47 protein-coding genes and 5 pseudogenes (1 of these 52 cut by a window edge) are annotated in these 57,319 nt (G+C 61.7%); 13 read left to right on the top strand and 39 right to left on the bottom strand.

All coding sequences use genetic code 11. From position 1 onward, the window contains the following. A pseudogene (locus BM317_RS31130) lies at positions 1-43 on the top strand (metal ABC transporter ATP-binding protein); its annotated part reaches 68 nt to the left of the window's first position; the annotation flags it as partial. A 19-nt stretch (positions 44-62) separates the two neighbouring features. Here the strand turns inward: BM317_RS31130 and BM317_RS13500 are convergent. The 5 genes from BM317_RS13500 to BM317_RS13520 form a co-directional block, all read right to left on the bottom strand. After that, positions 63-1,901 (bottom strand): amidohydrolase, encoded by a 1,839-nt coding sequence (locus tag BM317_RS13500; protein WP_092474567.1) that lies wholly within the window; start codon positions 1,899-1,901, stop codon positions 63-65. A 154-nt stretch (positions 1,902-2,055) separates the two neighbouring features. Continuing rightward, a complete protein-coding gene (locus tag BM317_RS13505) occupies positions 2,056-2,682 on the bottom strand; it encodes an antibiotic biosynthesis monooxygenase (RefSeq protein WP_092167103.1) in 627 nt (208 codons plus the stop codon). After that, positions 2,675-3,088 (bottom strand): DoxX family protein, encoded by a 414-nt coding sequence (locus tag BM317_RS13510; RefSeq protein ID WP_072406841.1) that lies wholly within the window; start codon positions 3,086-3,088, stop codon positions 2,675-2,677. Before BM317_RS13510 ends, BM317_RS13505 begins: the two co-directional genes overlap by 8 nt. Beyond that, positions 3,085-4,032: a LysR family transcriptional regulator gene (locus BM317_RS13515; RefSeq protein WP_060741535.1), complete on the bottom strand. Its 948-nt coding sequence runs from the start codon at positions 4,030-4,032 to the stop codon at positions 3,085-3,087. The genes BM317_RS13510 and BM317_RS13515 overlap by 4 nt, the downstream gene beginning before the upstream one ends. A 183-nt stretch (positions 4,033-4,215) precedes the next feature. After that, positions 4,216-5,037: an alpha/beta fold hydrolase gene (locus BM317_RS13520; protein WP_092167100.1), complete on the bottom strand. Its 822-nt coding sequence runs from the start codon at positions 5,035-5,037 to the stop codon at positions 4,216-4,218. Positions 5,038-5,397: 360 nt separating this feature from the next. Here BM317_RS13520 and BM317_RS13525 point away from each other — a divergent pair, with 360 nt between their 5' ends. Further along, positions 5,398-8,202, top strand: a complete 2,805-nt coding sequence (locus tag BM317_RS13525; protein WP_092474569.1) for an ATP-binding protein — start codon at positions 5,398-5,400, stop codon at positions 8,200-8,202. Here BM317_RS13525 and BM317_RS13530 read toward each other — a convergent pair. Both BM317_RS13530 and BM317_RS13535 read right to left on the bottom strand, forming a co-directional pair. Next, a complete protein-coding gene (locus BM317_RS13530; protein ID WP_092474571.1) occupies positions 8,149-9,639 on the bottom strand; it encodes an ATP-binding protein in 1,491 nt (496 codons plus the stop codon). The genes BM317_RS13525 and BM317_RS13530 overlap by 54 nt on opposite strands. Positions 9,640-9,823: 184 nt before the next feature. After that, positions 9,824-10,774: a GlxA family transcriptional regulator gene (locus BM317_RS13535; protein ID WP_092167093.1), complete on the bottom strand. Its 951-nt coding sequence runs from the start codon at positions 10,772-10,774 to the stop codon at positions 9,824-9,826. Between the two features lie 311 nt (positions 10,775-11,085). On the opposite strand from BM317_RS13535, the gene BM317_RS13540 reads away from it, so the two are divergent. Further along, the gene (locus tag BM317_RS13540) at positions 11,086-11,808 is read left to right on the top strand and encodes a pirin family protein (protein WP_092474573.1); all 723 of its coding nucleotides are present in this window, start codon (positions 11,086-11,088) and stop codon (positions 11,806-11,808) included. Between the two features lie 515 nt (positions 11,809-12,323). After that, the gene (locus BM317_RS13545) at positions 12,324-12,737 is read left to right on the top strand and encodes a hypothetical protein (protein ID WP_060741527.1); all 414 of its coding nucleotides are present in this window, start codon (positions 12,324-12,326) and stop codon (positions 12,735-12,737) included. Positions 12,738-12,823: 86 nt separating this feature from the next. On the opposite strand, the gene BM317_RS13550 is transcribed toward BM317_RS13545, so the two are convergent. Next, positions 12,824-13,867, bottom strand: a complete 1,044-nt coding sequence (locus BM317_RS13550) for a GlxA family transcriptional regulator (RefSeq protein ID WP_092474575.1) — start codon at positions 13,865-13,867, stop codon at positions 12,824-12,826. Positions 13,868-14,159: 292 nt separating this feature from the next. Here BM317_RS13550 and BM317_RS13555 point away from each other — a divergent pair, with 292 nt between their 5' ends. Continuing rightward, positions 14,160-16,103 (top strand): methyl-accepting chemotaxis protein, encoded by a 1,944-nt coding sequence (locus BM317_RS13555; protein ID WP_092167086.1) that lies wholly within the window; start codon positions 14,160-14,162, stop codon positions 16,101-16,103. A 36-nt stretch (positions 16,104-16,139) separates the two neighbouring features. On the opposite strand, the gene BM317_RS13560 is transcribed toward BM317_RS13555, so the two are convergent. The 12 genes and pseudogenes from BM317_RS13560 to BM317_RS13615 all read right to left on the bottom strand — a co-directional run. Further along, complete coding sequence (locus BM317_RS13560) at positions 16,140-16,922, bottom strand: phosphate/phosphite/phosphonate ABC transporter substrate-binding protein (RefSeq protein WP_092167084.1); 783 nt, start codon at positions 16,920-16,922, stop codon at positions 16,140-16,142. A 35-nt stretch (positions 16,923-16,957) separates the two neighbouring features. Further along, positions 16,958-18,286: an LLM class flavin-dependent oxidoreductase gene (locus BM317_RS13565; protein ID WP_092167081.1), complete on the bottom strand. Its 1,329-nt coding sequence runs from the start codon at positions 18,284-18,286 to the stop codon at positions 16,958-16,960. Between the two features lie 36 nt (positions 18,287-18,322). Further along, complete coding sequence (locus BM317_RS13570) at positions 18,323-19,228, bottom strand: ABC transporter substrate-binding protein (protein ID WP_092474577.1); 906 nt, start codon at positions 19,226-19,228, stop codon at positions 18,323-18,325. 49 nt (positions 19,229-19,277) lie between these two features. After that, positions 19,278-19,961, bottom strand: a complete 684-nt coding sequence (locus tag BM317_RS13575; protein WP_092167079.1) for an ABC transporter permease — start codon at positions 19,959-19,961, stop codon at positions 19,278-19,280. Beyond that, positions 19,961-20,590: an ABC transporter permease gene (locus BM317_RS13580; RefSeq protein WP_092167077.1), complete on the bottom strand. Its 630-nt coding sequence runs from the start codon at positions 20,588-20,590 to the stop codon at positions 19,961-19,963. Before BM317_RS13580 ends, BM317_RS13575 begins: the two co-directional genes overlap by 1 nt. Next, the gene (locus BM317_RS13585; RefSeq protein WP_092167074.1) at positions 20,587-21,618 is read right to left on the bottom strand and encodes an ABC transporter ATP-binding protein; all 1,032 of its coding nucleotides are present in this window, start codon (positions 21,616-21,618) and stop codon (positions 20,587-20,589) included. The genes BM317_RS13580 and BM317_RS13585 overlap by 4 nt, the downstream gene beginning before the upstream one ends. A gap of 30 nt (positions 21,619-21,648) precedes the next feature. Beyond that, complete coding sequence (locus BM317_RS13590) at positions 21,649-22,593, bottom strand: fatty acid desaturase (RefSeq protein ID WP_092167072.1); 945 nt, start codon at positions 22,591-22,593, stop codon at positions 21,649-21,651. 130 nt (positions 22,594-22,723) lie between these two features. Then, positions 22,724-22,873, bottom strand: coding sequence for a hypothetical protein (locus BM317_RS30705; RefSeq protein ID WP_170842293.1), 150 nt, complete (start codon positions 22,871-22,873; stop codon positions 22,724-22,726). 193 nt (positions 22,874-23,066) lie between these two features. After that, positions 23,067-23,951: a DMT family transporter gene (locus BM317_RS13600; protein WP_256574144.1), complete on the bottom strand. Its 885-nt coding sequence runs from the start codon at positions 23,949-23,951 to the stop codon at positions 23,067-23,069. Further along, on the bottom strand, positions 23,948-24,592 hold the full coding sequence (locus BM317_RS13605) for a dimethylsulfonioproprionate lyase family protein (RefSeq protein ID WP_092474578.1): 645 nt from the start codon (positions 24,590-24,592) through the stop codon (positions 23,948-23,950). Before BM317_RS13605 ends, BM317_RS13600 begins: the two co-directional genes overlap by 4 nt. 182 nt (positions 24,593-24,774) lie before the next feature. Next, positions 24,775-25,674: a glycine betaine ABC transporter substrate-binding protein gene (locus tag BM317_RS13610; RefSeq protein ID WP_092474580.1), complete on the bottom strand. Its 900-nt coding sequence runs from the start codon at positions 25,672-25,674 to the stop codon at positions 24,775-24,777. Positions 25,675-25,875: 201 nt separating this feature from the next. Then, positions 25,876-26,049: pseudogene (locus BM317_RS13615) on the bottom strand (electron transfer flavoprotein subunit alpha/FixB family protein); the annotation flags it as partial. Between the two features lie 221 nt (positions 26,050-26,270). Here BM317_RS13615 and BM317_RS13620 point away from each other — a divergent pair. Beyond that, complete coding sequence (locus tag BM317_RS13620; RefSeq protein WP_092474582.1) at positions 26,271-28,307, top strand: NADH:flavin oxidoreductase; 2,037 nt, start codon at positions 26,271-26,273, stop codon at positions 28,305-28,307. Between the two features lie 322 nt (positions 28,308-28,629). Here the strand turns inward: BM317_RS13620 and BM317_RS13625 are convergent, their stop codons facing one another. The 8 genes and pseudogenes from BM317_RS13625 to BM317_RS13660 form a co-directional block, all read right to left on the bottom strand. After that, positions 28,630-28,911: a hypothetical protein gene (locus BM317_RS13625; protein ID WP_170866258.1), complete on the bottom strand. Its 282-nt coding sequence runs from the start codon at positions 28,909-28,911 to the stop codon at positions 28,630-28,632. A 96-nt stretch (positions 28,912-29,007) separates the two neighbouring features. After that, positions 29,008-31,119, bottom strand: a complete 2,112-nt coding sequence (locus tag BM317_RS13630; protein WP_092167056.1) for a hybrid sensor histidine kinase/response regulator — start codon at positions 31,117-31,119, stop codon at positions 29,008-29,010. Positions 31,120-31,420: 301 nt separating this feature from the next. Then, on the bottom strand, positions 31,421-34,519 hold the full coding sequence (locus BM317_RS13635) for an error-prone DNA polymerase (protein ID WP_218190547.1): 3,099 nt from the start codon (positions 34,517-34,519) through the stop codon (positions 31,421-31,423). Further along, entirely contained in the window at positions 34,495-35,916 is a 1,422-nt protein-coding gene (locus BM317_RS13640) for a Y-family DNA polymerase (RefSeq protein ID WP_092474588.1), read from the bottom strand. Before BM317_RS13640 ends, BM317_RS13635 begins: the two co-directional genes overlap by 25 nt. Before the next feature lie 7 nt (positions 35,917-35,923). Next, positions 35,924-36,556 carry a translesion DNA synthesis-associated protein ImuA gene (imuA, locus tag BM317_RS13645; RefSeq protein WP_092474590.1) on the bottom strand — a complete coding sequence of 211 codons (633 nt, stop codon included), beginning with the start codon at positions 36,554-36,556 and terminating at the stop codon, positions 35,924-35,926. Next, complete coding sequence (lexA, locus tag BM317_RS13650; protein ID WP_092474592.1) at positions 36,556-37,173, bottom strand: transcriptional repressor LexA; 618 nt, start codon at positions 37,171-37,173, stop codon at positions 36,556-36,558. Before lexA ends, imuA begins: the two co-directional genes overlap by 1 nt. A 170-nt stretch (positions 37,174-37,343) precedes the next feature. Then, positions 37,344-38,315 (bottom strand): Gfo/Idh/MocA family protein, encoded by a 972-nt coding sequence (locus BM317_RS13655; protein WP_092474594.1) that lies wholly within the window; start codon positions 38,313-38,315, stop codon positions 37,344-37,346. Positions 38,316-38,404: 89 nt separating this feature from the next. Beyond that, positions 38,405-38,611 (bottom strand): annotated as a pseudogene (locus tag BM317_RS13660) (helix-turn-helix domain-containing protein); the annotation flags it as partial. 130 nt (positions 38,612-38,741) lie between these two features. On the opposite strand from BM317_RS13660, the pseudogene BM317_RS13665 reads away from it, so the two are divergent. Continuing rightward, positions 38,742-39,107 (top strand): annotated as a pseudogene (locus BM317_RS13665) (hypothetical protein); the annotation flags it as partial. Between the two features lie 3 nt (positions 39,108-39,110). On the opposite strand, the pseudogene BM317_RS13670 reads toward BM317_RS13665, so the two are convergent. The 3 genes and pseudogenes from BM317_RS13670 to BM317_RS13680 form a co-directional block, all read right to left on the bottom strand. After that, positions 39,111-39,712: pseudogene (locus BM317_RS13670) on the bottom strand (FAD-binding protein); the annotation flags it as partial. 115 nt (positions 39,713-39,827) lie between these two features. Then, complete coding sequence (locus BM317_RS13675; protein ID WP_092474596.1) at positions 39,828-40,199, bottom strand: c-type cytochrome; 372 nt, start codon at positions 40,197-40,199, stop codon at positions 39,828-39,830. Positions 40,200-40,480: 281 nt separating this feature from the next. Beyond that, positions 40,481-41,365, bottom strand: coding sequence for a LysR family transcriptional regulator (locus BM317_RS13680; protein ID WP_092474598.1), 885 nt, complete (start codon positions 41,363-41,365; stop codon positions 40,481-40,483). 130 nt (positions 41,366-41,495) lie between these two features. Between BM317_RS13680 and BM317_RS13685 the strand changes: the two genes are divergently transcribed. Together BM317_RS13685 and BM317_RS13690 are read left to right on the top strand one after the other, a co-directional pair. Beyond that, a complete protein-coding gene (locus BM317_RS13685) occupies positions 41,496-43,139 on the top strand; it encodes a GMC family oxidoreductase (RefSeq protein ID WP_092474600.1) in 1,644 nt (547 codons plus the stop codon). Positions 43,140-43,346: 207 nt separating this feature from the next. After that, positions 43,347-44,969 (top strand): MFS transporter, encoded by a 1,623-nt coding sequence (locus tag BM317_RS13690; RefSeq protein ID WP_092474602.1) that lies wholly within the window; start codon positions 43,347-43,349, stop codon positions 44,967-44,969. Between the two features lie 43 nt (positions 44,970-45,012). Here the strand turns inward: BM317_RS13690 and BM317_RS13695 are convergent, their stop codons facing one another. The 4 genes from BM317_RS13695 to BM317_RS13710 all read right to left on the bottom strand — a co-directional run bounded on the left by BM317_RS13695 (position 45,013) and on the right by BM317_RS13710 (position 49,575). After that, positions 45,013-47,490: a TonB-dependent siderophore receptor gene (locus tag BM317_RS13695; RefSeq protein WP_092474604.1), complete on the bottom strand. Its 2,478-nt coding sequence runs from the start codon at positions 47,488-47,490 to the stop codon at positions 45,013-45,015. A gap of 97 nt (positions 47,491-47,587) precedes the next feature. Then, positions 47,588-48,547: a FecR domain-containing protein gene (locus BM317_RS13700; RefSeq protein ID WP_092474606.1), complete on the bottom strand. Its 960-nt coding sequence runs from the start codon at positions 48,545-48,547 to the stop codon at positions 47,588-47,590. After that, positions 48,544-49,065, bottom strand: a complete 522-nt coding sequence (locus BM317_RS13705; RefSeq protein ID WP_060741487.1) for a sigma-70 family RNA polymerase sigma factor — start codon at positions 49,063-49,065, stop codon at positions 48,544-48,546. Before BM317_RS13705 ends, BM317_RS13700 begins: the two co-directional genes overlap by 4 nt. 102 nt (positions 49,066-49,167) lie before the next feature. Beyond that, positions 49,168-49,575 (bottom strand): response regulator, encoded by a 408-nt coding sequence (locus tag BM317_RS13710; protein WP_092474608.1) that lies wholly within the window; start codon positions 49,573-49,575, stop codon positions 49,168-49,170. 241 nt (positions 49,576-49,816) lie between these two features. Between BM317_RS13710 and BM317_RS13715 the strand changes: the two genes are divergently transcribed. Continuing rightward, entirely contained in the window at positions 49,817-51,763 is a 1,947-nt protein-coding gene (locus BM317_RS13715; protein ID WP_092474609.1) for a DNA topoisomerase III, read from the top strand. A 691-nt stretch (positions 51,764-52,454) separates the two neighbouring features. Continuing rightward, positions 52,455-52,784: a hypothetical protein gene (locus BM317_RS13720; RefSeq protein WP_060741484.1), complete on the top strand. Its 330-nt coding sequence runs from the start codon at positions 52,455-52,457 to the stop codon at positions 52,782-52,784. Positions 52,785-52,846: 62 nt separating this feature from the next. On the opposite strand, the gene glsB is transcribed toward BM317_RS13720, so the two are convergent. Beyond that, positions 52,847-53,755 carry a glutaminase B gene (glsB, locus tag BM317_RS13725; RefSeq protein ID WP_060741483.1) on the bottom strand — a complete coding sequence of 303 codons (909 nt, stop codon included), beginning with the start codon at positions 53,753-53,755 and terminating at the stop codon, positions 52,847-52,849. 332 nt (positions 53,756-54,087) lie between these two features. On the opposite strand from glsB, the gene BM317_RS13730 reads away from it, so the two are divergent. After that, positions 54,088-54,282 (top strand): hypothetical protein, encoded by a 195-nt coding sequence (locus BM317_RS13730; RefSeq protein WP_053123348.1) that lies wholly within the window; start codon positions 54,088-54,090, stop codon positions 54,280-54,282. A gap of 9 nt (positions 54,283-54,291) precedes the next feature. Here BM317_RS13730 and BM317_RS13735 read toward each other — a convergent pair whose 3' ends face one another. From BM317_RS13735 to BM317_RS31135, 3 genes are all read right to left on the bottom strand, one after another. Then, on the bottom strand, positions 54,292-55,311 hold the full coding sequence (locus tag BM317_RS13735; protein ID WP_092167024.1) for a hypothetical protein: 1,020 nt from the start codon (positions 55,309-55,311) through the stop codon (positions 54,292-54,294). A 187-nt stretch (positions 55,312-55,498) separates the two neighbouring features. Beyond that, positions 55,499-56,428, bottom strand: a complete 930-nt coding sequence (locus tag BM317_RS13740) for a ZIP family metal transporter (RefSeq protein ID WP_092167021.1) — start codon at positions 56,426-56,428, stop codon at positions 55,499-55,501. 542 nt (positions 56,429-56,970) lie between these two features. Beyond that, positions 56,971-57,159 (bottom strand): hypothetical protein, encoded by a 189-nt coding sequence (locus BM317_RS31135; protein ID WP_170842285.1) that lies wholly within the window; start codon positions 57,157-57,159, stop codon positions 56,971-56,973. Here BM317_RS31135 and BM317_RS13745 point away from each other — a divergent pair. Beyond that, the coding region (locus BM317_RS13745) for a transposase family protein (protein WP_256574145.1) at positions 57,151-57,319 on the top strand (169 nt) is incomplete at its 3' end. The two genes, BM317_RS31135 and BM317_RS13745, sit on opposite strands and share 9 nt — an antisense overlap.

Raw genomic sequence — 57,319 nt, forward strand, 5'->3', positions numbered from 1 at the left:
GCTGAATGTCAGTCCGCATTCGCGAGCAAGCCCGCTCCCACAGGGGGATCTGTGTGTATCAGTCAGAAGGCAAAGCAGGAACAGCCAAACGCGCCCCAGAAGCCTTGGAAATCGCTGACCGGAACGTTCGACAGTCGTGCCCGTTCATGGCTGTGGGCATGCACCGTGCACGGACCGCTGCACTGGTGGACCTGAGCCTGCAACGGCGAAGTCGGGCGCCAATGGCCCGGGACCTTGACCACCGGTGACCAGTCGGGCAAAACCGGGACGCTGGCCGGGCCGAGTTTTTCGAAATCACCAGCGGCGTACACCACCTTGCCGTCCACAACGGTCAGTACCGACTCGATCCACTTGATGGCTTCTTCCTCGACGCTGAAGAAGTCCGCGCTCAGGGCCGCCAGGTCCGCCAGTTGGCCGACCTTGATCTGGCCCTTCTTGCCCTGCTCCGACGAGAACCAGGCGCTGCCATGGGTAAACAGTTCCAACGCGGTCAGGCGCGGCAGGCCCTCTTCGTGCAACGAAAGACCGCCGACCGTGCGGCCGCTGACCATCCAGTACAACGAGGTCCAGGGGTTGTAGCTGGAGACGCGGGTGGCATCGGTGCCGGCGCCCACCGGTACGCCTTCGGCCAACATGCGCTTGATCGGCGGCGTGGCTTCGGCGGCCTTGGCACCGTAGCGGTCGACGAAGTATTCGCCCTGGAAGGCCATGCGGTCCTGGATCGCAATGCCGCCGCCCAGCGCCCGCACACGTTCGATGTTCTTCGGCGTGATGGTCTCGGCGTGGTCGAAGAACCACGGCAGGCCGTTGAACGGAATATCGCGGTTGACCGTCTCGAACACGTCGAGCATGCGGCTGATGGATTCGTCATACGTGGCGTGCAAGCGGAATGGCCAGCGCTGCTCCACCAGGTGCCGGACCACCGGTTCCAGGTCCTGCTCCATGCCAGGCGGCAGGTCCGGACGCGGCTCGAGGAAGTCCTCGAAATCCGCCGCCGAGAACACCAGCATTTCCCCTGCGCCGTTGTGCCGCAGGAAATCGTCGCCCTGGTGCAGCTTGACGCTGCCGGTCCAGTTCTTGAAGTCGCTGAGTTCTTCCTTGGGCTTCTGGGTGAACAGGTTGTAGGCGATGCGCACCGTCAACTGCTGCTCGCGGGCCAACTGCTCGATCACCGCGTAGTCGTCCGGGTAATTCTGGAAACCGCCGCCGGCATCGATGGCGCTGGTCAGGCCCAGGCGATTGAGTTCCCGCATGAACTGGCGCGTGGAGTTGACCTGGTATTCCAGCGGCAGCTTCGGCCCTTTTGCCAGCGTCGAGTAAAGGATCATCGCGTTGGGCCGCGCCACCAGCATGCCGGTGGGCTCGCCCTTGCTGTCACGCACGATCTCGCCACCCGGCGGGTTCGGCGTGTCACGGGTGTAGCCGGCGACCCGCAGCGCGGCGCGGTTGAGCAAGGCGCGGTCATACAGGTGCAACACGAATACCGGCGTATCGGGGGCCGCCTGGTTGAGTTCTTCCAGGGTCGGCATGCGCTTTTCGGCAAACTGGAATTCGTTCCAGCCCCCCACCACGCGCACCCACTGGGGCGTCGGCGTGCGGTCGGCCTGGTCCTTGAGCATGCGCAAGGCATCGGCCAGGGACGGCACGCCTTCCCAGCGCAGTTCCAGGTTGTAGTTCAGGCCACCACGGATCAGGTGCAAGTGCGAGTCGTTGAGGCCGGGGATAACGGTACGCCCCTTGAGGTCGATGACCTGGGTGCCGCTGCCCCGCAGGGCCATGGCCTCGGCATCGGTGCCCACCGCGACGAAGCGGCCCTGGCTGATGGCGACTGCGCTGGCCCGAGGCTTCTCGCGGTCGACGGTATGGAATTGACCGTTGAATAGAATCAGATCTGCGTTCATAGGTTTTTCCTTCAACTATCAAAAATAGAATGTGTGGCGAGGGGCTTTATCCCCGCTCGGTCGCGTAGCGGCCGCTCTTTCAGGACTGCTTCGCAGTCCAGCGGGGATAAATCCCCTCGCCACAAGAGCGCTCGCCAGCACAATGTGATAACGCTTATGGTTTCAGCTGTTCGTGAGCTTTCGAGGCTTCCAGCCAAGGGGCGAACAAACGGGTCGCCAGCGGCATGCACACGTAGCAGACCGAGAGCACGATGGTCAGGGTGATCAAAAACGTGGCAACCACGTAGTTCGACAGAAAGGCGTTGAGTTGCAGCACCGGCCCCCAGAGCAAAGGCACCAGCAGCGTATGGGGCAGGATCACCAGCAGCGTCACCACGGCCTGCTTCCAGCGCGGCGGTGGCGTGGCGGCATCGGCCAGCGGGGCGAACCAAAACTCCTTGTGCGACCCGACTTCTGTCTGGTCGCCGTCGGCCAGCAAGGGTGCGGCTTCTTCCACCAGTTCCCGGCGTTCGGGTGAGTCCAGCCAGCGTTGCATGGCTTCGGTGGAGCAGAAACGCAGCACGCAGGTGAACAGCGACAACCCACCCAGTTTGCCGCGCACCACGTCCACGCCCAGGTGGCCCGGCCATTGACCGGCCACGCGCACGATGCGGCGTAACCAGGCCTCGTACGCCACGTCCTGGCCGGCCTTGATCCGGTGCTTGACCACCAGGGTCACGATTTCGTCGAAGCCGGGCCGGGATGGGCTCGCGGTGGATTCAACAGCTTGAGATTCAGGCATGGCGCAGCACTCCATCAAAACGCGCGTTCAGCGCCAGGCGCCCAGGCCCGGCAATGAACACGCTGGTAAATACAATCAGCAGCAACCAACCGAACTGCCCCTCTTCCAGGCTCCACTGCGGATGCACCACCAGCAGCGCCACCGCCAGCAGAAACAGGATGGGCAAGCACGCCAGGCGCACCAGCACGCCGGCCATGATCAGCAGCGGACACAGCACCTCGGCGAAAATCGCCAGGATCAGGGTTGGCGCCGCGCCGAGGTGAAACGGGTCTTCGATCCGGGTCAGCTCGACGCTGTAGTGCAACAGCTTCGGCAGCCCATGGACCCACAGCAGGAACAACCCGCCGCTCAGGCGCAGGAACAACAAGCCCAGGTCCTGCCACGGGCGCTCATCGGTCATGTTCATCGGTGCGCTCCGTCCGGGGCCGCCGAGGCAGCGGCCGGCAAGGGTTGGGACATGTGACTGGCAATGCGCGAGCGCAGCCAGCGCTCCGCCGGGTCGTTGTCATGCACGCCGCTCCAGACCATCGACAGTTCGGCCGCATTGATCTCGAACGGCGGGTCCTCGGCACGCAGTGCGCAGCCTTCCACCAGCGCACAGGCGGCATAGTCGGGCACGGTGGCGATCAGCTCGGTGCCGGCCAGCAAGGCTCGCAGCCCGCTGAATTGCGGCACCGCCAGCACCACTTTACGGGTCCGGCCGATACGGGCCAGGTCCAGGTCGATGTTGCCGCTCAAGTCGCCCGAAAACGAAACCATGGCGTGGGGCCGCGAGCAGTACTCGTCCAGGGTCAGCGGCCCCGGGCGCTTGTCGCCACGCAAGACCTTGCAAGGAATGTCCCGCAGTTTCTTGCGTTTGGCATTGGCCGGCAGATCGGTGGTGTAGCTCACGCCGACGCTGATTTCACCGCTGGCCAGCAGCGACGACATCAGCAGGAAATTGGCTCGGCGCACCACCACGATGATCCCCGGCGCCTCTTCGCGCAGTTGGCTCAGCAGTGGAGGAAACAGGCCGAATTCGGCATCGTCGGACAGCCCGATGCGAAACACATCGCAACTGGTGGACGGGTCGAACGCCTTGGCCCGGCTGACCGCGCCGGAGATGGTGTCCATGGCCGGTTGCAGCTCTCGCAGGATCGCCAGGGCTCGCGGGGTCGGTTCCATGCCACGACCGTGACGGATCAGCAACGGGTCATCGAACAGATCCCGCAGCCGCCCCAGCGCCGCGCTCACCGCTGGTTGGCCCATGAAGAGCTTTTCGGCGACGCGGGTCAGGTTTTTCTCGAACATCAGCGCCTCGAAGATCACCAGCAGGTTCATGTCGAGACGGCGTAAATCGTTGCGGTTCATCGGTTTTTTGGTCCTGTTGAATGCCAAGGGTTGGTGGAGTCCCTGTGGGAGCGGGCTTGCTCGCGAAGGCGCACCGACATTCAACATCTTCGTCGACTGACACACCGCTTTCGCGAGCAAGCCCGCTCCCACATGAAATCTGTGCTTGCCTCATAGCATCAGGGCAAGCCCGGCACCTCCCCTTCAGCCCCGGATGAACGCCAGCAGGTCCGCGTTCAGCCGGTCCTTGTGGGTATCGGTCAGGCCATGGGGCGCGCCCGGGTACACCAGCAACTGCGAGTTCTTCAGCAATTTGGCGGCGGCGATGCCGGCGGTTTCGATGGGGACCACCTGGTCGTCATCGCCATGGACCACCAGAGTCGGCACGTCGATGTTGCGCAGGTCATCGGAAAGATCGGTCTCCGAGAACGCCTTGATGCAGTCGTAGGCGTTCTTGTGGCCGGCGAGCATGCCCTGCATCCAGAACCAGTCGATCATGCCTTGGGAGACTTTGGCGCCCGGACGGTTGGCACCGAAAAACGCGCTGGCCACATCTTTGTATAGCTGGGAACGGTCGGCCAGGGAGGCCTGGCGGAAACCGTCGAAAACTTCGATGGGCAAGCCGCCAGGATTGGCCGTGGTCCTGAGCATCAGCGGCGTCACCGCCGAGATCAGGCCGAGCTTGGCGACCCGGGCGGCGCCATGGCGACCGATGTAGCGTGCCACTTCGCCACCGCCGGTGGAGAAGCCGAGCAGCACCGCATCCTTCAAGTCCAAGCGTTCGATCAGCTCGGCCAGGTCATCGGCGTAGGTGTCCATGTCGTTGCCGTCCCAAGGCTGGCTGGAACGCCCGTGTCCACGGCGGTCATGGGCGATCACCCGATAGCCGTTGGACGCCAGGAACATCATCTGCGCCTCCCAACTGTCCGAGTTCAACGGCCAGCCGTGGCTGAAGACCACCGGTTGACCACTGCCCCAATCCTTGTAGTAGATCTCGGTGCCGTCGCGGGTGATGAAGGTGCTCATGACATGACTCCTTGAGGTGGGTGGATCGCTTTATGGTCTGGTCAGAGGGGGCATGGGCGTGAGTTAAACGTTGTTAATTTTTTCGGGACGAGGGTGTTAAAAACCCGGATTAAGACTGCTTTTGTGGCGAGGGGATTTATCCCCGCTGGGCTGCGCAGCAGCCCCAAAAGCGACATATCGGTGTGTCAGGCTGACTGGAGTTTGGGTTGTGGGGCCGCTTCGCAGCCCAACGGGGATAAATCCCCTCGCCACAGGGATCTGTGCCTGGCAGGGAAGCCCGCGCCGTTGCGCTTGAAGCCAAACCTGAGGAATATGCTCGGGTAAAGCCCAGGCATCGAGCCCAGAACATTTGAGAGCACCATGAGCCAATACCTCAGCCTGCCCGTCGAACAGACGGTGCATTTCGGCCCTTACCGGGTCCATCCGCGCCAGCGCCTGGTGCTGGAGGGCGAGCAACCGTTGCGCCTGGGACGACGGGCCGTGGAGATTCTGCTGGTGTTGCTCGAACACGCAGGCGAGGTGGTGAGCAAGCAGCAACTGATCGCCCGGGTCTGGCCCAGGAGCGTGGTAGAGGACACCAACCTGCGCGTACACGTCGCGGCACTGCGCAAGGCCCTCGGGGACGGCCAGGCCGGGCAGCGCTACATCGTCACCGTGGCGCAGCGCGGCTACAGCTTTGTCGCGCCGGTGTCATTCGGATCCCTCGACCCATTGGCGCGCATTCCTCATCCGTCCCTGGCGCGCAACCTGCCGCTGCAGCGCACGCGCCTGATCGGACGCCAGGCCTTGGTGGAAAACCTGGTGACCCAGTTGCCACGAAAGCGTTTCATTACCCTGGTCGGCACCGGCGGCATCGGCAAGACCACCGTCGCCCTGCGGGTCGCTGAACGGCTGATCGGCCACTACCGTGACGGCACCCATCTGCTGGACCTGGCATCGCTCAACGATGCGGCCATGATCGTCCCCAACCTGTGCGCATTGCTCGACCTGCCGCTGCAGGAGGGTGATCCGCTGGACACCGTCGCCCGACCGCTCAAGGAGCGGCATCTGCTGCTGGTGATCGACAACTGCGAGCACCTGATCGACGCCATCGCCCAGCTCAGCGAGACCTTGCTGCGCGGCGCCCCTCACCTGCACATCCTGGCCACCAGCCGCGAAGGCCTGCGCGCCGAAGGCGAATACGTGCAGCGCCTGGATGCCCTGGCATGCCCGCCCCGGGAAATGCCCATCGAGGGTTATCCCGCCCTGGAGTACCCGGCGCTGCAACTGTTTGCCGAGCGAGCGATGGCCAGCCGTGACGACTTCGAACTGACCGACCGCGAGGTGCCGTTGGTGGTCGACATCTGCCAGCGGCTGGACGGGATTCCCCTGGCCATCGAGCTGGCCGCCGGACAAATCGGCCGCTTCAGCCTCGAAGCGCTGCACCGGCAACTGCAAGACAATGTCGCCCTGCTCCACAACGACACCGACGCCGCCCCGCGCCAGCAGACCCTGCGCGCCACGCTGGACTGGAGCTTCGCGCTGCTCACGGCCTGCGAGCAGACCTGCCTGCGGCGGCTGGCGGTGTTCATGGGCAGTTTCAACCTGGCCTCGGCCGCGGCGGTGATCGTCGGCCAGCATGTCGCACCCGACCAGGTGCTGGTGTCGGTCAGCCAGTTGGTCGCCAAGTCGTTGCTCAACGTCGAGGTCGGCGATGAAGAGGTGCGCTATCGCCTGTTGGACACCACCCGCCGTTATGCCTTGGAAAAACTGGCCGAAGCCGGAGAATTGGCAGCCAGCCAGGAACGCCATGCCGAACGCTGCCTGGCCCTCATGGGGCAAGCGGAAAACGATTGGGAGAACACACCCACCCGATTGTGGATCGCCCGCTACGCCGACTATCGCGACGACATCCGCGCGGCGCTCGACCGCGGCTTGGGCCCGCAGGGTTCACACGCCGTGGCGATCCGCCTGACCGCCCGCACCCTGCCCCTCTGGCAGGAGCTGTCGCTGCTCAAGGAGCACGGCCTCTACGTCAACAAGGCGCTGCAATTGTTGCGGGCCAGCCCCACACCCTGCCCACGCTTGACCCTGGCCCTGGAGCTGGCCCACGCCAGTTTCAACTACCACACCGAGGGTGGCACGCCGGCCACGGTCCGCGCCTTCGCCAGCGCCCGGCAACTGGCCCGGCAATGCCAGGACCTGGCCAGCGAGCTGCGGGCCGTGTCCGGGCAAATGACCGTGGACCTCAGTTGCGGCAACTACCCACAGGCCCTGGCCCACAGCCTGGATTTCGACCGGCTCGGTTTGCAGGGCGACCCGATCCTGTCCTTGAGCACCCAACGCCTGCGGGTGCTGGCGCTGCATTTCACCGGTGACCAGGGCGCGGCGCGGCGCGAGGCCGAACAGGTGATCCAGCGCCTGGCCCAGAGCGGCCATCTCAGCCGCTTCAGCCACGGCTTCGGCGTTCAATACGACCAGAGCGTGGCCGCGCTGACGATTCTGGCGCGCATCCTCTGGCTGCAAGGTTTTGCCGAGAAAGCCCGGCGTACCGCCAACCTGGCACTGCAGATCGCCTTGCAGATCAATCACGGCATTTCGATCTGCTACACCTTGGCGCTGGCCGGTTGCGTGATCGCCCACTACACCGGCGATCATCCGATTGCCCGGGAAAGGCTCGACCTGTTGAAGCAGCAGGCCAAGAAACATTCGGTGATGCTGTTCCATGACTGGGCCTGTCATTACGACAGCGTATTCAACGACCAGCCCCTGGAGACGAGCCCGACAAACGGGCTGATCCAGGACATCGCCGTCACCCTGCGCCCTGGTGTTGTCAACCCGGCGCAACTGGAACGGGCCCGCAGTGGCGCCGCGGGCTGGTGCTCGGCGGAGCTCCTGCGGGCCGGCGCCGAAACCTGGCTGGCCCGGAACGAGCCCTCCTTGGAAGGCCCTGCCGAAACGCAACTGCTGGCCGCCCTGGCCGTCGCCCGTCAGCATCATGCCCTGGCCTGGGAACTGCGCAGCGCCACGTCCCTGGCCCGCTTGTGGCAACGCCGCGGGCAAGTCCACGCCGCGCAGGAGCTGCTCGGGCCGGTCTACCGACGCTTCAGCGAGGGATTCGACACCCCCGACCTATTGGAAGCCGGCGCGCTGCTCCAGGGGCTGACTCGCCGGTTGGGGCCTTGAATGGCCCGCGCCCCAAGCGCCTTGCAGCACATAACGCCGATGAAACACGGGCCACTGACCACTGCGCCGCAATTTGTCCAGGGCATAGGCGCGAGTAGTGTGCAGCAGTCGAAAACGTACTCCGTCGGCCAGCGGCTCCACCATCAGCAATGACACGCTCGCCAGCCGCAATAGCAACGAGGGCAATTGCCCGACACTCAGTTCAGCGCAACTGATTACGGCCAGCGCCGCCCTGAGCGTAAACGGCTCCTCGAACACCGCCAGGCGCTGGAACACGGTTTGCTCGTCAGCACTCAAACGCTCGACACTCGAATCCAGCACGGCCTCCAGGCTTCGATGCCGGGCCACCGCCGTACGCCGCCCGAGGCTCAAGATTGACAAGCCGTAATCCAATTGTTCGAGGACCCCGGCCAACCCCAAGGCGTCGGCCTGGGCCGCCGCCAGTTCCAACGCCAGCGGCAAGCCGTCCAGGCGCTGGCATATCCGGGCCAGGATCAGCCAGTCGCGGCCAACGGGCTGGAAACCCTGTTGCCGGGCGCCCACCCGCTCGACCAGCAACTGCACCGCCGGACACGCCTCGATCTGGTGCTCGGGTTCCAGAGGTGATGCCACGGCCAGGCCCGGCAGCGGCACGATCTTTTCGCCCGGCAGGGCCAGGGGCTCGCGACTGCTGCACAACAGCGACACCCCGGGCGCCGCCGCAGCCAATGCCTGGGCCAACTCCCGACAGGCATCGAGCACATGTTCGCAACCGTCGAGCACCAGCAACATGCGGCAGGACTCAAGGTGCCGGCCCAAGGAACCGGGCGCCAGACCCAGGGTGCCGGCCACCCGCGCCATCACCTGTGAAGAATCGTCGATGTCCGCCAGGTCAACGAACCAGGCCCCGTCGTCAAAGTGCTCAAGCAGCAGTTCCGCCACCCGCAACACCACGGTGGTCTTGCCGACCCCACCCGTGCCGCTCACGGTGGTCAGGGCTTGACGGGGCACTTGGGCCAGCAGCCGTCCCAGGGCTCTGTCGCGGCCGATTACCGGGCTCAAGCGCGTGGGCAGGTTGTGTCGCTCGCCCCTGGGACTCAAAGGCGACTCCACGCCTTCTTGCACCACCAGGGGCATCGCCAGGCAATAGCCTTGTCGCGGATGGTTGAGGATATAGCGAGCGCCATCCCGCCCGTCGCCGAAGGCCCGCCGCAGCGCCGCGATGTGCACCCGCAGGTTGATGGCTTCCACGACGCTGTCAGGCCAGACGTGGGCGATGAGGGTTTGCTTGCTGACGTAGTGGCCGGCGTGCTCCACCAGTACCTGCAGAACATCCAGGGCCCGGCCACCCAGCGCGAGGGGTTGGCCGTCACGGGTGACCAGCCGTTGCTGCCGGTAGAAGGCGAACGGACCGAAGCCTACCGCCGGCTCGCTATCGGGTTTGACGAAACTGTTCATGGGCGATCCAGCGCCGGATAACCGGTGCGGGCGTCAGCGTGCGGATCACCGAACACGTCTGCCCTGGGCTCCTGCGCATCCTTTCCAAAGGGTTCGCCGTAATCTTGGCAGGCGCAGGCCTCAGGACAATGCTGGCACTGGGAGCGTCACGGACATCACGGTGCCCTGGACGGACACCGACGCCTCAACTGAACTGCTGACGATATTGCACCGGGGTCAGGCCGAGCTTTTCACCGAACAAAAAGCGCATGTGCCGCACACTGCCGAAGCCACTGCGAAACGCCACGGTCTTGAGCGGCAGGTCAGTGGTCTCCAGCAGATGACGCGCCCGGTCGATGCGCGCGCCCTGCAGGAACTCCATGGGCGTCATCTTCACTTCACGGGCAAAGACCCGGGCGAAATGCCGCGCACTCATGGAGGCCAAGGCGGCCATGCGCTCAATGGTGAAGGGTTCTTCCAGGTGCTCCATCACATGATTCTGCACCCGGGTAATGGCCGATTCCTGCGTCGACACCGCCGCCACCGAGGGACTGAACTGTGCCTGGCCGCCCTGGCGCTTCATCACCACCAGCAACACCTTGGCCACGTCCAACGCGACTTTGCGGCCGTGATCCTGGGCCACGATGGACAAGGCCAGGTCGATCCCGGCGGTGACACCGCCCGAGGTGATCAGGCGGCGGTCCTGCAGGAAGATCTTGTCGGTTTCCACCAGGGCCTTGGGGAAACGTTGTATCAGGCGTTCGGTGTAATGCCAGTGGGTGGTGACGCGATAACCGTCGAGCAAACCCGCCTCACCGAGTACGAAGGCACCGGTGCAGATGGAGCCGTAGCGCGTAGCCCGTTGCGCCGCGGCCCGCAGCCAGGTGTGCAGCCCCGGATGCCGGTCGTTATAGGCCCCCGGCCCACCCGGCACCAGCAACACGTCATAGGCTGCCCATGCCTGGTCGATATGGATATCGGCCTGCACCGACACGCCGTTGGAGGCTCGCAACGGCCCGCGCTCGGTCCCCAGGGTCAGCAGTTGATAACGCAGGTCCCCTTCGAGGTAACGATTGGCGATGGAAAACACTTCCAGAGGCCCGGCCATGTCGAGCAGCAAAAAATCCGGGAACAGCACCATTGCAACGGTTTTCATTAAAAAGACGCCAAAAAAATCCAGAAAACATAAATGCCCCCGGTGGGAGCGAGCTTGCTCGCGATAGCGTCAGATCAGTTGGAATTGATGTAACTGACACACCGCTATCGCGAGCAAGCTCGCTCCCACAGGGTTTATCGTCAGCATTATGTCGAAGCCAGGCATCCGCCGGTAGGCATTCTCGATTGTCCACTCAAAGTAGACAGTCTTTCGTTTTCCACCTGCTTATTGAACTTCAGGATAACCATTAACCTTCTTCTGAACCCGGCGAACGGCCCCAGCCGCCGCCCATAGACATCAGGAGAATCATCATGCTGACCCTTCGCAAAGCTTCGGACCGCGGCATTGCCCGCCACGGCTGGCTGACCTCGTTCCACACCTTCTCGTTCGCCAGCTACCGCAACCTCAACGAACAGGGCTTCTCCGACCTGCTGGTCATCAACGACGACCGGGTCGCCGCGGCCAAGGGTTTCGGCCAGCATCCCCACCGGGACATGGAGATCTTTTCCTACGTGCTTGAAGGGGCGCTGGAACACAAGGACACCCTGGGCACGGGCTCGGTCATTCGCCCCGGCGACGTGCAGTTGATGAGCGCCGGCAGCGGCGTGGCCCACAGCGAGTTCAACCACAGTGCGGACGAGCCGGTGCACTTCCTGCAGATCTGGATCGTGCCCAACGTCAGTGGCGCCACGCCACGCTATCAACAGGAGCATTTCAGCAGCGAGCAGAAACGCGGTCGCCTGCAATTGATCATCTCCCCGGACGGCGCCGACGGCTCACTCCAGGTGCGCCAGGATGCACGGGTCTACGCCGGGCTGTTCGATGGTGAGCAAAGCGCCACCTTGACCCTGGCCGCGAATCGCTATGCCTACGTGCACGTGGCCCGAGGCGCTGTCGAGCTCAACGGCGTGCAGTTGCAGGAGGGTGACGGCGTGCGGGTACGCGAGGAGCAGGTCCTGACCTTGAGTCACGGCCAGGATGCCGAGGTGCTCGTGTTCGATCTGCGGCCGCAGGAGCTGCCGCAGATGCCATGAGGCTATGAAGCAACCTGTAGACCCTGTGGGAGCGAGCTTGCTCGCTCCCACAATGGGTGTTTCACAATGGCGCCTCCACATTGAATGGATGGCCGCCCGCACCTGTGCGGCATGGCGCAGCCGCGTGGTGACCCGCCAGACCTATCTGCGTCGGGGCGATTCTTTTTGCATTGATGTTCGATTTTTCTTTCGGGGCGGAAAAAGCTCGAAAGTCCTGAAACCGTGATTACCCGTGCAGCTCAGACGAAAAACTTCTAAAAAAAGTCAGGCGATTGGACGAATTCAAGCTTTGATCTAATGGAGCTGCGGTGCGTATCGGGAAGGGCCCATTACCCAGGAAATGTGCTCGTCGGTTGCCACGAGCCCGAGGGATCTATAAAGTTCCCAAAAGGATTTCGCTTCTGACCGGCGGTCATAGAGACTGCCCGAAGTAAATTGACCCAATGTATGAGTCCCGGCAAAATAATCTCACTTTGCCACTAATATTCCTGACTTGCTTATTCACGGAAGAAAGCATGAAAACCGTCATATCCCTCGCTTTAATCTCCATTGCGTGCAGTGCGGTCGCGGAAGTTCAGAACATCAAATACCTTTACGATGATTCGGATGCCGTGTACTCCATCGTGTCGTTTATCGACAGCGGCTCAGCCATCCAGGCCACCGTACAGAGATCCGGGGCTTACTTCACCAACTACACAAAACTCGAACTCGACTGCGCCAGCCGCAATGTACGGCACATGGGGATGTACAACAGCCTCGCAGTGCTGGAAAAAGCCCAGTTCGACCAGATGCAAGGGCGAATCATCGACGGCTCGATAGCCGACGAAGTAGGCAAGGTGCTGTGCAAGGAGACGACTTTGACCGCATCACAAGCCGCTCCGCAAACCGAAGACCTGCCCACCGAAACACAAACCGACGATAACAGCTGATTTGTGTCCGTGACGCGGGAGCTTGCTCCCGCTGAGCTGAGTAGCCCTCCCGCCCCAAAAACTCACGTTCCGATCCGTCAGCGCCTTCAGCGCAAAGCTTGCTTGCGCTCCGATTTCGAACGGTAACTGCCAGGCGGCACACCAAAGAAATCCCGGAAACGACGCTGGAAGTGCGGGGAGCTGACAAAACCTGTCGCCACGGCGATTTCGGTCACGGATCGATTGGTTTGCTGGATGAGTTGGCGCGCCCGCGTCAGGCGCAGCTCCAGGTAATAGCGCGTTGGGGTCGCGCCGAGAAAACTGCAGAACCGTCGCTCCAACTGGCGCTTGGAAATCTTCACGCACGCGGCCAGCTCATCGATGGTCAAGGGCTCCTCTACGTTCTGCCACATCAGTTCCAACGCCAACTTGAGGCTTTCCGGCAGCGTCGGGTCGGTCTCGACGAAAACCGGTGGCAAGTCCGTCGCATCGTCGCCCGACTCATCACAACGCAGAATTTCCTCGATGGCCCCCACCAGCGCCGCTCCGCCCGTCTGGCGAATCAATTGGAGCATCATGCGCAGCGAACTGTTGGCGCCCGCGCAACTGACCCGCTCCCGATCCACCACATAGGCCCGGCTGGACACCTTCACATGGGGGAACACCTCCACCATCATCGCGCGACTTTCCGGGTGGACAGCGCATTCGAAACCATCCAACAGATTGGCATCGGCAACGAAGAAGACACCGTTCCACAACCCGCCCAGGATCGCCCCGGACGCCGCATTAGCGCGCAGCTTGCGGCGCAGCAAGGGATGGCCTTGCAACTTCACGCGAAAGCCCCCGGCGACAATCAGCACGTCCTGGTTTTCCGGCATCTGCGCCAGTTCGATGTCCGTCGAGATGACAATGCCCAGGTCGCTCGTCACCTGCCCACCTGAACCCCCCACCGTCAGCACCTCGTAGAGGGGCATGTCGCTCATCAGGTTGGCGGTCACCAGCGCGTCCACCGCACCGGTGAAGGACATCATCGAGAAGTTGTCCATCAATACAAACGCCACGCGGATCGGCGCCTCGCTGGCGGACGCCGCTCCGAGCGGTCGATAAGCCATGTTCTTGTTTTTGAGTACGCTCTCGAATGCGCTTGGCATAGGGCCTCGTTAATACATTAAAGACAATGAGGATTGGCTGCACGTGGGTGCCCGAGCCGCAGAGCGAAGGCGCAGGGCAAACCACGCTATCTTCCAGACTAGTCAAGCCGCCTGCAATCGCGCCTACGCCCTCTACCGATCGGCCCGCGCCAAAATGGCAAGCCTCAAGTGCCTACAACTTTGGTCGATACAGTGGCAGTAGGCATGGGCGCTTTTCCCTTCCAGAGACTCGCAACGCCAAACACTGCTGTTTCCGCCGTTCCAACACTTAAAATATTCCGCGGGAGAAGTCATGAATATCAAACAGAAGCTGACATGGGCGTTCGCGGCCATCGCCTGCCTCCCGGTTATCCTGGTAGCGGTGCTTGTCGTAATGAACCTGCGCGACGCCGCAAAGGCCAACTTCCTGGACAGCAGCGGCCGTGAAATCCGCCAGATCGACAACGGCATGAAACAGTTCTTCGATGGCATCAGCCAGAACGTCGAATACATCGCCAAGGATCCACGGATCATCGCCGCCAAGGGGTTGAAAAACTACTCCCTGGCCGATGCCGCACAAACACCGCTCCCCGAGATCAACCAACAACTTCTGGAAATATTCGACCGATTCGCCAAGAGCCATCCGACCACCGCCTATCTGTCCGTGGGCCTGAGCGACGGCGGCTACGCCAGCTGGCCTGACGATCCGAAGATGACCAACTATGATCCGCGCGTGCGCCCTTGGTACAAGGCTGCCATCGCCGCACCGGGTACAACCGTGCGCACGGACGCCTATTACTGGGCGCCGGACGATGTGTCGCTGATCGGCACCGTACACACGGTCGCCGACGCCAGCGGCAACGTCGTGGGCGTGGTCGGCCTGGACGTGTCGCTCAAGCAGCTCACCGAGCTGGTCAAGAACATCAAGCTGGGCGACAGCGGCTACCTGATGCTGGTGGAAGCCAACGGCAACGTCCTGGTGGACGCCGCCGATGCCAAGCACAACTTCAAGCCGCTGGCCGACCTTGGCCCCCACTATGCCGAGCTGGCCAAAAGCAGCGATGGCGTGACTCAGATCGAGATCGACGGCGTGCCCTACATGGCCAACGTGGTCAGTTCCAAAGGGCTGGGCTGGCGCTTCATCGGCCTGATCAAGCGCGATGAAGTGATGGCCGAAGCCTCGAGCCTGACTTGGCTGATCGCCGCCATCGCCGCCGCGCTGGCCGTGGTCTTCGCCGTGGTGGGCGCCAGTTTCGCCAGCGTGATCGTGCGGCCGATTCGCGGCGTTGCCAATGGCCTGCAGGAAATCGCCGAAGGTGAAGGCGACCTCACCCGCAAACTCATCGTGCAAGGCAAGGACGAAACGGCCACCCTGGCGGGCTGGTTCAACCAGTTCCTGGGCATGATCGCGCAACTGATGCAACGCATCGGCAGCGCCTCTTCCGACCTGCAAACCGCCGCGGCCGATACCAGCCACGTGGCCCAGAACATGAACGATGCCGCCGGGCGCCAGCGCCAGGCCGTGGAATTGGTGAGCACCGCGTTCAACGAAATGGTTGCCACCGCCAACGAAGTGGCCCGCTCTTGCAGCCAGGCCGCCTCCAGTGCGGACGAAGGCTACCGCGATGTGCACGACGGCCAGCATCACATCGGCGAAGCCACCGGCAGCGTGCTGAAACTGAGCGAGGACCTGCAGCAGTCGACCCAGACCATGCAGGCGCTGGAACAGGACAGCAAGAACATCAACACCATCCTCGACACCATCCGCTCGATCGCCGAACAGACCAACCTGTTGGCCCTCAACGCCGCGATCGAAGCCGCACGGGCCGGCGATCAAGGTCGTGGGTTCGCCGTGGTGGCCGACGAAGTGCGGGCCCTGGCACGCCGCACCGCCGACTCCACCGGCGAGATCGACAGCCTGCTGGGCAACCTCGCACGGCGCACCCAGGAAGTCACCCAGCAGATGCAAAGCAGCCTGCAGGTGTCCCACACCAGCGTCGAGCGCATTCAGCAGGCCCGTGACAGCTTCGACAAGATCCGCAATTCGGTGGACTCGATTCGCGATCAGAACACCCAGATCGCCACGGCGGCAGAGGAACAGCACCAGGTCGCCGAAGACATCAACCGGCACATCGCGCAGATTCATGCCGATGCCCAGTTGGTCGAGGAATTCGCTCACTCGGCACAGACCGGCTCGGGGCGTTTGACGGATATTTCCGGGCAGCTCAAGGGCTTGGTTGGGCGCTTCAAGTTCTAGCGTGTTCGAGGTGGCGAGCCAGGGACGGCTCGCCGCTCAGGATGATACAAACGAAAAGCCGCGATTGGCCGCACTGCGCTCATACTCCAGAAGACACTCATAGTCAGCCTCACTGGCCGGCAGGACTTCCCTGATCGCCAAGTCACGGGAAATCTCGGGAAGCTGGCTCAAGGCTTCGTTCATTGCGTGCCGGATAGACTCTGCTTGCGTCGCCGTTCGACGAATCGATGTTATGTAAGGCAGGCAGGGACTGCGCACACTTCGCACCAGGATCCTGAGGCCTTCGATCTCGTCACTGTTGTCTCTCGCCAGATAGTCGTAGGTGACGCTGTCGATAGAAGCCAAATCACCGTCGTGGTTTTTCAACCTTCGAATGCTCTCCCTGTGGGATCCGGTGAAGGTCAGTTTCGAGAAAAAACCACGGTCGCTGATCCCAGCCAACGTGTGGCGCAATAAATTCATTCCCGAGTTGGAATCCCGGGCGTTGATCAGACCATGGCTGCCCTGCAAACCCGCCAGATCGGTGACGGCCGAATCAGCTCTACACAGCAGCAAACTGCAATGGTCACCCCCCGAGCTATGAGCAAGCTCATAGCTCGGACGCCCTATCAGCCTCACCTTTCCCCGCAGTGACGTGACGAATGGATAGCCGCAGGTCTGGGATAACAACAGATCAGGGGAAAGCCAATGGGACACGGGATCAACGATCGGTCTTTGCTCACGGCGCTCACCCAGAATCTCCAGGGTGCGCTGGAGCCAGGCGTCCTGGGCCTGTAAAACCCTGGCGGGAGCGAGGTACATGGATAGATCGCTGATCATATGAAAGCCATTCAGAGGATTGTGATTGACGCTGATCACAGCAAGAAGCGGTTGGCAGGCGTCTTCAAACCCAAGCGATCCCTCAGGGTCCCGGGTTCATATTCCGTGCGAAAAACCCCTCTGGCTTGCAGCAAAGGCACCACGCCACGGGTGAATGTGTCGAAGTCCGTCGGCAAAAACGGAAACATGAGGTTGTAACCATCGACGGCATTCGACTCGTATAACGCTGAAAGCTTATCGGCAATATGCTCCGCCGTTCCGATCAGCAGCCAGGTACTGGAACTCTTGACCAACCGGCGCCCTATTTCACGGATGGACAAGGTCGTGTCGTACTTCTTGAGCAGGGCCAGTTCGGTTCGAATGCCATCGAACTCAGACTCATCCGGCAACGCGGGCAGCGGGCTGTCCGGCGACAGGCCTGTCAGATCAAGACGGGTGTAGCTGGAGACCAGATCAATCGCCACGGCATCGATAATGAGGCTGTCCTCCAGTTGCCGACGGCGCTCCTCCTCAGTCTCATCCTCCAGAACCACCGGAAGCACACCGGTAATGATTTTCAGATCACTGGAATGCCGGCCCTTCAACTCGAGTCGGCGATTCAAATCGGCCCTGTACGCCAGTCCCTCTTCGACCGTATTGATGAAACAGAAATGCACGTCCCCATGGGCGGCGGCCAGATCCTTGCCCGCTTCAGAAGACCCCGCCTGGGCAAGGACTGGATGTCCTTGCGGTGGACGCGGCACGTTAAGCGGCCCACGCACGTTGAAATGCGCTCCTTTGTGATGAATCGGGTGAATTTTGGACGGATCGGCAAAATCGCCGCTGTCCTTGTCAAACTCAAGAGCCCCCTCCTCCCAGGAGTCCCAAAGCTGCTTGACGACATGAATGAACTCCTCGGCCCGCCGATAACGATCGCCGTGTTTCGTCACGCCTGACAATCCGAAATTCGAAGCCTCCTCTTCCAACCAGGAGGTCACGATATTCCAGCTGGCTCGCCCTGTGCTGAGGTAGTCCAGCGAAGCAAAATATCGCGCAATGTTGAAGGGCTCGTTATAGGACGTTGAAGCGGTGCCCATCAGCCCGATGTGTTCGGTGACAGCCGCCAATGCGGACAAGAGCGTAATCGGTTCAAGGCGGGCGTTGGCATAGTGCCTCAACCCACTGGCGACGGAGTCCCAGACCGCGACGTGATCCGCGACAAAAACCGCATCGAACTTCGCCGCTTCGGCTGCCTGCACCAGTTTCACGTAGTAGCCCAGCGTCAATATTTCCTTGGTCGGCGACAGCGGGTGGCGCCAGGAAAAACGGTGATCCCCTTGGGGATTAAAAAAGAACAGATTCAAAATCATACTTTTATTGGACATAACGCCTCCGCGACCTTACCCACATCGCATTCATGTTCAGTTGGCCGCCTTGACGGTATTTTCAGCGACCCACTGCGCCGCGACTTTTGCGGGATCCTTGTGATCGATATCAACCAGGCGATTGAGTTGCTTGAGGTCGTCATCGGTCAGTTTTGCAGAGACCTCGTTGAGCACTTTGGTGACTTCTGGGGTCAGCAACGCCTTGCGCCCCAGTGGCGTAATGTTTTGCAGGGGCTGTTGGTGCTTGTCGTCCTCGAGCACAACCCAAGGTTCTTTTGCCAGGATGCCTTGCGTGGAGACCACCGTGGCGACGTCGATAGCACCTGAGTTCAGCGCCAGCCGCGACAAGGGCCCGCCCATGTCCAGCGATTTGACGCTCTTGAAGTTGATGCCGTAGACCGCCTTCAACCCGGGCAGGCCTAAGGCGGCAGTGGTGACTTCGGGAGGCCCACCCAGCGTGAGTTCACCGGAGACGGGCGCCAGGTCGGACAAGGTCTGCAGGTTGTACTTTTCTGCGGTTTTCTGGGTGACGGCCCAAGCGGTAATAGAGCCCGCGGCCGAAGGTTCAAGCAACTGGAGGCCCGCCGGCAACTTCTGTTGCAAGACGCTGACGATCTCCTTTTGGCTGGTCAGGGCGCTCTTGTCGTCATAGAAACTCAACAGTGATCCTATGTACTCGGGTACAACATCGATATCCCCGTTTTCCAGCGCTTTGGCGATGATCTGGCGGTTCCCCAGATTGAGCCGGGTCTTGACCTCAATCCCTTCCTTTTTCAAAGCTGACGCATAGATATTTGCGAGAATCGTCTGCTCGGAAAAATTGGCCCCGCCTATGGTGATGGACTGGGCACTGGCAAATGCGCTGCCCACCAGCAAGCCTAACCCCAGCAACAATGAAACCGAGTGCGCTGAACGAGCCTTCGAACGTCGTTTGTTTTTCATTTGGATTTGCACCTCTGCAGAATTAATACGCACTTTCAAATGCCCCTGATCATGTAGCGCTCAGTTCAACATCCCCCGCTCGCCATTTTCGAACCATGAGTGTTTCGATCATTGAACAAACCCACTCGCTGACAATCGCAAGTGCCGACACCACCAGTGCGCCGCCAATGATTTGAGGGATGTCATTTCGACCCAGCCCGTCAATGAGAAACCTGCCCAGCCCGCCGAACCCTGCATAGGCGGCGATGGTGGCCGTGGCAATAAGTTGCACCAGGGCTGATCGGAATCCAGAAAAGATCAACGGAAAAGCCAACGGTAATTCCAGCTGGATAAACATCTGCCATCTGCGCATCCCCATCGATTTGGCAGCATGCTTCAGAGACGAATCCACCTGATCGATGCCAACATAGGTATTGGTCAATATCGGCGGGATGCTCATGGTGACCAAGGCGATAATCACTGTGCTGGTTTCATAGCCAATGACCATGATTGCAAGTATCACAATACCCAGGGAAGGCAATGCTCGCCCAATATTGAACAGCCCGATCGCAACCTGCGCGCCTTTGCGGTAGTTAGCCATGAGTACGCCGAGCGGCAACGCTATCGCACAAGCAATCGCCAGGCTCAAAGACACATAATAAATATGCTCTGCCAGCCGAGTCAGTATTCCGTCTTCGCCCAACCAGTGTTCAGGAAGAGAAAACCAGAGGTAGACATCTGCGATCCTATTCATTAGCGCACCCAAGGGACCAGCCATTTATTGATTGAATAAAACAGAAAATCAAAACATAACGCCAACATCACCGTCAGGACCAAACTGACCGCCACAGGCGTAGTGAAACTTTGAGCCAACCCGGTAATGAACAGTTGCCCCAATCCGCCTTGACCAATTAACGCCGTAACCGTCACCAGCCCTACCAATGTCACTGCAGTCGTTCGCAGCCCTGCCAATAACGAAGGCAACGCCAGGGGAAGTTCAACTCCCAGGAATCTCTGCATGCGCGTGTACCCTAGCGCACGGGCTTCTTCCAGCACGTCCGGGGGGTTACTCGCAAGGCCCGCCAAAGTGTTCTGTAACACAATCAGCAAGGCATACAGGCTCAAACCAATCACCGCCGTCGTCTTGGACAAACCGGCAAAGGGCATTATCAAAATGAACAGTGCCAGGGACGGAATGGTAAAAAGTATTCCGCTGATATAAATCATGGGCTGCGCCAACCCTGGCTTCCACAACGTCAAGAGCACCATTGCGCCCGCCAACAACATTCCTATAAACAGGCCCAGGGTCACCAGCTGAATATGATCGAATAACAGCTGACCGATCTGCTGCCAGTTTTCAACGATCCAGGACCAGTCAATCATTGCGCACTTCCAAAGCGGCGCTCATTGAGTGCGCTGTGAAAGCTGGCAATCGACAGGCAACCTTCGTAACCGCCCGCCTCGTCCACTCGAACAACCACACCGAGCGGAGCCGTTAGAATTTTAACCAGTGCGTGATGCAACGAGTCATTATTAGACACCGTGGTAAGTTCCGGGACAGGCAAGTCCGATTCACTGACCCACTTCAGCGGATTGGACTTATCGTCCAGCAGAAGTTTGAATTCGCAATTGACTTCATCCAAAGGAAGATCAGAAACCTTCATCAGCGACAGTCTTTTCAACAGCGGATCCTTGCCGATGAAGTTCTTCACAAACTCGCTGGCAGGGTGGGCAAGGATATTGTGAGGTGTATCGAACTGAGCAAGCTTTCCTTCACCCTCGAAGATGGCGATCCGGTCACCAATCTTGATGGCCTCTTCCATGTCATGGGTCACCAGGATGATGGTTTTATGCAAACGCCTCTGCAGCGCAACCAGTTCGTCCTGCAGTCGCTCGCGGATCACCGGATCAAGCGCGGCAAAGGGTTCGTCCATCAATACAACCGGTGGGTCCGAGGCCAATGCCCTCGCCAAGGCAACACGACTTTGCTGCCCGCCCGACAGTTGATTAGGGTACCTGTCCAGAAATTCCGGCTGAAGCCCGACCAGGGAAATGAGCTCGCTCACGCGCTGGCGGATCTTATGCTTGCTCCAACCCAAGAGCCGCGGAACAGCGCCAATATTTTCTGCAACGGTTTGATGAGGAAATAAGGCTGAGCTTTGCATCATGAAACCAATGCCACGGCGAAGCGTCACGACGTCAAGCTCATCGGTCGCCACCCCATTGACACTGATGCGGCCACTGTCCTGGGTGTCCAGTCTATTGATCATTCGCAAAATGGTCGTTTTGCCACACCCACTTGGCCCGACAAATACGCAGATCTCCCCCTCCCGGACATGAAGCGTTAAATCGCTCACGGCCATTCGCGGGCTGCCTTTATGAGTTTTCTTGATGGCTTCAAAACGTATCATTTTCCGACGCCCAGATTAGCTTGAGTATTTTTAGTGCCTGACAGGATGGCGAGGACAATCCACGGGATTGATCAGATGCCTCTGCAATAACTGGAAGTAGCCATGAATGACATAGCCATTGTTTCGCGCGATCCATTGTTCACGCCTGGCTCTATACACCCGAGGCAAATAAAACCAGGGCAAACCGGGAAGATCGTGATGAACCAAGTGAAGATTGAGGTTAAGAAAGAGCCAACTCAAAAGCCCTGAGGATTCATTGATCACCGTGCGGTGTTCTGGCAGCGTTGACGGCCGATGCTCGTAAAACGACCTGATCATTGCAATGGACAAGGCCGGCAGTGAAACTAAAAATACGTACTGCACAGCGCTGATGGCGCTGTATTGCTCAACCAAGGTCAGCACCACGACGACACTTAGCACGTGAGCTATCCACACTCGTCCAGTACTTCGTCCCGCGAGAAACAAGCCTCTGATCTCGCTACCCAGCAGGGATATCACTGCCAATGGTGCTCCCACGAGCAAGCGACCACCCAAGGTCTTATTTACCCAAAGCAACGCTTTCACATAACGAGGTGACTGCAACCAGAAGGCACTTGTGACATAGCGACTTTCTGGATCTTGACCAGGCACCGTCAGCACCTCGTCGTTGTGATGTGCCAAATGCGTGTCCCTATAAATGTCGTAGGGATACCAAACGGCAAACGGCAGAAACCCCAGGGCTTTATTTATGACAGGCCAACGCGTTGGGTGACCGTGAATAAGCTCATGCTGGATCGACATCCAGAGCACGACCAGTGGAACCAACAGAACAATGCTGATGAGTTGGCCAAGTGCCTGCCCATGAAAAACAATAAGAGCCCAAGCCAGATAAAAGCCGACCAGTAAAAGCCAGGTGGGCCATTCAGTCTGGCTGGTCAAGGTCCTGCTGAGCTTGACGATTTCAACTCGATGAGCTTCATCCAAATAATTTGGCATGGTGGTAAGTCGCGATAGGCTGCGCTGAACAGACGCCCACTCACTCACACTTCAAGCGACCACCCGGGACCGGGTATTACCTGGAGATGACTGACTGACGTTACGGTATGGAAGTGCCGACAGCGGTGCGTCACATGGCGTAGAGCAGAAACGCCAAGCCTTCGCTGATTGCACTGCAGGCCTCACTGTTGGCCTGGCAAGGGAGAGGTTTGCCGGTCACGAATGGAGCGGCAATGGCGGCACAAGAACTGATGCGCAGAGTGCCGGACTGAGAAATCACTGCATGGGCCCCATCATGCGACAGAGCCTCAAGGCTGATTTGGAAGATTCGGGCGCCGGACATAGTCGTACCATAGAGTAGGGTTGAACATATCCGGCGGTCCGGTAGCGTCAACTTAACATGCCAACTAATTCGATCAAGGAATATATTCTATTATGCTTATTCCTGGATCGAATAACATGAAACGGGCTTCCTACCCTTTCGCCTTGATTGCATACAGGCCTGCGGCAATCACCATGCACGCCCCCACGACGGTCCATAGGTCGGGCAGTTCGCCAAATACGAACAGGCCGATGCATGTGGCGAACACCAACAGCGTGTAGTTGAACGGTTGAAGCGTACCTGCCGTTGCGTACTTGAGCGCCTGGAGGAGTAGCAACTGCGCCACCATGCCGATCGTCGACAGCACGGCGATCAGGCCCCACTGTGTCGGGTTCGGCGAAACCCACCCTGGCAAGCCAGAGAACGTGATGGCCAGGGCGCCGAAAAAACCCATGTAGAGCATGTTCGTCGCGAATGAATCATCCCGGCTGATCCGACGTGTCAGCACACTGAAGACCGCGAACCCCAGGGCCGACAACAGCGGAATCAACGCCGCCAACTCGAAGACGCCGGTTCCCGGACGGAGGATCACCAGGGTCCCCATGAACCCTATGGCCGCGGCCACCCAGCGACGGACGCCGATGAACTCACCCAGGAACGCGCCCGCCAAGGCCAGGGTCATCAGCGGAAACACCGCATACAGGGCATGCATTTCCGCCATTCCGAGGTAGCGCAGCCCCAATCCGAACAACGCGCTTTCGCCCACCCCCAGCAAGGCACGGATGACCTGCAGGACCGGATGATGGCTTCGACACGCCGCTCCCAGGTGGCCGCGATAAAGGCTATAGCCGACAGCGAATGCCAGGAATACCCAGTAACGCACCATGACGAGCTGGGCGACGGGAAGGTCCTTGACCAGCACTTTGGTGATCCCGTCCTGGCTTGCAAAGAGCAGCATGGCAAGCAGGCACAAGAGGATTCCAAGTTGCGGCCGTGGGGCATCACCCACGGTGTGCATCACCCGTGGTCGGCTCAAGCGCAGGACTCATGGAGCAATCCCCACAGCGCCAGGAGTGGCGCTTGCGTTGATCTCATCGCATGGGTGCAGGACGGTGGGTTTATGACAATGCCCCCTGCCCCGGGCGTCCACCAGCCTACGTTCTCGCGATACCAGTCGCCTGGGGACAACACCAGATAGAACTCAGCCGGAGGATGCTGGTGGAACGGATAACAGGTTTCGGGCGCCATGAGGGCCAACCCCAGGGTCATGCCAGGACAGTCGAACAATCCCCCTGGACCGGTGACCATCCCATGGCAATGCCGCTCCACGAACCGATCGTCCTGGCCGGCCTGGGCCTGACGGTTGATCCAGGGAACATGGGGCACCAGCGCGTTCAACGCCTCCAATACCCCTGCCAAGTGTTCGGGAACTCTTGGCGCAGCGTCGAATGCCTGGGCCAAATAGGGTGCCAGGACTGCCGGTAACGCGCGGGGCGTTGCCGACGGTTTCTTGAGGGACCACTCGGTCGGGCCCAGGGCGGCGGCATAGGCCTGTGTCGCCCCGGATGTACCGTCCCCCGAGCTGTTCGAGAGGACTTCATGCAGCGATCGCCGAAGCCACTGCGCGCTACGAGTCACCACCGGATCCGACGACAAATGCTCGTGACGGGTAATCATCGTTTCCCCCTTGCTGAGTCAGGCGCAGACGAAAATGACAGGCTGCTCAACGTATCCCATCGGTACCGGAAGCGGGGCCCTGATGTTCCAAGGGTAGCCCGAACGGTATCGCTGACAGCCGACGCCCTTCACTTTGCGTCAAGGGCACCGAACTGCAAACACCTATCAAGCAACGGCGGCGATTATTGGCTGACGGTCGCCGAGGCGGTTTGACTGCCAAACATGGCCTCGAAACGAGGCTTGTTGGCGGCGTAGTACTCGGCAACGACCTTGTCTGCCGAACTGTCGCGGGCGGTCGCCATCAGCTTCTCAAGGTCGGCCTTGGGAATCTTGAAGTTGGCGAAGAACCGGGCGACATCGGGATGTTCGGCACTGAAGCCTTTGCGGGCAATCGCGTGAATCTGCTCGGCGCCACCGAAAATCTGCTTCGGATCATCCAGGTAGCGCAGCGGCCACTTGGCGAACATCCAGTGTGGGCTCCAGGCGTTGATCAAGGCCCATTTGTCACGTTTGAGGTTGCGATCCAGCTCGCTCAACATCCCAGATTCTGAAGAGGCAACCATCTTGTAGCCCTCGAGCTTGTATTCCTTGATGGCCTTTTCCGTGAGTTTGTATTGGCCGTTGCCCACTTCCGAGGTCAGGATCTTGCCGTCGAGCTTTTGCCGCACTTCAGGCTTGTTGAGGTCCTCGACAGTGGCGAGTTCGCTGGCGGGAATGGACGTTGGAACGGCCATGCCGATGCGACCTTCATACAGCACGCCGAGGTCTTCGAGCTTGTCCTGGTATTTGTCATAGAACGCCTTGTGAGTGTTCGGCAGCCAGACCATCGGGATCAGGTCGATATTGCCGTTGGCCAAGGCCTGGAACTGAATGCCAATGTCGGCGAGCACCAATTTGACCGGTTGCTTCAAGTGATCGCGCAATGCGGTATCCGCCAGCTTTACAGCGATTTCCGTATCCGACCAATTCACCCAACCGATACGAATGGGCGTGGGTTCCTCGGCGTGTGCCATCAGGCTGCCGGCGGCCATCGCCAGGCCTGCAAGCCAGCCGATACGAGTTTTACTGGAAAACGTCATCATGGTGCATCTCCGCGTACTGTATTAATAGTTATTGGCAGGGCAGCAGAAGAATTCACGTTCCCTCATCAAAGCAGAGTGCCATTACACTCCTCAAGGGATTTAATGTTATGCGTGGATAAGTTCTAGTTATGCGAAACCCTTCCTGTATTCAGGTCGTTCGGCCCTCCTCCGCCCTTTGGCGGAACGTATGAATGTAAGCACTCACAGTGCTTTTTCGAGCGCCGGCAAGGCCTCGAACAGATCCGCCACCCACATGTAATCCGCCACCTGGGCAATTGGCGCTTCAGCGTCCTGGTTGATCGCAACGATGACCTTTGAACCACGCATGCCCGCCAAAGGTTGAATGGCGCCACTGATACCCGCCGCGATGTAGAGCGGTTCCTGGCATAGCGCTTCGCACAGCCCCCTTGCACTTTGGATCGACACGATGGCCGGCCGCACGAGCCAGCCCCCCCTGTTTCGACTGGATGGTAATCCCGGTTTTTACGTCACGCAAGGAAAATGTACACCTGTGTCCCACTCGTTGACACACATGAACATTCAACATACCGTTATGTCAAACCAAGCCTGATGTCCTGTTCCCGGAGCGCAACACCATGTCCAGCGATCCTCTGCTGCAGCCCTATAAGATCAAACACCTGACCCTCAAAAACCGGATCATGACCACCTCCCATGAGCCCGCTTATCCTGTCGACGGCATGCCGAAGGATTTGTACCGCGCCTATCACGTCGAGCGCGCCAAGGCCGGCGTGGCGCTGACCATGACGGCGGGCTCCGCCGCCGTTTCCCGCGACAGCCCGCCGGTGTTCAACAACGTGCTGGCGTACAAGGACGAAGTGGTCAAATGGATGAAGGACATCACCGACGAGTGCCACGAACACGGCGCTGCGGTGATGATCCAACTGACCCACCTGGGCCGGCGCACACGCTGGGACAAGGCTGATTGGCTGCCGGTCGTCTCGCCGTCCCATCGCCGCGAGGCGTCCCACCGGGCCTTCCCGAAAAAACTGGAAGACTGGGACATCGACCGGATCATCAAGGATTACGTGGACGCCGCCGAACGCATGAAGGCCGCCGGTCTTGATGGCCTGGAACTGCAGGCCTACGGGCATCTCATGGATCAGTTCTGGTCGCCGTTGACCAACGATCTCGACGGGCCCTACGGTGGTTCGCTGGAAAACCGGATGCGCTTCACTTTTGATGTGTTACGCGGCATTCGCCAGCGTTGTGGCGAAGATTTCCTGCTCGGGGTGCGCTACACCGGCGATGAAGACCTGCCCGGCGGCTTCGGTGCCAGCGATGGCCTGCAGATCTCCCACATGCTCAAGGACAGTGGGCTGGTGGACTTCCTCAACGTCGTTCGCGGGCACATCGACACCGATGCCGGCCTCACCGACGTGATCCCCATCCAGGGCATGCGCAACTCGCCGCACCTGGATTTTGCCGGCGAGATCCGCTCGGCCACCGGTTTCCCGACGTTCCATGCGGCCAAGATTCCGGACGTCGCCACGGCGCGTCACGCCATCGCCTCCGGCAAGGTGGACATGATCGGCATGACCCGGGCGCACATGACCGACCCGCACATCGTGCGCAAGATCATCGAGAAGCGTGAAGAAGAGATCCGCCCCTGCGTCGGCGCCAACTATTGCCTGGACCGCATCTATCAGGGCGGTGCCGCGTACTGCATCCACAACGCCGCCACCGGCCGCGAAACCACCATGCCCCACGAGATTCCCAAGGCGTCGGTCAAGCGCAAGGTGGTGGTGATCGGCACCGGCCCGGCCGGCCTGGAGGCGGCACGGGTGGCCGGCGAGCGCGGCCACGACGTCACAGTGTTCGAAGTGGCGGATCAACCCGGTGGGCAGATCCGCTTGACTGCCCAGAGCGAGCGGCGGCGGGAGATGATCAGCATCATCGATTGGCGCATGGCGCAATGCGAACGGCTGGGGGTGAAGTTCCAATTCAACACCTGGGCCGAAGCCGAGACCGTCATGGCGCAGGCGCCGGACGTGGTGATCGTCGCCACCGGCGGTTTACCCCACACCGAAGTGCTCAAGCACGGCAATGAACTGGTGGTGTCGACCTGGGACATCATTTCCGGCGACGTCAAGCCCGGCCAGAACGTGCTGATCTTCGACGACGCGGGCGACCACGCGGCGCTGCAAGCAGCCGAGGTCATCGCCAGCAGCGGTGCGAAACTGGAGATCGTCACGCCGGACCGGTCGTTTGCGCCGGAGGTGATGGCGATGAACCTGGTGCCTTACATGCGCAGCCTGCAAGACCTGAACGTCACCTTCACGGTCACCTATCGGGTCGACTCCGTGGAGAAGCGCGACGGTCAATTGGTGGCCAACTTCGGCAGCGATTATGGTCAGGTGCACAAGCAGCGCGTGGTCGATCAGGTGGTGGTCAACCACGGCACCCTGCCCCTGGACGATTTGTACTTCGAGCTACGCCCGCACTCGAGCAATAACGGCGCATTGGAGCAGCACAATCTGATCGCCGGGAAAACCCAAAATATCGTGACCAACCCGGAGGGCCGTTTCCAGCTGTTCCGAATTGGCGACGCGGTGTCGGCGCGTAATACCCATGCGGCTATCTACGATGCGCTGCGGCTGGTCAAGGACATTTGAGGTCATGCCGTTGCGCTCAAGGCGTTCGGTAACCTGTGGCGAGGGCGCTTGCTCCCGCTGGGCTGCGCAGCAGACCCATTTGTGAGCGCTTCGCGCTCAAGCGCGAGCAAGCTCGCTCCACAGGGATTGTGGGTGTTCATGTGTTTTGCATTCAGCGCAGGCCCCTTGCGGGAGCGAGCTTGCTCGCGATGACGGCGGCACAATCAGCATCGATTCAAGCTGACCCAGCGCTTTCGCGAGCAAGCTCGCTCCCACAGGGTTTGTGGATGTTCATGAGTTTTGCATTCACCACCCTGATGCGGTGTTGTACATCCTTCCTGGTCTAGCCCCCATCGGTGTCGATGTCAGCATCCGTGTCGTCACCGGATTTCGGCCGGTCCGGGTCAGGCTTGAAGCCGGGGCTGAAGGTGTTGTCATTGTCCTGATGATGCTGCTTCTGGTCGACCTCAGTGGCGGCGCTGTCAGCCTGGTCCGCTCCGGCGGGACTGACGGGTTCGGCACTCGAAGGCTTGCCCGGGACCTGAGGATCGATGGCCGGATCATTACGCGGGAATGGCGTCTGCCCCTGGCCTTGTTGCTGAGTGTTTGCGGGATCGTCGTTCATGGGCACCTCGTTCATGACAGGGCCGGATGGATGACCGGTCTTGAACATTCGAAGGTGACGCGACGGCTTCGGTTCCATTTGTTTAAGACGCCGCGATCAACCGCCCAGCACGCTCCTCACCATCCGGGCCAGTGCGTCCGGACCGTAGGGTTTGCTCAACAAATGCGTATCGGGGCTCAATTGATGGTTGCGGGAGATGATGTCCCGGGTATGCCCCGAGGTGAACAGCACGGGGACCGGCGGGGTCTGCACCTTGGCCCAGGCGGCCAGGTCGGAGCTCTTGATCAGGCCGGGCATGACCACGTCGGTGAAGATCAGGTCCACCGGGGTGCCATCCAGCAGCAGCTTCATCGCCTCATCGCCGTTGGCGGCCGTGAGGGTCTTGTAGCCGGACTGTTCCAGCAGTTCCACCGACGCGCTGCGCACCTGGGCGTTGTCCTCCACCACCAGGATCGTCTCTTGCCGGCCGGAATGAAGTGTGTCGTGTTGCTCGGCTTCCCCTGCTTCGGGCGCAAGGCTTCGAGGGAAATACATCCGCACCCGCGTGCCTTCGCCCAGGTCACTGGAGATCTCGATATGGCCGCCACTCTGCTTGACGAACCCGAACACCATGCTCAATCCAAGCCCGGTGCCCTGGCCATCGGTCTTGGTGGTGAAAAACGGTTCGAACACCTGCTTCAGGACTTCGGGTGGCATGCCGACGCCGCAATCGATCACCGACAGCCGGACATAGTCGCCGGCCGCAATCCCCTTGCCGGCGCAGAACGCGTCATCGAGCACGATGTTCTCGCCGATCAGATGGATGGTGCCCTCGCCCCGCATGGCATCACGTGCATTGATCGCCAGGTTCAACAGGGCATTTTCCAGCTGATTGCGATCGACATGGATGCACCAGGGTTCCTGGGGCAGGCTCACTTCAATCAGGATGGTTTCACCCAAGGCCCGTTGCAGCAGTTCACCCATGCCCTCGTAGATGCGCCGAGGGTTATAGACCGCCGGTGACAATGGCTGGCGCCGGGCAAAGGCCAGCAGCTGCGATGACAACTTGGCGCCCCGCTCCACGGCCTCGATGGAGGCACTGACCCGTCGTTGCACATTGGCGTTGTCCCGTTCGTGGCGGGCCAGCAAGTGCAGATTGCCGGCGATCACTTGCAGCAAGTTGTTGAAGTCATGGGCCACGCCACCGGTGAGGCCACCAATGGCCTCGAGTTTCTGCGACTGGCGCAACTGCTCTTCCGCTGCCAACCGCGCCTGCACCTCGTTGGCGACACGCTGCTCCAGGTCGCGGGTGAATTTGAGCAGCGAAGCTTCGGCCGTCTTGCGCTCGTCGATATCAATCAGCACTCCCGGAAACCGCAGGGGCCGGCCCGTCCCGTCGAACTCGCATCGACCGCTGGCCAGTACCCACCGGTAGTCACCGCCCAGGCGGCGAACCCGATACTCAGCGCTGTAAGGCGTACCTGTGCGCACGGTCAGTTCGACCCGCTGGTTGACCTCTTCAAGGTCGTCCGGGTGGATGCCCTGGCGGGCAATCTCGATGGGCAGTGCGTCCAGCGGACAGTCGGGTGGATAGTTGAAGGTGCGGGCAAAACGCTCATCGCCCGACAGCGTGTCGGCCTGGATGTCCCAGACGAACGACCCCAGCAAAGGCCCGGCCGAGAGCGCCAGTTGGATGCGTTCATTGACCGCGCGGTAACTGCGTTCGGCCTCTTGCCGGGCGCGCTCGGTCAATACGTGCTCTGTGGTTTCCACCACAATCGCCAGCACGCCCCCCGGGCACTGGTCATCATCGGGCACCGGGCTGTAGTAGAGGTCCATCCACACGTCTTCAGGCTTGCCATCGCGCAGCAGGACCAGCTCTTTGCTGCGGTAGGACAGGGTGCCGCCGGCCAGACAGACGTCCAGTACATGGCGATTGAATTCAGCGACCTCCGGCCAGCCCAACTCCACCGCGCACCCCAGCAAGTAGGGATGGCGGCCGCCGGCGAACTCGGCATAGGCATCGTTGTAAATCATGAAGCCCTGGCGGCCCCACAACATCACCATCGGCAGGGGCGAAGCCAGCAACAATTGGACAGCGCTGCGCAAGCTGGCGGACCAGTGCTCGATGGCGCCCAACTCCGTTCGGCTCCAATCGAACGCCCGGATACGCCCGGCCATCTCACCGCCCCACCCAGGGCAGCCGTGATTCTGGGATAGAAACTCCATGGTCGACTCTGAACCTCAAAAATGCCTGCAGGGAATCGACAGACACAAATCCCTTGCGATCAGAGCTTCGAGCGCCGGGTTGGCGTTTGGTTTCATGCGAGGGCGCTGTTCGGATCGGGGAGACGATTAACACTGTGGCGAGGGGATTTATCCCCGCTGGGGTGCGAAGCAGCCCCCATGATTCATCAGCCACCGTGGTGTGTCAGACGGGACGCAGGGGGTTGCTGCGCAACCCAGCGGGGATAAATCCCCTCGCCACGTAATTCCGATGCCGCAGAAATCGTGTCTCCAGCCTGCGAATTCAGCGGAAATCGCGGCTCTGCACTTGGATACCCGCCAGCAATTGAGTCAGGTCGCTCAAGCGCCCGGCAATCAGGTGGCGGACCTCGCCGACGCTTTCCCAACGGCCGTCGACCCTGAGCAATTGCGAGCTCACCAAAACCTTGCGTTGGCGCTCGGCCAGGTCACGCCAGACCACCACGTTGAGGTTGCCGAACTCATCTTCCAGGGTAACGAAGGTCACGCCGCTGGCCGTGCCCGGGCGCTGGCGACCGGTGACCAGCCCGGCGACGCTGACATTGCGGCCATGCGCCACGCCCTGCAATTCCCGGGAGCTGCGGCAGCGTCGGGCGCGCAGTTCGGGACGCAGCAGGGCCAGCGGATGAGGGCCCAGTGTCGTGCCCAGCGTGGCGTAATCGGCAAACAGGTTTTCCCCCAGCGTGGGTTCGGGCAGCGCCACGGGCGGCTCTTCCTGGCTGGGCAAACCGGCGAACAAGCCCAGTTGCCTCTGCACGCCGGCCACTTCCCAGCGGGCCCGATGGCGATCCCCGGCCAAGCCCTGCAAGGCCCCCGCGTCGGCCAGTTGCGCCTGGGCCCGGGCATCGAGTTGCGCGCGCTCGCCCAGGTCGGCTACATCGCTGAAGGGCCGATGCCGGCGCGCCGCTTCGATACGCAGGGCATCCTCTTCGCGAAAGCCCTTGACCAGGCGCAGCCCCAGGCGGATCGCCGGTTGCCGGCCTTCCATGGGTTCGAGGCTGCAATCCCAATCGCTGGCGCGCACGTCCACCGGGTGGATCGACAACTGATGCCGGCGGGCATCCTGAAGGATCTGGTCCGGGCTGTAGAAGCCCATCGGCCAGCTGTTGATCAGGGCACAGGCGAATGCCGCCGGTTCGTGACATTTGAGCCAACTGCTGGCGTAGGTCAGCAAGGCGAAACTGGCGGCGTGGGACTCGGGGAAACCGTAATTGCCGAAGCCTTTGATCTGTTCGAAGATTTGCGCGGCGAATTCAGCGGTGTAGCCGTTTTTCTTCATCCCCTGCGCCAGGCGTTCTCGATGAGGCTCCAACCCGCCGTGACGTTTCCAGGCAGCCATGGAACGTCGCAACTGGTCGGCTTCTCCCGGGGTGTAATCGGCCGCGACGATGGCGATCTGCATGACCTGCTCCTGGAACAAGGGCACACCCAGGGTGCGGTTGAGCACTTGTTCCAGCGCGTCAGAGGGATAAGTCACCGCCTCTTCGTTGTTTCTGCGCCGCAGGTACGGATGCACCATCCCACCCTGGATCGGCCCGGGCCGCACGATCGCCACTTCGATGACCAAGTCGTAGAAGGTCTTGGGTCTCAACCGAGGCAACATCGACATCTGCGCCCGGGACTCGATCTGGAAGACACCGATGGTGTCGGCGCGACTGATCATTTCATAGGTAGCCCGATCGCCCTGGGGTAGCGATGCCAGGGTATAACGCTGCCCCCGGTACTGCTCGATCAAGTCGAAACAGCGCCGGATCGCGCTGAGCATGCCCAAGGCGAGGATGTCCACCTTGAGCAGCCCGACCGCGTCCAGGTCGTCCTTGTCCCACTGGATGATGGTGCGCTCGGCCATGGCGGCGTTTTCCACCGGCACCAGGGTGTCCAGGGGCTGTTCGGAAATCACGAAGCCGCCAGGGTGTTGGGATAAGTGTCGGGGAAAACCGATCAATTGCCGGGTCAGGCTCAGGACCCGACGCAACACCGGGCTGTCCGGATCGAAGCCGCCCTCACGCAAGCGCTCCACCGGCGGCGCCTCGTCGCTCCAGCGACCACAGCAATCGGCCAGGGCGTTGACCTGATCCGGCGGCAGGCCCAGGGCCTTGGCCACATCGCGTACCGCTCCGGCGCCGTGGTAACTGCTGACCACCGCCGTCAAGGCCGCACGATGACGACCGTAGCGCTGGAACACGTACTGCAGCACTTCCTCGCGACGGTCGTGTTCGAAGTCGACGTCGATGTCCGGCGGCTCGTTGCGCTCCCGGGACAGGAAGCGTTCGAACAACAGGCTGGTGAGGCTGGGGTCGATTTCGGTGATGCCCAAGGCGTAGCACACCGCCGAGTTGGCCGCCGAACCGCGCCCCTGGCAAAGGATATGGCGGCTGCGGGCAAAGCTGACGATGTCCTGCACGGTGAGGAAATAGCTGTCATAGCCCAACTCGGCGATCAGGCTCAGCTCCTTGTCGATCTGCACCCGCACCTTGTCTGTCACGCCGTCCTTCCACCGCTCGCGCATGCCTCGCGCGGTCAGTTCCCGCAGCCAGGACGCCGGATCATGCCCCTCGGGCACCAGCTCGCGGGGGTATTGATAGCGCAGTTGGCCGAGGTCGAAGGTGCAGCGTCGGGCGATGTTCAGGGTTTCATCGAGCAAGGCCTGCGGGTAGAGATCGGCCAGATCCTTGCGGCTGCGCAGGTGGCGTTCGCCGTTGGGGTGCAAGCGCTGGCCGGCCTCGGCCACCGTGACGTGGTGACGGATGGCGGTCATGGTGTCCTGCAAGGCGCGACGGCCACGCACGTGCATGTGCACATCGCCGCTGGCCACGGCCGGAAGCGCCAGGCGCCCGGCCAGCGCCAACGAGTCTGCCAACCGGCGGCGGTCGTCCTGTGCGCAATGCAACTGGACCGTCAGCCACAGGCTCCCGGCAAAGATCGGCTGGAGCCAACGCCCATGTTCCTCGGCGTCCTTGCCCTCGGCTATCCACAACGCCAGCAGCCCCGGCAAGGGTTGGTCGAAATCCTCTCGCACGATGCGGTAGTGGCCCTTCTCGCTGCGACGTCGGGCGCGGGTGATCAACCGGCACAAGGTTTGATAACCGTCCAGGTTTTCCACCAGCAACACCAGTTTCGGACCGTTCTCGACCTGGATCTCGCTGCCGACGATCAGTTGCAGGTCCAGCTCCCTGGCCGCCTGCCAGGCCCGGACGATCCCGGCCAGGGTGCATTCGTCGGTGATCGCCAGGGCCTGGTAGCCCTGCTGCTTGGCGCGACGACACAACTCCAGGGCACTGGAGGCGCCGCGCTGGAAGCTGAAGTTCGACAGGCAATGCAGCTCGGCATACTCAACGTTCATGCGAACCAGCCCTGCAGCCACAGCGGCCCGCCCTCGCCCACCGGTCGATAGGCCCAGCCCCGTTGTCCGCTGCGGGTTTCGATCAGGTAATAGTCGCGACGCACATCCGCACCGTCCCACCAACCGGTCTCGATACGCTCGGGGCCCATGAGGATGTGCGCCTGATCTTGCGCCAATGCCTGGGGCTCCTCCAGCAGCCAGCCGGGACGCTGCACGCCGTCGCGCACCGGACAAGCCTGGGATCGGGGTTGGGACGTCATCTGCCAGGCGCACTCAGGCCGATGGTCGTCGCGAAATCCCAGGCCCTGCACGGCGTCATCCCCCAGCCGGGCCCGCAAGCGTTCGCGCAGTTGTTCCCAGGGCAATGATTGTTGAGGGCGTTCGTCGAACAGCTCCAGGCGCTGGGGCACGAAACTCGGCAGGTCTTCGGCACACAAGCGAAAGCCCCGCACCGGGGCCTCGACCTGCACCTGTTCCAAGCGACCGCGGGCCAGTTCGAAGAGCATCGCCGGGGCCCGTTCGGCACTAAGCAGGCCGACCTTGATCACGGTGTCCGGCAACCCGACGTGCTCCAGGTGCAAGTCGAAGCGCTGCACGCCGCTGTCGCGTCCGCAGAGGAAGGCCGACAGGTCACCGGTCAGGCGGCGCAACGGGAACAACAGCGCCTGATGGGATTGCACGTCATAGTTGAGCTCGATGCGCACATCGAAACGGTCCGGTGGCAGGTAGAACGACAGCGCCAGGGTGCGATGGCCCGTCAACGCGTCGAGGTGCTTGAGCACCTGGGCCTCGAAGCGCCGTGCCAGGGTCTGCCGGGGCAAGGCCTGGACCTGGCTCAGGCGACGCAGGCCCATGCGCGACAGCGCCGTGGCGACGTCGGGTTCCAGGCCGATTCGCTCCACGGGCATGTGTCCCAGGTACTGTTGCAAGGTCTCGGCATCGGGCACCACCAAGGCGTCATAGGCATTGGCCAACACCCGTGCCGCCACTGGGTTCGGAGCGGCGACGATGCGATGACGAAAGCCCAGCTCGGTCAGCTCGGCTCGCAAGCGCGTCTCGAACACCGGCCAGGGTCCGAACAGGCCCAGGCTCGACTCGATCTCGAACAGCAGCGTACGCGGATAATGCACGCTGACCTGGGCGCTGAAACGGTAGGCCCAGGCCGCCAGGAACTGCTGCCAATGTTCGATCTGCGCCGCGTCGTATTCCGCGGTGGCAAAGCCTTTGCTCAAGGCCTGGGCGGCGGTCATGGTCTGGCCGGGCCGCAAGCCCAGGGCCCGGGCCGGCGCGTTCACCGCTTGCAGCACTCGACGCTGGGCCGGGCCGGTCAGCAATGCCAGGGGCTGGTCGGGATCGGGGCGCTGACGCAGCGCGGCGTCCAGCGCCAATTGCGGGAAGAGAATACAGACCCAGCGCATCGCAACCTCAATGCCCGGTTTGTGGGGCGAGCGTGGCAAAGGCAATCGGCGCCGACCGGGCCAGCCCGCCCCGGCACTTGAGCACGCGCAACTGCGCAGGCCGGGTGTCGATGGCAATGCGCAGCGCCGCCGGCGACGGGTTGATGGCTTCCTGGATCGAGCGCCAGGCGAACGCCAGGGCCTGGCCGGTTTCCGCCGCCACTTGCAAGCGCCGCAAGGCCCGGTCGTCCGCCTGGCGGGGCCAACACAGCACGGCGCCACAACTGCCCGAACGCAGGCATTGTTCGGTGGCCCACAGGGCATCGCGTTCATCGGCACGGATCACCGACAACTGGCGCAGGTCGATGCCGGCGTTCTGCCAGGCCTGGGGATAAGGCACGAACGGCGGCGCCACCAGCACGATCCGCTCCCCCGCTGCCGACAGCCGCGCCAGGGTCGGCCACACCAACTGCAACTCGCCCACGCCCGGCGCGGCGATGAGCAGTTCCGTCAAGGCCGCCTCTGGCCAGCCACCACTGGGCAACGCCGCATCCAGCGCTGCATGGCCAGTGGGTTGCGCACTGGCGGCCGGCGGCGCAGGCCGGCCCTTCCAGACCTGGCCGCCGTTGAACAGCGTGTCCAGCGCAACGACAGCGCCCATCAACCTTGCCTCACCAAGCCACAAAACACCCCTTCTATCGCCAGGTCCTGGTCGGCCTCGACGATGATCGGCTGGTAGGCCGGGTTACGCGGCAGCAAACGCACCCGCTCGCCGATGCGCTCGAAGCGCTTGATGGTGACTTCACCGTCCAGGCGCGCCACGACAATCTGGCCGTTGGCGGCCTGCGGCGTGCGCTGCACACCCACCAGGTCACCGTCGAGAATGCCGTCCTCGATCATCGAATCGCCCTGGACCCGCAGCAGGTAATCCGGCGCCTTGGTAAAAATCGCCGGGTCCAGCATCAGGCGAGTGTGGACCTCGGCATCGGCGCCGATCGGCACGCCAGCCGCCACCCGCCCCAGCACCGGCACATCCAGCAGTTCAGGCCGTGGCGGCTGGTTCAACAGCCGAATGCCCCGGGCCTGGTGCGGATTGACTTCGATGAAACCGGCCTCGGTCAACGCCAGCACATGCTTGCGCGCCACGCTACGGGAGGCGAAACCGAACGCCTCGCTGATTTCAGCGAGGCTGGGAGGCTGGCCCTGATCGGCGATGCGTTCGCGGATGAAAGTCAGGATGGCGGTGCGGCGGGGAGTGAGAGTCGTCATGGAGTACATTTGTACTCTTTAAGGATTTTTCTGACAAGCGCCGCCAGTCAGTTCACAGTTTGCCTGTACCCATCATTGTGGCGAGGAGCCTGCTCCCGCTCGGCTGTGCAGCGACCGTAGGAACAGCGCGCCGGTGAAGGGACACCGTTCGACATGAGTTATGCCCGCGCGGGCTCGCCTCAACGGCGTTGGAGAATGCGGTCCATCACCCAGTCGGTCTTCAAGGCCTCTTCGGCCACGGCGGGATGCTTCGACTCACCCCGGATATGGGCATTCATGCCGAGTACATGGTGCCACTGGATATGCTCAGGATGATGAGGAATGTCGAGGCTGACGGAGGTGTCCGTATACAGTTGCAGCGGCGCCTCATCGAACACCGAGAAGCTGATCCGCCCCTGGCTGCCAATCACCTCCACGCGGTCCTCACGTCGATCAGCGACGAAGTTCCAACAGCCCATGCCTGTGGCCCCGCAGGCAAAACGCCAATTGGCCACGACCGCGTCTTCCGCCTGATACAAGCCGTTCTGGTGAGCGGCGAAACCTGCCACTTCGACGATGTCCCCCAACAGGAACTGGAACAGATCAAGGCCATGGCAGGCCAGGTCCGTGAAATAACCTCCGCCTGCAATCGCCGGATCGGTACGCCAATTGGTCGCGCCGTTGATATCCGCCAATGACGCGGGCTTAGTCAGCGTCCAGGTCAAATGCCGGATGTCACCGATGCATCCCTGCTCGATCCATTGCCGCACTTTGCGAAAACGCGGCAGCGAGCGCCGGTAGTACGACACAAACAGCTGCACCCCGGCGCTGTTGAATACGCGCTGCATTTCCCGGCTCTGCACGACATTGAGGGACATGGGTTTTTCGACACAGCAATGTTTGCCAGCGGCAGCTACCAGCAGGCTATAGCTGAAATGACTGTCGGGCGGCGTCGCAATGTAAACCGCATCGACTTCAGGATCATCGATCAGTGCCTGCGCGTCGGTGTAGAACCTGGCGATGTCGTGGCGTTCAGCATAATCGGACACGACCTCCAAACGTCGCCCCATCACCGCTACCAGCGCTGAACCGGGCGCCTTGTAGAAGGCCGGCCCACTCTTGCGTTCTGTCACGCTGCCACACCCGATCATGCCCCAGCGTACTGTTTTCATCGTTTGACTCATGGAATCAAGGCCCAGGCTGCGCAATGAGCCCCTCAAAAAAGGCAGGAGTTTAATCAGACCCAGCCTGAATGTCGTGGCTACAACGTTTGCCCCTCATTGCGAAACGCGCTCGGGCTCATGCCGGTCCAGCGCCGGAACGCCCGGCGGAAACTGCGCACATCGCTGTAGCCGACCTCTTCGGTGATGCGCTCGATGGACAGCTCGGGGTTGGCCAGCAGGTTCAGGGTGCGGCCGCGGCGCACTTGTTCGAGCAAGGTCTCGAAGGTCAGGCTGTGTTCGGATAGAGGGACCTGAAAATCTGGCCGCCCAAGTCCCCTGAATGGCCGCCAATACCCTGCCCTGTCGGCAGCGAACGGCTTATTTGTATGACTCGGACCTCCGGTGCGTTTCCAACAATAATAATGAGCCCCTCCCATGAACCCGATCCGCACGACATTCGCCTTGCAACTGTCCCTCGGCCTGGCCTGCGGCGGTGCCCTGCCCGCCCTGGCGACCGAATCGGGGGTGGACAACATCGGCCCGGGCACCGACGGTTTTTTTGTGTTGCCACTGGAGGTCGACAGCCTTCCGGACCACATGGTCGCGTTCAACCTCTACTACAACCATTACAAGGCTCGGAAATTCAACATCAGTTCTTTGGGCGGCGAACTGCCGGATGTCGAAATCGAATCCACGGCAGTGGTCCCGCGCATCGACTACCTGAGCCCGCTGCGGGTGGCCGGTGGGCGCGCGGGGATCTACATCGCCCAGCCTTGGATCAAGCAGGAAGTTTCGGTGTTCAGCCTCGAGCAACTCCTCGGTTTTCGCCACCCACTGGTGCTCGCGCAAGCGATAAGCGGCGCGGTTCTATAGGCGCACGCGGGTCACCAGCCCCAGCGCGCCAAGGGACACCCGGCCGGCCTTGAATACTTCGGCATGATGCTGGGCATCGCAATCGAGGACCTCATCGCTGGCCGTGACCAGTTGCAGGCCGACGACCTGGGACGCGTAGGAGCCAAAGGCCTTGCCGGTGCCGTGGGTCGAGGTGGCGATGGCACCGGCCAGGGTCTGGTAATCCACATCGGCCATGTTCGGCAGTGCCTGGCCGATGGCCTTGAGCGCCGGGCCCATGCGCGACATGGGCGTGCCGCCGCCGAACGCGGCTTGCAGGCTGGCCTCGTCGTGATCCAGCAGGCCACTGAAAAAAAAATCAGCGACAACAAGGTGCCATCGGTGGGCACCAGGGCGCTGAAGGAATGACCGGAACCCACCGGACGAACCCGCCCTTCGGCACGGCGCACCACCTGCACCAGTTCATCAAGGTCCTTGGGGGCCAGGCGCGCCGCCGGCAGGCAACTCTGCGCACCGGACCAGTTGCGCCACGGGATCAACCGCGGCGCACGCATCAGCTCGGCCAGGGCGCCCTGGCTGCCCAGCGCCGTGAAGGCGGCGACAACGCCGGCCTGTTGCAGCAACCGACGCCGTGAGTAGTCCATCGTCATGCCGTAATCCCCGTATTCATTATTGGAAGTATTGACCGGACATGAAGGCGATCAAGGCCAGGAACTGCTCTTCGGAACAGTGCATGCACAGGCCCATCGGCGGCATGCCGTTGTAGCCGTTGATCGCGTGGTCCAGCAGGGTGTCGGCACCCTGGGCGACCCGCGGGGCCCAGGCGTTCGTATCGCCGGTCAGCGGTGCCCTGGCACCGGGGTTGGCGTGGCAGAGCTTGCAGCTGCTGTCGTAGACCTGGGCCAGGGCCGCATCGCTGGGCATGGCCATGAATACCGTGGCCGCGGGCGGCTTGGCCTCATCGCCACACGCGGCAAGCAACGCGCCGAACGAGACGACGGCAGCGGTTCGAAGCAGGAAGGAAGGCGTGATTGCCGACATAAGGCCCCTCTTGGCGGCGTAAGGGTTGCGCCTTTCTTGTTATGGGTCTGGCAGCTCCCACACTAAGGCACGCCACCGCGTCGGCTTGAGGTCATTGGGGGCCATAAAAGGGGGCTTGGGCGGCCAGCACTGGAGAGTCGATGACTCTGTGGCGAGGGGATTTATCCCCGCTGGGGCGCGTAGCGGCCCTAATGTGTCGCCTCGGTATTTCAGGTAAACGTTTTGGGACTGCTGCGCAGCCCTGCGGGGAGAAATCCCCTCGCCACAGGGGTACTGCGTGGTCAGGGCAACAGCAGGGCCTGCTCGCGCTCGCACAACTGCACCACGTAATCCCACAACACCCGCAGGCGTACGGACTTGTGCAGTTCGCGGCGGGTGCTGATCCAATAGCTGCGGCGAATGGTTTCGTCTGGCAGCAACGGCACCAGCGTCGGGTCACCGCTGGCCATGTAGCACGGCAACACGGCGATCCCCAGGCCCGAGCGCGCGGCCTGTTGCTGGGCGATGACGCTGGTGCTGTGGAACACCACCCGGGGGTTGCGGCAAAAGCTGTTGAGGAACATCAGTTCCTGGCTGAACAAAAGGTCATCGACATAACCGATCCAGGCGTGGCGAGCCAGGTCCTCGCGACTGCGCAACGTCGGCGAGCGGTCCAGGTAGGCCTGGCTGGCGTATAGCGCCAGGCTGTAGTCGGTGAGTTTGCGGGTGACCAGCAGGTCGGCCGCCGGACGTTCGAGGTGGATGCTGATTTCCGCCTCACGGTTGAGGATGCTGACAAAGCGCGGCACCGCCACCAGTTCCACCTCCAACCCCGGATAGCGCTGGAACAACCCGTCCATGCGACTGGCGAGAAACATGATGCCCAGCCCTTCGGTCACCCCCAGGCGGATCTTGCCCAGGGGCGCACTGGACTGGGTGATGTCCTCCTGGGCCAGCAACGCCACGTTTTCCATGGCTTCGGCGTGCTTGAGCAACGTCTCGCCGGCCGGGGTCAGTTCATAGCCCTGGGCATGCTGGACGAACAATGCTGTGCCCAGGCTTTTCTCGATGGCCTCGATATGCCGGGCCACCGTGGCGTGGGTGGTGTTCAGGCGCCGTGCAGCCGTCAACAAACGCCCGCTGCGTTGCAGTTCCAGAAAATAGCGCAGGTCATTCCAGTCGAACATGAAGCGATCCTTGAACACGCCTGAAGGCATGACTGTTTATAAACGCACAGCCACTGCGCAAAAACTAACATTCTTTTGACGAAAACTAACAACTAGGATGGATCCCACAACAACAAGAATGAGGTCGCGAATGCAACCTGTCGTCGATGAATACGATTACGTGATCGTGGGCGCCGGCCCTGCCGGGTGCTTGCTGGCCAATCGGCTTTCGGCCAACCCGCAACACCGGGTGCTGCTGCTCGAAGCCGGCGGGCGCGACAACTATCCGTGGATTCACATCCCGGTCGGCTACCTGTTCTGCATCGGCAACCCACGCACCGACTGGTGCTTCAAGACCGAAGCACAACCGGGCCTGCAAGGGCGGGCCCTGAGCTACCCGCGCGGCAAGGTCCTGGGCGGTTGCTCCTCTATCAACGGCATGATCTACATGCGCGGCCAGGCCACGGACTACGATGGCTGGGCCGCCGAGGGCAATCCCGGCTGGGCCTGGGAAGACGTGCTGCCGCTGTTCCGCCAGAGCGAAAACCACTTTGCCGGCGCGTCCGAATTTCACGGCGCCGGCGGCGAATGGCGGGTCGAACGCCAGCGCCTGTCATGGCCGATTCTCGATGCCTTCCGCAGTGCCGCCGAGCAGAGCGGCATCCCCAACGTCGACGATTTCAACAGCGGTGACAATGAAGGCTGTGGCTACTTCCAGGTCAACCAGAAAGCCGGGGTGCGCTGGAACGCGGCCAAGGCGTTTCTCAAGCCGGTTCGCCAGCGCGCCAACCTCACGGTGTTGACCGATGTCGAAGTCGACCGCGTGTTGCTGCGTGACGACCGCGCCCACGCCGTCAGCGCGCGCTGGCAAGGCAAGGGCATGACCTTCAAGGCCCGCAAGGAAATCGTCCTGTGCGCCGGGGCCGTGGGGTCGCCGGGGATCCTGCAACGCTCCGGGATCGGCCCGCGCAGCCTGCTGCAACGCCTGGGCATCGGCGTGACCCATGAACTGCCCGGTGTCGGCGGCAACTTGCAGGACCACCTGCAACTGCGACTGATCTACCAGTTGGAAAACGCCCGCACCCTGAACCAGATCGCCGGCACCCTGTGGGGCAAGATGGGCATGGGCCTGCGCTACCTGTACGACCGCAGCGGCCCGCTGTCCATGGCCCCGAGCCAACTCGGCGCGTTCGCCCGCTCGGGCCCGGAACAGACCTCGGCCAACCTCGAATACCACGTGCAGCCGCTGTCCCTGGAACGCTTCGGCGAACCGCTGCACAGCTTCCCGGCGTTCACCGCGTCGGTCTGCGACCTGCGCCCGCAAAGCCGTGGCCGGGTGGACATTCGTTCGGCCGACCCGCACGAAGCGCCGCTGATCCAGCCCAACTACCTGAGCCACCCCGAGGACTTGCGGGTCGCCGCCGACGCCATCCGCCTGACCCGCCGCATCGTCGCGGCCCCGGCCCTGAGCGCGTTCAAACCGGTGGAATACCTGCCGGGCCCCAGCCTGCAAACCGAAGAGCAACTGCACCAGGCCGCCGCCCGGATCGGCACGACGATTTTCCACCCGGTCGGCACGTGCCGCATGGGCCAGGATCGCGACGCGGTGGTGGATGCGCAACTGCGCGTCCACGGCATCAAGGGCCTGCGCATCGCCGATGCCTCGATCATGCCGCGCATCACCTCGGGCAACACCTGCTCGCCGACGCTGATGATTGCCGAGAAGGCGGCGCAGATGATGCTCAACCCCGCGACGAGGAGCACCGACATCGAAAAAGCACCTGCTACGGTCTGAAGAACAACTCAGTCTCCTGTGGGAGCGGGCTTGCTCGCGAATGCGATCAGACAGTCAACGATTATGGCGACTGACACATCGCCTTCGCGAGCAAGCCCGCTCCCACAGTGAACAAATGTGTCGATTCAAGGAAAGTGTGTCAAATCAGGAGACGCCACCCGGCGTCGCAGTGGAACAACAAAAACAATCACTGTGAGGGATACCGCTATGTCCGAGCATGTTCAGCCCCTGGAAGCCACGCGCAGCGCCGGCACCAGCCAGGAAACCCAGAAAGTCATCTTCGCCTCGTCCCTGGGGACGGTGTTCGAGTGGTACGACTTTTTCCTCTATGGCGCCCTGGCGGCGGTGATCAGCAAGCAGTTCTTCGCCGGGGTCAACGACACCACCGCGTTCATCTTCGCCCTGATGGCCTTCGCCGCCGGTTTCATCGTGCGGCCGTTCGGGGCACTGGTGTTCGGTCGGTTGGGGGACATGATCGGGCGCAAGTACACGTTCCTGGCCACCATCATCCTCATGGGCCTGGCGACGTTCTGCGTCGGCCTGCTGCCCAACTACGCCAGCATCGGCATCGCCGCGCCGATCATCCTGGTGGTGTTGCGCATGCTCCAGGGCCTGGCCCTGGGCGGTGAGTACGGCGGCGCGGCGACCTATGTCGCCGAGCATGCGCCGATGGGCAAGCGCGGTTTCCATACCAGTTGGATTCAGTCCACCGCCACGTTGGGGCTGCTGCTCTCGCTGCTGGTGGTGCTGGGCTGCCGCTACTTCACCGGCGATCAGTTCGAAGTCTGGGGCTGGCGCATTCCGTTCCTGCTGTCGATCCTGCTGCTGGGCATCTCCACCTGGATTCGCCTGAGCCTGCACGAGTCGCCGGCCTTCCTGAAAATGAAAGAAGAAGGCAAGTGCTGCAAGGCACCGATCCGCGAATCCTTCGGCAAATGGGAAAACCTTAAGGTGGTGCTGATCGCCCTGTTCAGCATCAATGCCGGGCAAGCGGTGACCTTCTACGCCGCGCAGTTCTACGTGCTGTTTTTCCTCACCCAGTTCCTGAAGATGGACCCGGCCCTGGCCAACAGCCTGCTGATTGTCAGCGTGGTAATCGGCGCACCGTTCTTCATCTTCTTTGGCTGGCTGTCGGACAAGGTCGGGCGCAAACCAGTGTTGATGATCGGCCTGCTGCTGGCGACTGCCCTGTACTTTCCGATCTTCAAGACCCTGGCCCACTACGCCAACCCGGCCATCGACCAGGCCAGCCGCCAGGCACCGATCACCGTAGTCGCCGACCCGGCCACCTGTACCTTCCAGTTCGACCCGGTGGGCAAGGCGCGTTTCGACAGCCCGTGCGACAAGGTCAAGACCTTCCTGGTCAAGCAAGGCCTGCCCTACAGCAGCGTCGCAGCCCCGGCCGGGAGCACGGTGCAGGTCAGCGTCGGTGACGTGAAGCTCGAAGGCTATGACGAAGCCGCCCTGCGCGGTGCGGTGACCCTGGCTGGCTACCCGCAGCAGGCCGACGCCCAGCAGATCAACCGGCCGATGATCGTGGCCTTGATCGTTGCGCTGATCATCATCTCGGCGATGTGCTACGGACCGCTGGCGGCGTTGATGGTCGAACTGTTCCCGACCCGGATCCGCTACACCTCCATGTCCCTGCCCTACCACATCGGCAACGGCTGGTTCGGCGGTTTCCTGCCCACCGTGTCGTTTGCCCTGGTGGTCTACACCGGGGATATTTTCTACGGGCTGTGGTACCCGGTGGTGATCACCGGGGTGAGCCTGGTGGTGGGCATGATCTGCCTGCGGGAAACCCGCAACGTGGACCTGGATACCAACTGAGGGCAAAAACCGTGGCGAGGGCATTGGCGCCCTCGCCACCGGTTCAGAAACGCCCCTTCAAGGTCATCGTGAAGTTGCGCGGCTCACCGTAGTAGTTACCGAAGCTCTCGGTGCCGATGGTGGTGTAGTAGCGCTTGTCGAACAGGTTGTTGCCATTGAGGGCCACCGACCAGGTGTCATCGATGCGGTAGCCAACGCGACCGTTCCACACGGCATAACCGGCCTGGGTGATCTTCTCGCCCGTCGCCGGCGATACGCGGAAATTGTCGCTTTGGGCATTGACCCCGGCACCGACACTGAACCGTTCGAGCGCCCCGCCGAGGGCATAATCGCTCCACAGGCGCAGCACATGGCGCGGCACGTAGCTGTTGAACGAGCCGCCGTTGAGGCTGGTGTCAATGTCGTCGAGGGTCTTGGTCTGGGTGTAGGTGTAGCCGGCCAGCAGTTGCAGGCGCTCGATGACTTCACCGCTGATTTCGGCTTCGAAACCCTGGGCGCGCACCTTGCCAGCGTTCTCGTAGCAGTAGCCGTCCGAGGACGCGCAACTGGAGTTGTAGTCAGTCTGGGCCTGGTCTTTCTGCAGCGTGCGGAACAGGTTGAAGGCGCTGTTCAGGCGTCCCTCGAACCACTCGCCCTTGATCCCCAGCTCATAACTCTCGCCCATCAGGGGCTTGAGTGCCGAGCCGCTTTCGGAGCGGTAGTTGCCTTGGGGTGTGAAGATATCCGAATAGCTGGCGTAGGCCGTCAGGTGCTCATTGAGGTCCAGCAACACGGCGGCAAACGGCGTGACTTGCCCCGTCTCCGTGCTCTTGGCGTGCTCCGTACCGCCCGTGAGGAACACCGAATCGGTCTTGGAGTTGTACCAACTCACCCGGCTACCGACGACAAACGTCAAGGGGTCTGCCAGTTTCAGCCGCAGGGTCGAATACATGCCTTGCTGCTCGGTCACGGTCTTGACCGGACCTCCCCGCGTCGAGTTTTCGATGAAGTAACTGTCGTCCGGTTCGGGGATATGGCGATCCGGATCGAATACGTTCTGCTTCTGTGGCAGCAATGCAACGGAGAAGAAGTCGTCCTTGTCCGAACGACTGGCGTTGAAACCGACGATCAACTCATGTTGCTGCCCCAGGGCGTCGAACTTGCCGTCCAGGTAGGCGTCGAGGCCGTAATCAACCTGGTCATAGTCATACATGCTGCCCAGCATGTTGGTGGTCGAGGTGCCTGGCGCCACCGAGCCCGATGCAAACGCGTATTTGATGTCCTGGGTATTTTTCGTATAGACACTGGCGACTTTCACGGCCCAGTCGTCGTTGAGCTGATGCTTGAGATCGCCGAACACCGTGGTCCGCTGGCTGCGCCAGGTGTTCCACGAGGGGTCCAGGCAAGTGGAACGGCTGAGTTTCAGATCGCTGCCGTCCCGGTAGCGCGGAAGCCCGCCCCAGCAGGGACTTGCATCGACGTCCTCATAGGCAACGCCCAGGCCGAGCGTCGTGTCGGGCGACAGGTCGAAGTCCAGGGCGCCGTAGTAGATCTGGTCCTTGCGCCGGGCATCATCGTAGAAATAGTGCCGGCTCTGCTCGGCGATCACCGCCCTGCCCCGCACGGTGCCGGCGTCATTCAACGGACCACCGGTATCGACCTGCCCACGGTAATTGTCCCAGGTTCCCCCGGACAGGCTGAGCTCGGTCTGCGTCGTGGCCTGGCCGCGCTTACGAACGAAGTTGACGCCGCCGGACGTGCCGCCCGCCCCCTTCATCATCCCGGCGGCACCGCGCAGCACTTCGACACGGTCGTAATAGGCCATGTCGCTGCTGAAACTGTCGGCCTGGACATAACTGTTGCCCATGTCCAGCGGAACGCCGTCGTATTGATACTGGCCAGACATGCGGAACCCGCGGGAATAGAAATACTTGCCGCCCATGGTCGAGTCGTAGACGGTAATGCCAGGGGTCTTTTCCATGACTTGATCGATGGTATTGAGGTTCTGGTCATCGAGCATCTTGCGGGTGATCACCGTCACCGATTGCGGCGTTTCGCGCAGGGAGTGCTCACCCTTGCCAATGGTGACCGCCCCCGTCGTGTAGGAGTGACTGTCCTCGGTGGTCGCCCCGAGCCGCTGTGCCTCGATGGTGGTGGCGTCCAATTCCAATGCCGAACCGCTGACCGGCGCGGGGCGCAGCACGTACGTGCCGTTGGCCTGGAGGGCGGCTTGCAGGCCACTGCCGCCAAGAATGCGGGCAAAGCCATCGCCCACGCCGAAAGTCCCCTTCAGGCCGGGGGATTGCAAGTCCCCGAGTTGCCGGGCCTCAAACGAAATGGCGACGCCGGCGGCGCTGGAGAAACGGGTCAGCACATCCACCAGGCGACCGGCGCCGATATCGTAGGCCTGCACTGCGCGCTGCTGCGCCGCAGCCGCTGGAACCGGGCTGGCGTTCACGGCCGTGGCGCCAGCGGTCGTGACCGCCAGCAAGCCGATTTTCACTGCAAACACCAGGCGCCCTGGCGCGCTCACCCACGTCATATTTCCCCTCCCCAAAACGGTCGATAAAAACTCACTGAGGAAGAGCCGAACGATGGGGACGAAAAGTGCAGGGGCTGATTTTTTTTATTGCGTAGCATTACCGCCGATGGCCAGCGGAGACCTGGACCCAGAATCGGCTGTAGCGAGTCACTCGCAACGAAAAGCCACTTTCCAGCGCGGCCAGGGCGAGATCGGTGTTGTCGATGGGAAACACACCGGAAACCTTCAAGTCGCCAATCGCCGGATCCCAACGCAGCACACCGGGTCGATAGCGCGACAGTTCCTCCAGCAGCGCCGCCAGAGGGCGGTCAATGGCGATGATGCTTCCCTTCTGCCAGGCACCGACCGACACATCGTTGCCGCGCAGCGTCCCCAACGACCGCTCGTTGAAATCCAGGCGCTGGCCGGCTTCGACCCGCATCCTTGAGCCACTTGCCAACAGGCTCACCTCGACCGCTTTCTCCAGCACCGCCACTTCGCCGCCCCGCGCCTGGCTGCGGACGATAAACCGCGTGCCCAGCGCCAGCACCTCGGCCGACCCCGTGATTACCTTGAACGGACGTCGCAGGGGATCGACCGCTGTCGTCACGAGCACCTCCCCCCGCAACAGCTCCAGTCGCCGCTGCTGTCCATCGAAACGAACATTGATCGAGGTGTCGGTGTTGAGCAGGACCGTGCTGCCATCGGCCAGTTGGAACGCGCGACGCTCGCCCACCGCGGTGCGGTAATCACAAAACAGGTTCTGGGTTGCCGGGCTGCGCCAGCCCAGCCAGCCCAGGCCGCCGGCGGACGTCAGCAGCAAGGCGCTGCGCAATACCTGGCGCCGGGATCGCTGGTGGGTGTCGCTCAAGGTCGGTGCCGCCAAGGCGCCCGGCACGCTCGCCATCTGCTCGGCCACCGCGGCCATGCGCTGCCAGGCCTGGTTGTGCAATGGGTCGGCGGCCAGCCAGGCGCGCCAATCGGCCCGGTCCGCGTCGGTCGCAATACCGGAATGCAGACGGGCGTACCAGCGCGCCGCCACACGAATGGCTTGCAACTCGTCGGGGGGCAGGTTCATGAAAGCTGCAATTGAATTTGCATCAGGCAGCAATGTTCCATGGCCTTGGCCATGTGATTGTTGACCGTGCGGACGCTGACACCCAGGCGCTCGGCAATTTGCGGGTACGTCAGGCCATCGAACTGCGACAGGATAAACGCCTGCCTGACGCGCGGCCCCAACCCCAGGAGCAGACGGTCGATCTCCATCAGGGCCTGGAGCAGGATCGCCTGCTCTTCCAGCGAGGGGTGCTGCTCTTGCGGCATGGCGGCCAAGGCTTCGAGATAGGACTGCTCCAGCGAGCGCCGGCGAAACAGGTCGATCAACAGCCCTTTGGCGATCATCGACAGGTACGGTCGCGGCTCGCGGATATCCAGCGCGGTGCGCGCCTTGATGACTCGCACAAACGTATCCTGGGTCAGGTCGGCGGCATCGAACGTGTTGCCCAAGCGCTTGCGCAACCAGCCCTGGAGCCAATTGTGATGATCACTGTACAGAACGTCGACAGCACTGCGTAAGGACAGATCGTTGGCGGGCATGGCAATGGAATAATTCGCGACTGATAATGACTCGCATTGTCATGGAGCCCATCGCCGCTTGCAACCCAAACGTGCCTGGCCGCCGCCATCCTCCGGGATCACTCAGTGCATCGCGTGATTTTTCACCGTGCTCTCCACCAGATCCAGCATTTGGCCCAGGGCCCAGGGCTTGGCGATGAACGACGCGTGGTGCTTGATCCCGGCGCTTTCCGGCGTTTCGAAGCCGGACATGATCAACAGCGGGATCTGCGGCCAGCGGTCTCCGGTCAGGTTGGCCAGGTCAGCACCGTCGATCTTGCCGGGCATGGTGATGTCGGTGAGCAACAGATCGACGAAATGGGCGCTCTTTTCGAGGAACTCCAAGGCATCGTCAGCGCTTTTCTGAGGCTCCACGACAAATCCTTCTTCCTCGAGGATTTCACAGAGAAACTCCAGGATAGTTGGATCATCTTCCACCACGAGAATCAAACGTGTAGTCGCCTGGCCATTGCCATTTGGCATCGAATTCATGAAAGTGACTCTCCTTGACCTCATAAACTTTCTTTGCGGTTTCAACCGCCTTGAAGTTATGAGCCATACCCCTGCGAGAAATTCATTCTGCATGCCGACAGGCCGCCGAATGTCGCGCCAGCCCCCCCTTGGCAACGCAGCGCAACGCTTTTATCTGTATATCCATACAGATAAAACTTGCCCTTGTGCGCATCCATGACCATGCTACAGCCCCATGAAATCTGCTCAGGAAAAGGGCGCTATGCAGCTGTACCTGTGTGAAAAGCCGTCCCAGGCCAAGGACATCGCCGCGGTGCTCGGTGCCACGCGCCGTGGCGACGGTTGCTGGCTGGGTCCTGGCGTGACGGTCACTTGGTGCATCGGTCATCTGCTGGAAACCGCCCCACCCGACGCCTACGACGCGCGCTACAAGCGCTGGGTCCTGGCCGACCTGCCCATCGTGCCCGCGCAATGGAAAATGACCGTCAAACCGAAAACCGCCAGCCAGTACAAGGCGGTCAAGCGCCTGTTGGGGGAAGCGAAGGAACTGGTGATCGCCACCGACGCCGACCGCGAAGGCGAAATGATCGCCCGGGAGCTGGTGGAGCATTGCCGGTATCGCGGACCGATCCGCCGGCTATGGCTGTCCGCCCTGGACGAAGCGTCGATCCGCAAGGCCCTGGCCGCCCTCAAGCCGGGCGTCGAAACCTTCAACCTGTATCACTCGGCCCTGGGTCGCTCCCGGGCCGACTGGCTGATCGGCATGAACATGAGTCGCCTGTTCACCCTGCTGGGGCGCCAGTCCGGCTACCAGGGCGTGTTGCCGGTAGGCCGCGTGCAGACACCGACGCTGCGACTGGTGGTGGACCGCGACCGCAGCATCGCCAACTTCGTGCCGGTCGCCTATTGGGCCATCGATGTGCAGCTCAGCCATGAAGGCACGGCGTTCACCGCCCAGTGGCGCGCCGACCCGGATGCCTGCGACGACCAGGAACGCTGCCTGAACCAGGCCCTGGCCCGAGACGCGGCCCAGGCCATGGGCAACGCAGCCACCGCCCGGACACTGAAGGTGCGTACCGAGCGCCTGCGCGAAGCGGCGCCGTTGCCCTTCGACCTGGGTACCCTGCAGGAAGTCTGCTCGAAGAAACTCGGCCTCGGCGCCCAGGAAACCCTGGACATTGCCCAGTCGCTCTACGAGACCTACAAGCTCATCACCTACCCCCGCAGCGATTGCGGTTTCCTGCCCTCGAGCCAGCACAGCGAAGCACCGGCCATCCTGGCCGCCCTCGCCCAGGCCGACCCGAGCCTCGCGCCGCTGCGTGAGCATTTGCAACCGCAGCGCAAATCCCGGGCCTGGAACGACGCCAAGGTCAGTGCCCACCACGGCATCATTCCCACCGCCGCCGCCAGGAACCTCGACAAACTCGCCGGCAAGCAGCGTGCGGTCTATACGTTGATTCGCGCGCGCTACCTGGCGCAGTTCCTGCCCAACCACGAATACGACCGGACCCAGGCCGACTTCGACTGTGCCGGCCAGGCGCTGCGTGCCGTGGGCAAGCAGATCGTCGAACCCGGCTGGAAACGCGCCCTGCCCGAAGCATTGGCGCCGGCAAAGGGCCGTGAAGCACCGGCACCGCAAACCTTGCCGGCACTGGCCGAAGGTCGCGATTGCACGGTGGACGAGGTGAAACCCAAGGACCTATGGACCCAGCCGCCCAAGCCCTTCACTGAAGGCGACCTGATCAAGGCGATGAAGAACGTCGCCAAACTGGTGGAAGACCCGTTGCTCAAACAGAAGCTCAAGGACACCACGGGCATCGGCACCGAAGCGACCCGAGCCTCGATTATCCAGGGGCTACTCGACCGCGGTTACCTGGTGAAGAATGGCAAGGCCCTGTCCGCCACACCGGCAGCCTTCAGCCTCATCGACGCCGTGCCCCGGGCCATCGCCGACCCGGGCACCACCGCCATCTGGGAGCAGGCCCTGGACATGGTGCAAAGCGGAGAAATGAGCCTGGAAGAATTCGTGACCCGGCAAGCCGCCTGGATGAGCAAGCACGTCGCCCGCTGCCAGGGCATGAGCCTGACCATCAGCGGCCCGGCCAGCCCCGCCGGGCGTGGCGCAGCGCCATGGAAAAACAAACGCAAGCCAGCCAAGCGCAAGACCGGCGGCGCACCGCGCAAGGCGAGCAAGGCCAAGGCGACATGAGCCTGTCAGCGTCAATCAGGTGATCTGGCAAACACAGAACCTGTGGCGAGGGGATTTATCCCCGCTGGGTTGCGAAGCAACCCAAGCCATACGCCTCTGTGTATCAGGATAACCTCACCAACCATTCGGGCCGCTTCGCGCCCCAGCGGGGATAAATCCCCTCGCCACAGAAAACACAGCCGAGCTTCTCAGCCATTTTTCATATCCAAACCATTTTGTCCGACAATATGTAGTGACCAAAAATAATCACTACAAAACCGTTGACGCCTCCGATTTGCCCTTGCATGATGCAGACGTCTCCCCGATCGGGAGTACAGGCAACTGTTTGAGCAAGCTCGTCTGACCGCCGAGCTGTTTTTTGGATAAGGGACTGCCCACAAGGCAGATTGAAGGTGCTGACCTGGCATGACCGTCCGGTAACAAGGACGAGAAACGTCGGCGAAGATCCTCATGACGCGCGTGGTCGACCCTCGAAAGTTGACACTGCCTGATGATTCTTCGCTGTTTCTCTTCGTTGTAGCGCATTTGCGTAGCAGCCCTTCGATAACACTACACAACCGATGCACGACCCCGTCGAAGTTCGACGGACGAACGCTGACGGCCTGGTTTCGGTAGCAGGCAGGCACTTACCGAGAAGCGAAGTTTTTGCGAACCACCAGACAGATCAACCAAATGGTCAAGGGGCTTACACATGAATCTGAATAATCAACCATCTATTGATGAACTGGCTCGCATGTTCGCAGCGCACAAAGACACGCTCGACAGCCATATCCTGTGGATCAGCAAGACTGGCCAGGTCCATATGGACTGCCTGTCGCCCTACACCCAAGAAGACGAGTTCGAAAAGAACACGCAAGAACTGTGTGCCCGGCTGAAGATGTACCGCCGCGGCCAGGGCTACGTCGGCAAGAAGGCCGCGGCTGACAAAGACTTCATGGGCCGCGTGCTGCAAACGCTGACCCAGGCCTGGCAGTCGATGCAGAACACTTCTGAGGTCCGGGTCATCGACCGCCTCTGCTGATCCCCCTAACAAAAGGGCCCGCTCCTGAATCAGGAGCGGGCCCTTTTTTATGCGGCAGGAAACTAGAACACCGACCAGCCAATCCGCTGGCTCATCAACTCCAGCGCCGCCATGCCGGCCAGGGAGTTGCCGGCGGCGTTGAGTTCAGGCGACCAGACGCATACGGTGAAGCGCCCCGGCACCACGGCGACAATCCCACCACCGACACCACTCTTGCCCGGCAGGCCGACGCGATAAGCGAAGTTGCCGGCCTCATCGTAAAGGCCGCTGGTGGCCATGATGGAATTGACCTGTTGGGTCTGCCGGGCGCTGAGGATCTGTTCGCCGCTGTGTTTGCAGAACCCGTCGTTGGCCAGGAAGCAGAATGCCCGCGCCAGATCGATGCAACTCATCCGCAAGGCACAATGGCTGAAATAACTGCGCAGCACCGCTTCCACGTCGTTATGGAAGTTGCCGAACGATTGCATCAGGTACGCCATCGCTGCGTTGCGAGCGCGGTGCTGGTATTCCGACTCGGCGACCTTGCCGTCCACCATCACCTGTGGGTTACCCGACAGGCGGCGCACAAAATCGCGCATCGACAGCGCCGGCGCGGCGAAACGCGACTGGTTGATATCGCAAATCACCAACGCGCCGGCATTGATGAACGGGTTGCGCGGCCGGCCGCGCTCGAACTCCAGTTGTACCAGGGAGTTGAAGGGCTGGCCGGATGGCTCGTGACCCAGGCGCTCCCAGATCGCTTCGCCGGAATGCCCGATGGCCTGCACCAGGCTGAACACCTTGGAAATACTCTGCACCGAAAACGCTGTTTCGGCGTCGCCGGCACAGTACAACTCGCCATCATTGCCATACACGGCAATACCCAACTGGTTGGGCACCACGGTGCCCAGGGCAGGAATGTAATCGGCGACCTTGCCCTGACCGATCAGGGGGCGAACCGCATCGAGGATCTCGTTCAACAGTGCTTGCATATGCGCGGGGTCCAGTCATTCCCCGTTCGAGTGCGGGGATACAGACGCTAGACGCTGGTGGGCGGGGTCAGAGCACACTGCCCCATCAAACAAGGTCCTGTGGCGAGGGGATTTATCCCCGCTGGGCTGCGCAGCGGCCCCCTGGAGCTGTCACTAAGGGTCTAACAGACTTAACGCAACCAGCCCTCGAGAGGTCGCTGCGCAACCCCGCGGGGATAAATCCCCTCGCCACAAGGACTCCACCTGCCACATAAGTTTCATGGGCTTTCACCAGCGCTTATCGCGAAATCGAGCGGTCTATAGTTCAAAGGATCAATCGGCAGGAGTAGACGATGCGTCAGATCATGCAAAAAGAACCCTGGTGGGCCTCGCCGCCCCAGCCCGGGCAGGATGAAAGCGAACTGGAATGGGGATGGCTGGTGATCTACAGCGAAGGCGAGCCGCGCTTCGAGTTCATCAAGGAACGCCCATCGGACGAGCAGATCCGCCATCGCAAGGGTTGTCGCGTCACCCTCGGATCAGAATGAACCGGCCCGTCACGGCTTGATGTCCGGCAATGCCACCGCTCGATTGGCCAGGTCCGCCTCCACCAGGTTGCCTTCTATTTCCTCGTCCAGGTAGTACACCGGTGCCATCACCCCGCTGAGGGGATGCTTGAGTGACTTGAACCACGCCTCGTCGAACGCAGCGTTCAGGCTTTTGCGGATTTGCGCCTCCATTTCCGGCCGCTCGCCCTCGTGGATGATCGCGCGAATGCCCGCCACGCCCACCGAGATCAACGCCCCCGCCGCCTTCCCGGCCACGGCCGCCGCCGCACCGGTTGCCCCACGCGTGGCGAACTGGGCCTCGATTTTTTCGCTGGTGCGTTGCGCCACCGTGGCGATCACCGCCTCCGAGGGGCCGGCACCTGTGGTTGCAGCCTTGTTGGCGTGATCGATCAGGGCCGCATAGGCCGGCAGGGTGTTCAACGGTTCGGTGTGGACCACCTCGTACAACGAAGCGTCACGCGCCGCGGGCGGGCCGAGGCGGATGGCCGGGATGCCATGCAGGCGTCGGTTCATCAGTTCGTTCGGGATGCGATGCCGCAGGGCGATGACCTGGACCTGCTGATTGAGCTGGCGCAGATAGTAGCCTATGGCGTTGGCTCTGATCGCCTCGGGATCGATTTCCACCGCCACCGGTTCCAGCACCTGCTCGCGATATTTTTCCTGCAGGTAAACCGCCAGGCGCCTGGCCGAGGAATCCGTCTCGCCCTCGGCGCTGGCGGCGTACCAACTGACCTTCACCGCCAGCCACTCCTGGGTCCAATAGCTGCTGAACCAGGGGATGAATTCAACCTCGGTGCGCTCATAGACCAACGTGCGCCAATGCTCCATCGACCCGCGGGCGTAGAGTGCCGCCTGTTCGACGGCGCCTTTCGAGGCTGCGATGAGCTGCTGGTCCACCTGTCGCCAAGTGTCCTGGGAAATCGCCACCGGGGTGGCCTGTTGACCGCGCTGGGGCGTGGCACACCCCGCCAGAACGAGCACAACGGCCAACATCAGCGAACGCAGCACGATCGCGCCACCCCGGATTCATGTCATCCACGGGGTTGAGTATACATCGCCAATTCAACCCACCCGGCCTTGAGCACATAGGGTGATCAAACCGGGAGTGGCGCCATGTCATCAACACCGACCCGGGGGAAACTCCGGATGTTCCAGACATTTGCCGAAACGTTGGCGCAGGGTGTCGGTGAGTCTTTCAACCCAATGCCGTGTCGAGAAACATCATCACCGCAAAGCCCATCATCAACCCCAGGGTGGCCGGGGTTTCATGGCCATTGCGATGGGTCTCGGGAATCACCTCGTGGGAGACCACGAAAATCATCGCCCCCGCCGCCAGCCCCAGGCTGATGGGATACGCGACAGCCACGCCCGACGACATGCCCAGGCCGATCACCGCCCCCAGGGGCTCCATCAGCCCCGAACCGACCGCGATGAGCGCAGCACGCAAAGTGCTGATACCGGTAACGCGCAGCGCCATGGCAATGGCCAGGCCCTCGGGGATGTCCTGGATGGCAATGGCGGTGGTCAGGGGCAGGCCGACCTTGAAGTCGCCGTCGGCAAAACTGACGCCGATGGCCATGCCTTCCGGCAAGTTGTGCAAGGTGATGGCGAGCACGAACAGCCACACACGGTTAATGCGCTCGACCTCGGGACCGCGCCGCCCACTCAACTGGTGTTCGTGGGGCACGAAGCGGTCCAGGCCGATCATCAGGGCGACACCCAAGCCCAGGCCAACCACGACGACAAACGCGGCGAGCAACTGATTGCCGCAGATGACCTGTGCCGCTTCGATGCCCGGCAGGATCAATGAGAAGGAACTGGCGGCGAGCATCATGCCGGCGGCAAACCCCAGCATGATGTCTTGGGTACGCGACGAGATATCCCGCAACACCACCGCCATCAACGCCCCCAGGGCGGTGGCGGCAAAACCCGATGTACCGCCCAGCACGGCATAGCCCAGGTTTTGACGATTGGCGCCAACCAGGGCGTTGTAGCCACTGTAGAGCAACAAAGCGGCCACCAACGCAAGCCCGAGCCAGAACGTGACCCCCAGCAGCCAGTTCTCTTGCACGGGGTTCAGCCAGGTGCGCCAGGGCGATCGAATCCGGGAGGTGGGCTGGTCCATCGAATGTCCTTAGGAGTCTTGGCCGTGTCATGGCTTGGAATACCGGGCGTGGGAGTCGCCTCCCCCGCCATCGGTTTACAGTTTGTCACCTTGCATCCTCGAACCCAAGTCGGCGCCCGTAGTGGGATCGCTTTCAGGGTCGGACATCGTCCGCGCCTTCAGCCATCAGATGGATCGAGCAGCAGGTCGGCAAGTCCAGGATCAGGCTCAGCGACACGCACGGTGTACGGCAATCATTTGTCATGTGGAAACATGATTGAACGCCTCGCTCAGGCGCACGTCATGAGAACTCCGTCGACGGCAATCCCCTGAAAGTCTGACGAAGTTAAACATTTAGTTTTATTCAAGACAGAAGACCAGTGGTTAATTGCAACTCTGGCTCACCCGCTTATCTTTAAACAATCAATACACCCGTAAAGCCGGGCATCAGTACCCGACTTTTAATATCACGGCCGGACTAGGTCCCATGCCAACGGCACGGGACCTGCGAGACCACGGGACATTACGATTTACGACCGCCGCCATGGCTTTTTTCAGGTTCTTCACGGAATCCCGGGAAACACAGAAACAAGAACGCCGATTTGATTGATGATGTTCGTGCGAGCAAACACATCTAACAAACCGGCGTTCTTATGCGCGATATTAATACTTTCCTTCCTTTTTGGGAGGGCTTTTCTGTCGTTACGATCAAGCCTGATGGCGACGCGCTTCAGATCGACCTGATTCCCCATCCCACCCGATTCCCATCCTGCGGCGGGTGCCAGAAAACCTGTTCAAGCACTCATGAGTATTGCGAGCGTACCGTTCGTGACTTGCCGATTCTCGGTCGTGCGGTACGCCTCCGCGTTTTGCTCAGGCGTGTTGGCTGTCGTGACTGCGGTAAACGTATGG

The organism is Pseudomonas sp. NFACC24-1, from assembly GCF_900115235.1.
Lineage (GTDB): Bacteria > Pseudomonadota > Gammaproteobacteria > Pseudomonadales > Pseudomonadaceae > Aquipseudomonas > Aquipseudomonas fluorescens_AA.

Coding starts and splice junctions, on each gene's coding strand:
- BM317_RS13695 (WP_092474604.1), bottom strand. CDS start 47,490: ATGACGTGGGTGAGCGCGCCAGGGCGCCTGGTGTTTGCAGTGAAAATC.
- BM317_RS13500 (WP_092474567.1), bottom strand. CDS start 1,901: ATGAACGCAGATCTGATTCTATTCAACGGTCAATTCCATACCGTCGAC.
- BM317_RS13585 (WP_092167074.1), bottom strand. CDS start 21,618: ATGATACGTTTTGAAGCCATCAAGAAAACTCATAAAGGCAGCCCGCGA.
- BM317_RS13610 (WP_092474580.1), bottom strand. CDS start 25,674: ATGATGACGTTTTCCAGTAAAACTCGTATCGGCTGGCTTGCAGGCCTG.
- BM317_RS31135 (WP_170842285.1), bottom strand. CDS start 57,159: ATGGGGAATCAGGTCGATCTGAAGCGCGTCGCCATCAGGCTTGATCGT.
- BM317_RS13515 (WP_060741535.1), bottom strand. CDS start 4,032: ATGAACCGCAACGATTTACGCCGTCTCGACATGAACCTGCTGGTGATC.
- imuA (WP_092474590.1), bottom strand. CDS start 36,556: ATGGGCGCTGTCGTTGCGCTGGACACGCTGTTCAACGGCGGCCAGGTC.
- BM317_RS13510 (WP_072406841.1), bottom strand. CDS start 3,088: ATGAACATGACCGATGAGCGCCCGTGGCAGGACCTGGGCTTGTTGTTC.
- BM317_RS13630 (WP_092167056.1), bottom strand. CDS start 31,119: ATGGAGTTTCTATCCCAGAATCACGGCTGCCCTGGGTGGGGCGGTGAG.
- BM317_RS13710 (WP_092474608.1), bottom strand. CDS start 49,575: ATGAATTCGATGCCAAATGGCAATGGCCAGGCGACTACACGTTTGATT.
- BM317_RS13560 (WP_092167084.1), bottom strand. CDS start 16,922: ATGATCAGCGATCTATCCATGTACCTCGCTCCCGCCAGGGTTTTACAG.
- BM317_RS13640 (WP_092474588.1), bottom strand. CDS start 35,916: ATGCGCTGGGTCTGTATTCTCTTCCCGCAATTGGCGCTGGACGCCGCG.
- BM317_RS13575 (WP_092167079.1), bottom strand. CDS start 19,961: ATGAATAGGATCGCAGATGTCTACCTCTGGTTTTCTCTTCCTGAACAC.
- BM317_RS13550 (WP_092474575.1), bottom strand. CDS start 13,867: ATGCCAAGCGCATTCGAGAGCGTACTCAAAAACAAGAACATGGCTTAT.
- BM317_RS13590 (WP_092167072.1), bottom strand. CDS start 22,593: ATGCCAAATTATTTGGATGAAGCTCATCGAGTTGAAATCGTCAAGCTC.
- BM317_RS13545 (WP_060741527.1), top strand. CDS start 12,324: ATGAAAACCGTCATATCCCTCGCTTTAATCTCCATTGCGTGCAGTGCG.
- BM317_RS13715 (WP_092474609.1), top strand. CDS start 49,817: ATGCAGCTGTACCTGTGTGAAAAGCCGTCCCAGGCCAAGGACATCGCC.
- BM317_RS13620 (WP_092474582.1), top strand. CDS start 26,271: ATGTCCAGCGATCCTCTGCTGCAGCCCTATAAGATCAAACACCTGACC.
- BM317_RS13525 (WP_092474569.1), top strand. CDS start 5,398: ATGAGCCAATACCTCAGCCTGCCCGTCGAACAGACGGTGCATTTCGGC.
- lexA (WP_092474592.1), bottom strand. CDS start 37,173: ATGTACTCCATGACGACTCTCACTCCCCGCCGCACCGCCATCCTGACT.
- BM317_RS13565 (WP_092167081.1), bottom strand. CDS start 18,286: ATGTCCAATAAAAGTATGATTTTGAATCTGTTCTTTTTTAATCCCCAA.
- BM317_RS13505 (WP_092167103.1), bottom strand. CDS start 2,682: ATGCCTGAATCTCAAGCTGTTGAATCCACCGCGAGCCCATCCCGGCCC.
- BM317_RS13540 (WP_092474573.1), top strand. CDS start 11,086: ATGCTGACCCTTCGCAAAGCTTCGGACCGCGGCATTGCCCGCCACGGC.
- BM317_RS13520 (WP_092167100.1), bottom strand. CDS start 5,037: ATGAGCACCTTCATCACCCGCGACGGCACCGAGATCTACTACAAGGAT.
- BM317_RS13580 (WP_092167077.1), bottom strand. CDS start 20,590: ATGATTGACTGGTCCTGGATCGTTGAAAACTGGCAGCAGATCGGTCAG.
- BM317_RS13530 (WP_092474571.1), bottom strand. CDS start 9,639: ATGAACAGTTTCGTCAAACCCGATAGCGAGCCGGCGGTAGGCTTCGGT.
- BM317_RS13535 (WP_092167093.1), bottom strand. CDS start 10,774: ATGAAAACCGTTGCAATGGTGCTGTTCCCGGATTTTTTGCTGCTCGAC.
- BM317_RS13675 (WP_092474596.1), bottom strand. CDS start 40,199: ATGTCGGCAATCACGCCTTCCTTCCTGCTTCGAACCGCTGCCGTCGTC.
- BM317_RS13605 (WP_092474578.1), bottom strand. CDS start 24,592: ATGATTACCCGTCACGAGCATTTGTCGTCGGATCCGGTGGTGACTCGT.
- BM317_RS13740 (WP_092167021.1), bottom strand. CDS start 56,428: ATGGACCAGCCCACCTCCCGGATTCGATCGCCCTGGCGCACCTGGCTG.
- BM317_RS13720 (WP_060741484.1), top strand. CDS start 52,455: ATGAATCTGAATAATCAACCATCTATTGATGAACTGGCTCGCATGTTC.
- BM317_RS13655 (WP_092474594.1), bottom strand. CDS start 38,315: ATGAAAACAGTACGCTGGGGCATGATCGGGTGTGGCAGCGTGACAGAA.
- BM317_RS13680 (WP_092474598.1), bottom strand. CDS start 41,365: ATGTTCGACTGGAATGACCTGCGCTATTTTCTGGAACTGCAACGCAGC.
- BM317_RS13685 (WP_092474600.1), top strand. CDS start 41,496: ATGCAACCTGTCGTCGATGAATACGATTACGTGATCGTGGGCGCCGGC.
- glsB (WP_060741483.1), bottom strand. CDS start 53,755: ATGCAAGCACTGTTGAACGAGATCCTCGATGCGGTTCGCCCCCTGATC.
- BM317_RS13625 (WP_170866258.1), bottom strand. CDS start 28,911: ATGAACGACGATCCCGCAAACACTCAGCAACAAGGCCAGGGGCAGACG.
- BM317_RS13555 (WP_092167086.1), top strand. CDS start 14,160: ATGAATATCAAACAGAAGCTGACATGGGCGTTCGCGGCCATCGCCTGC.
- BM317_RS13570 (WP_092474577.1), bottom strand. CDS start 19,228: ATGAAAAACAAACGACGTTCGAAGGCTCGTTCAGCGCACTCGGTTTCA.
- BM317_RS13690 (WP_092474602.1), top strand. CDS start 43,347: ATGTCCGAGCATGTTCAGCCCCTGGAAGCCACGCGCAGCGCCGGCACC.
- BM317_RS13730 (WP_053123348.1), top strand. CDS start 54,088: ATGCGTCAGATCATGCAAAAAGAACCCTGGTGGGCCTCGCCGCCCCAG.
- BM317_RS13700 (WP_092474606.1), bottom strand. CDS start 48,547: ATGAACCTGCCCCCCGACGAGTTGCAAGCCATTCGTGTGGCGGCGCGC.
- BM317_RS13705 (WP_060741487.1), bottom strand. CDS start 49,065: ATGCCCGCCAACGATCTGTCCTTACGCAGTGCTGTCGACGTTCTGTAC.